Annotated in this window: 40 protein-coding genes and 1 pseudogene; 7 read left to right on the forward strand and 34 right to left on the reverse strand. The window is 64.2% G+C overall.

What is annotated here, in order from left to right:
- Positions 1-126 precede the first annotated feature (126 nt).
- Complete coding sequence (locus NCR37_RS21970; protein ID WP_250474930.1) at positions 127-1,572, forward strand: tyrosinase family protein; 1,446 nt, start codon at positions 127-129, stop codon at positions 1,570-1,572.
- Between the two features lie 126 nt (positions 1,573-1,698).
- On the opposite strand, the gene NCR37_RS21975 is transcribed toward NCR37_RS21970, so the two are convergent.
- From NCR37_RS21975 to NCR37_RS21990, 4 genes are all read right to left on the reverse strand, one after another.
- Positions 1,699-2,058, reverse strand: a complete 360-nt coding sequence (locus NCR37_RS21975) for a BON domain-containing protein (RefSeq protein ID WP_250474931.1) — start codon at positions 2,056-2,058, stop codon at positions 1,699-1,701.
- Between the two features lie 222 nt (positions 2,059-2,280).
- Positions 2,281-2,526 (reverse strand): hypothetical protein, encoded by a 246-nt coding sequence (locus tag NCR37_RS21980; RefSeq protein WP_250474932.1) that lies wholly within the window; start codon positions 2,524-2,526, stop codon positions 2,281-2,283.
- Between the two features lie 86 nt (positions 2,527-2,612).
- Entirely contained in the window at positions 2,613-2,810 is a 198-nt protein-coding gene (locus NCR37_RS28560; protein WP_350029075.1) for a hypothetical protein, read from the reverse strand.
- A gap of 9 nt (positions 2,811-2,819) precedes the next feature.
- A complete protein-coding gene (locus tag NCR37_RS21990) occupies positions 2,820-3,146 on the reverse strand; it encodes a TetR family transcriptional regulator (RefSeq protein WP_350029076.1) in 327 nt (108 codons plus the stop codon).
- A gap of 345 nt (positions 3,147-3,491) precedes the next feature.
- On the opposite strand from NCR37_RS21990, the gene NCR37_RS21995 reads away from it, so the two are divergent.
- Together NCR37_RS21995 and NCR37_RS22000 are read left to right on the forward strand one after the other, a co-directional pair.
- Positions 3,492-5,294: an acyl-CoA dehydrogenase gene (locus tag NCR37_RS21995; protein WP_250474933.1), complete on the forward strand. Its 1,803-nt coding sequence runs from the start codon at positions 3,492-3,494 to the stop codon at positions 5,292-5,294.
- 103 nt (positions 5,295-5,397) lie between these two features.
- A pseudogene (locus tag NCR37_RS22000) lies at positions 5,398-6,116 on the forward strand (SUMF1/EgtB/PvdO family nonheme iron enzyme); the annotation flags it as partial.
- 65 nt (positions 6,117-6,181) lie between these two features.
- On the opposite strand, the gene NCR37_RS22005 reads toward NCR37_RS22000, so the two are convergent.
- The 8 genes from NCR37_RS22005 to NCR37_RS22040 form a co-directional block, all read right to left on the reverse strand.
- Positions 6,182-7,888, reverse strand: coding sequence for an AMP-binding protein (locus NCR37_RS22005; protein WP_250474934.1), 1,707 nt, complete (start codon positions 7,886-7,888; stop codon positions 6,182-6,184).
- Between the two features lie 438 nt (positions 7,889-8,326).
- Positions 8,327-9,163: an alpha/beta fold hydrolase gene (locus NCR37_RS22010; protein ID WP_248324266.1), complete on the reverse strand. Its 837-nt coding sequence runs from the start codon at positions 9,161-9,163 to the stop codon at positions 8,327-8,329.
- A 452-nt stretch (positions 9,164-9,615) separates the two neighbouring features.
- Positions 9,616-10,110, reverse strand: a complete 495-nt coding sequence (locus tag NCR37_RS22015; protein ID WP_250474935.1) for an MOSC domain-containing protein — start codon at positions 10,108-10,110, stop codon at positions 9,616-9,618.
- A 43-nt stretch (positions 10,111-10,153) separates the two neighbouring features.
- A complete protein-coding gene (locus NCR37_RS22020; RefSeq protein WP_250474936.1) occupies positions 10,154-10,714 on the reverse strand; it encodes a hypothetical protein in 561 nt (186 codons plus the stop codon).
- An 81-nt stretch (positions 10,715-10,795) separates the two neighbouring features.
- Positions 10,796-12,157, reverse strand: a complete 1,362-nt coding sequence (locus tag NCR37_RS22025; protein ID WP_250474937.1) for an MFS transporter — start codon at positions 12,155-12,157, stop codon at positions 10,796-10,798.
- A gap of 193 nt (positions 12,158-12,350) precedes the next feature.
- Complete coding sequence (locus NCR37_RS22030) at positions 12,351-13,946, reverse strand: WS/DGAT/MGAT family O-acyltransferase (protein WP_250474938.1); 1,596 nt, start codon at positions 13,944-13,946, stop codon at positions 12,351-12,353.
- A gap of 70 nt (positions 13,947-14,016) precedes the next feature.
- Positions 14,017-14,508: a hypothetical protein gene (locus NCR37_RS22035; protein WP_250474939.1), complete on the reverse strand. Its 492-nt coding sequence runs from the start codon at positions 14,506-14,508 to the stop codon at positions 14,017-14,019.
- 52 nt (positions 14,509-14,560) lie between these two features.
- Entirely contained in the window at positions 14,561-15,352 is a 792-nt protein-coding gene (locus NCR37_RS22040; RefSeq protein WP_250474940.1) for an esterase/lipase family protein, read from the reverse strand.
- Positions 15,353-15,766: 414 nt separating this feature from the next.
- Between NCR37_RS22040 and NCR37_RS22045 the strand changes: the two genes are divergently transcribed.
- The gene (locus NCR37_RS22045) at positions 15,767-17,308 is read left to right on the forward strand and encodes an acetolactate synthase large subunit (RefSeq protein ID WP_250474968.1); all 1,542 of its coding nucleotides are present in this window, start codon (positions 15,767-15,769) and stop codon (positions 17,306-17,308) included.
- A 55-nt stretch (positions 17,309-17,363) separates the two neighbouring features.
- On the opposite strand, the gene NCR37_RS22050 is transcribed toward NCR37_RS22045, so the two are convergent.
- The 10 genes from NCR37_RS22050 to NCR37_RS22095 form a co-directional block, all read right to left on the reverse strand.
- On the reverse strand, positions 17,364-18,197 hold the full coding sequence (locus tag NCR37_RS22050; protein WP_250474941.1) for a class II glutamine amidotransferase: 834 nt from the start codon (positions 18,195-18,197) through the stop codon (positions 17,364-17,366).
- A gap of 169 nt (positions 18,198-18,366) precedes the next feature.
- The gene (locus tag NCR37_RS22055) at positions 18,367-19,560 is read right to left on the reverse strand and encodes an acetyl-CoA C-acyltransferase family protein (protein WP_250474942.1); all 1,194 of its coding nucleotides are present in this window, start codon (positions 19,558-19,560) and stop codon (positions 18,367-18,369) included.
- 16 nt (positions 19,561-19,576) lie between these two features.
- Positions 19,577-21,379 (reverse strand): acyl-CoA dehydrogenase, encoded by a 1,803-nt coding sequence (locus NCR37_RS22060; protein ID WP_250474943.1) that lies wholly within the window; start codon positions 21,377-21,379, stop codon positions 19,577-19,579.
- A 57-nt stretch (positions 21,380-21,436) separates the two neighbouring features.
- The gene (locus tag NCR37_RS22065; RefSeq protein WP_250474944.1) at positions 21,437-21,814 is read right to left on the reverse strand and encodes a BON domain-containing protein; all 378 of its coding nucleotides are present in this window, start codon (positions 21,812-21,814) and stop codon (positions 21,437-21,439) included.
- A 30-nt stretch (positions 21,815-21,844) separates the two neighbouring features.
- Entirely contained in the window at positions 21,845-22,990 is a 1,146-nt protein-coding gene (locus NCR37_RS22070) for a porin (RefSeq protein ID WP_250474945.1), read from the reverse strand.
- An 82-nt stretch (positions 22,991-23,072) separates the two neighbouring features.
- Complete coding sequence (locus NCR37_RS22075; protein WP_250474946.1) at positions 23,073-24,701, reverse strand: 3-(methylthio)propionyl-CoA ligase; 1,629 nt, start codon at positions 24,699-24,701, stop codon at positions 23,073-23,075.
- A gap of 100 nt (positions 24,702-24,801) precedes the next feature.
- A complete protein-coding gene (locus NCR37_RS22080; protein ID WP_250474947.1) occupies positions 24,802-25,362 on the reverse strand; it encodes an RBBP9/YdeN family alpha/beta hydrolase in 561 nt (186 codons plus the stop codon).
- A 29-nt stretch (positions 25,363-25,391) separates the two neighbouring features.
- Positions 25,392-26,240 carry a TauD/TfdA dioxygenase family protein gene (locus NCR37_RS22085; RefSeq protein ID WP_250474948.1) on the reverse strand — a complete coding sequence of 283 codons (849 nt, stop codon included), beginning with the start codon at positions 26,238-26,240 and terminating at the stop codon, positions 25,392-25,394.
- Between the two features lie 10 nt (positions 26,241-26,250).
- The gene (locus NCR37_RS22090) at positions 26,251-27,231 is read right to left on the reverse strand and encodes a quinone oxidoreductase family protein (protein ID WP_250474949.1); all 981 of its coding nucleotides are present in this window, start codon (positions 27,229-27,231) and stop codon (positions 26,251-26,253) included.
- Positions 27,232-27,292: 61 nt separating this feature from the next.
- Positions 27,293-28,621 carry an MFS transporter gene (locus tag NCR37_RS22095; RefSeq protein ID WP_250474950.1) on the reverse strand — a complete coding sequence of 443 codons (1,329 nt, stop codon included), beginning with the start codon at positions 28,619-28,621 and terminating at the stop codon, positions 27,293-27,295.
- Positions 28,622-28,919: 298 nt separating this feature from the next.
- Between NCR37_RS22095 and NCR37_RS22100 the strand changes: the two genes are divergently transcribed.
- Entirely contained in the window at positions 28,920-29,921 is a 1,002-nt protein-coding gene (locus NCR37_RS22100; protein ID WP_250474951.1) for an AraC family transcriptional regulator, read from the forward strand.
- A 57-nt stretch (positions 29,922-29,978) separates the two neighbouring features.
- On the opposite strand, the gene NCR37_RS22105 is transcribed toward NCR37_RS22100, so the two are convergent.
- On the reverse strand, positions 29,979-31,037 hold the full coding sequence (locus NCR37_RS22105; RefSeq protein WP_250474952.1) for a beta-keto acid cleavage family enzyme: 1,059 nt from the start codon (positions 31,035-31,037) through the stop codon (positions 29,979-29,981).
- A 237-nt stretch (positions 31,038-31,274) separates the two neighbouring features.
- Positions 31,275-32,375 (reverse strand): AI-2E family transporter, encoded by a 1,101-nt coding sequence (locus tag NCR37_RS22110; protein ID WP_250474953.1) that lies wholly within the window; start codon positions 32,373-32,375, stop codon positions 31,275-31,277.
- A 461-nt stretch (positions 32,376-32,836) separates the two neighbouring features.
- On the opposite strand from NCR37_RS22110, the gene NCR37_RS22115 reads away from it, so the two are divergent.
- A complete protein-coding gene (locus NCR37_RS22115) occupies positions 32,837-33,427 on the forward strand; it encodes a BPSL1445 family SYLF domain-containing lipoprotein (protein WP_250474969.1) in 591 nt (196 codons plus the stop codon).
- Between the two features lie 44 nt (positions 33,428-33,471).
- Here the strand turns inward: NCR37_RS22115 and NCR37_RS22120 are convergent, their stop codons facing one another.
- From NCR37_RS22120 to NCR37_RS22145, 6 genes are all read right to left on the reverse strand, one after another.
- Positions 33,472-34,662, reverse strand: coding sequence for an acetate/propionate family kinase (locus tag NCR37_RS22120; RefSeq protein WP_250474954.1), 1,191 nt, complete (start codon positions 34,660-34,662; stop codon positions 33,472-33,474).
- A 4-nt stretch (positions 34,663-34,666) separates the two neighbouring features.
- Entirely contained in the window at positions 34,667-35,617 is a 951-nt protein-coding gene (locus tag NCR37_RS22125) for a phosphate acetyltransferase (protein WP_284506977.1), read from the reverse strand.
- An 87-nt stretch (positions 35,618-35,704) separates the two neighbouring features.
- Positions 35,705-37,411, reverse strand: coding sequence for a SulP family inorganic anion transporter (locus NCR37_RS22130; protein ID WP_250474956.1), 1,707 nt, complete (start codon positions 37,409-37,411; stop codon positions 35,705-35,707).
- Positions 37,412-37,459: 48 nt separating this feature from the next.
- Positions 37,460-38,278 (reverse strand): polyphosphate kinase 2, encoded by an 819-nt coding sequence (gene ppk2 / locus NCR37_RS22135; protein WP_250474970.1) that lies wholly within the window; start codon positions 38,276-38,278, stop codon positions 37,460-37,462.
- Between the two features lie 69 nt (positions 38,279-38,347).
- A complete protein-coding gene (locus NCR37_RS22140) occupies positions 38,348-38,605 on the reverse strand; it encodes an RNA recognition motif domain-containing protein (RefSeq protein WP_250474957.1) in 258 nt (85 codons plus the stop codon).
- A 99-nt stretch (positions 38,606-38,704) separates the two neighbouring features.
- Positions 38,705-38,917, reverse strand: a complete 213-nt coding sequence (locus tag NCR37_RS22145; protein ID WP_250474958.1) for a DUF2964 family protein — start codon at positions 38,915-38,917, stop codon at positions 38,705-38,707.
- Between the two features lie 304 nt (positions 38,918-39,221).
- Between NCR37_RS22145 and NCR37_RS22150 the strand changes: the two genes are divergently transcribed.
- Positions 39,222-40,136 carry a hypothetical protein gene (locus NCR37_RS22150; RefSeq protein ID WP_250474971.1) on the forward strand — a complete coding sequence of 305 codons (915 nt, stop codon included), beginning with the start codon at positions 39,222-39,224 and terminating at the stop codon, positions 40,134-40,136.
- 21 nt (positions 40,137-40,157) lie between these two features.
- On the opposite strand, the gene NCR37_RS22155 is transcribed toward NCR37_RS22150, so the two are convergent.
- From NCR37_RS22155 to NCR37_RS22170, 4 genes are all read right to left on the reverse strand, one after another.
- Entirely contained in the window at positions 40,158-40,556 is a 399-nt protein-coding gene (locus NCR37_RS22155; protein WP_502800571.1) for an RT0821/Lpp0805 family surface protein, read from the reverse strand.
- A gap of 13 nt (positions 40,557-40,569) precedes the next feature.
- The gene (locus NCR37_RS22160) at positions 40,570-41,082 is read right to left on the reverse strand and encodes a hypothetical protein (RefSeq protein WP_250474973.1); all 513 of its coding nucleotides are present in this window, start codon (positions 41,080-41,082) and stop codon (positions 40,570-40,572) included.
- Positions 41,083-41,117: 35 nt separating this feature from the next.
- Positions 41,118-41,705 carry a hypothetical protein gene (locus NCR37_RS22165; protein ID WP_250474959.1) on the reverse strand — a complete coding sequence of 196 codons (588 nt, stop codon included), beginning with the start codon at positions 41,703-41,705 and terminating at the stop codon, positions 41,118-41,120.
- 43 nt (positions 41,706-41,748) lie between these two features.
- The coding region (locus tag NCR37_RS22170) for a glycine zipper family protein (protein WP_250474960.1) at positions 41,749-41,971 on the reverse strand (223 nt) is incomplete at its 5' end.

Here is a 41,971-nt window from a genome sequence, read left to right on the forward strand (position 1 = left end):
TGACGGGTATCGTATGTCCGGTCGGTCCGATACCGCACTCATGACTTCGCCTGTGCATCTGCCGGTGCACACGGCCCTAACGCGTCCCCTCGCACCAAACATCGATTTAGCCGTAGGAGAATCAATATGGCAAAGAACCCCTATAGCCGCCGGACCTTCCTGAAAAGCTCCGCGTCCGCTGCGGCGTTAATGTCGCTTCCCATTCCCGGCATGACCGCTACCACGGGCCATGTCCGGGTGGAATGGCAAACGTTCAAAACGACGCCGCAGTATGCGTCGTTTCTCAACGCGATCAAGTTGATGAAGGCCGTCACCGACGCCAGCAAGCCGACATCCTGGACGTACTGGGTGAATGTTCACCTGAACTATTGCCCGCACATGGCCCCGTACTTCTTTGCATGGCACCGGGGCTATCTCTACTATTTCGAGCAGCAACTGCGAACCGTAAGCGGAGACAGCTCGCTCACGTTGCCTTATTGGGATTACTACGCGCATCCGACCATTCCGAGCGAGTTTCTCGATAGCGCGACGGGTAATCCGTTGTATGTGTCGGGCCGCCAGAACTCGAACGTCTATAACGCGCTGACCATGGCGCCCTTTTCGACGCAGGTCAATAACTTCCAGCGCGGCACCAGCAATTCCTACGAAGCGTCGTTCGAAAATGCGCCGCACAATCCGGTGCACGACATTATCGGTGGATGGATGGCCGACATGCAGTCGCCGACCGATCCTATCTTCTATCTGCATCACGCAAACGTCGACCGCCTGTTCGACGGATGGGCGGGCCTCGCGCGAACCAATTATCCGTCGCCGACGGATTCGTACTGGAACGGCTCGTTCACGTATGCGTCGGGACTCACGATAGCGAAGTCGAAGACGTATCAGCCTTCGGCGCTGGGCTATTCGTACGCGAACAACTCGTTGCCGACGTCCATGCCGCCGAGCGCGCAGGTGGGCAGAATCATCCGCGTGCAGGCGCAGATTCCGCCGATCCGCACGCGTCCGGCCATCGGCAACTTCAGCGCGACCGGGCCCCGCTCCATCGGGAACGGTCGCCGCTCGCTCGGCGGCGTGGCAAATCTCAAGCTCAGCGAGCATTCGGTGAGCGCGGCGGTCTCGCTGGCATCGTCGGATGTGACGGCGCTGCAAACCGCGGTGACGTCGACGTTGACGACTCCCGCGGCCACGAACGCCAACCCGAACGCCCAGGCAGCGCCCGGTCAGGCCAAGTTCGCGAAGATCGTGCTCGACACTGTGACGGTCACGTCGCTCGGCAAGCAAGGCGGCTATTTCTATAACGTGTACGTCAACTTGCCGTCTGCCGGCGACGCCGATCCGAGCGCGCAAGCGCGCTTCGTCGGAACGATTGGACCGTTCGAAGTGTCGGCGGCCATGCACCATGCGGGCGGCACGCTGATGCTCCCGGCGAATGATGCGCTGCGAGGCCTGACGCCCGCAGAGCTGAAGCAAGTCGTCGTCTCGCTCGTGCGCGTGAATGGCGACAATTCGCCGACGGGCGTCGTCATGTCGATGAACGAACTGCGCCTCGAACTCGCGACGACTGCCGACTGACGCTGCTGGCGGCATCGAAGCGAAGAGCCCGTCGCATTGCGACGGGCTTTTTTCTTTGTGCTCGCGCTGTTCGTCACGCGGGCGAAAGCCGGCCTACTCGCTGCCTACTCGCTACCTACTCGCTACCTACTCGCTACCCATCGGCCCCTGAATGGTGAGGCTGTTTTTGACCGACGTGACGCCCGGCGTGTTCGACGCCGCGCGCGTTGCCACATCGATCTCCGATTGGTCCGCGACGGACCCTTGCAGCATCACGGCGCCGTTCTTCACTCGCACCGTAATGCGCGCAGTGTTGAGCCCCTTGGTGCGAGTGAGCGAGCGGATGACGTCCTTGCGCAGCGCGCGATCAGCGGTCTTGTCTTGCTGACGAGGGGCGGAGGCGGCGTCCGCGCTCGCGGGAACGCCGCTCGCGGCTTGCGCATGCGCTAGAGCCACCGTCGCGCACAACACCGGCAGAAGGAGGTATTTCTTCAAATTCTTCAACATGTTTCCCCTGAAATGACCGCGCCAGCCGATGCAGACGCGGCAGATGTTCTTCAACGCTGGACCTGCAACGCGCGCCCGCTGTCGAACCTGAAACCATTCGTACCGCGAAACGCCGTCGCCCACGGTCCTCTTGCCACGGCAAGCATAGGCGCATTACCCGATGCCTCACCCCCTCGTGAATAGGGGGCGCGACCGGCGAGCGCGGTACGGAAGGCCGCGCCTTCACCGTGATTCGGTCGTGAGCAGCGCGTGAATCATTCTTGCCAGCAGATACGGCGTGTCCGGTGCGGCGAGAGAGTCGGGCCGTTCGGGCACCATCGCGCGGGGCAGCGCAAGCAGCGGGTGAAGCACCATGAACCGCGCCTTTTCCGCGTCCCGCACGCGGATTTCCGACTGGAAGCGCGCCATCCATGCCGGCGTCGTGCCCAGATGCCAGATTTCCTCCGCCTTGACGAGAACCAGCCGCACGAGTTCGTCTTAGTGAATCGAGCGCACGTTGAAAGCCGGATCGAGCAGCATCTTCTTGCGATGCACGCCGAGTCCGGTCTTCGGCGTCAGCATCCCGGCATCAGCGACAGCTCGACGCCGGCTGGTGCGTCACCACCGTTCATCTGATCGGCGGCGCGAACGGCGCCAAGTTCGATTACTTGCTGCTGCGCGAGACCGGCACCAAGCTCGCCTACGCGCGAATGGCCGGCGTGCCGGGCCTGTGGCAGGAATGGACCGTCATGCTTGCCGGCAAGCCCGTGCATCAACTGGTGCTAGCCGGACAGCCGCGCGTCAAGCTGCGCGAACTGCGACTGCCGGGCGGCGGCGTGCGCGGCGGCAAAGTCCCGCTCGGGGATGCCGTCGAACAGCGTCGCGCCTGGCAGCAATGCCGCGATGCCCGCGAGCAGCTCATCGCGCGATTCGTTGCGGTAGTCGTCGAACACCGCGCCGATCAGCGCATCCATCGTCGCGAAGTATTCGTAGAGCGAACCGATGGCGACGCCCGCGCTTTCCGCCACGCGCAACGCCGTCAGCGCTTCGCGTCCTTCGTTTTCCAGAATGCTGCGGCCGGTCTCCTTCAACGCCGTGACGAGCGCCACGGAGTGAGCCTGCTCCGGCGCCTTGCGAAGGCCCCGCGGCCGCTTCACGCGGACCAAGCAGTCGTGCCCGGCCAGTGTCGCTGGACGATCCGTTAAAGCATTCCTTCCCCCGATGATGGCGGCCGCGCGCTGCGGCCCGCGACATGTCCGCTCCGACTATAGGCAGTGGCCCGCGCGCGTTCACCCCTCGTTTCGAGGGGCGGCAGCGTCGGTCCGATGCGCCACCATGCCGGTCAGAACCGGCTCGGCCGCGAAATCATCGTCCGCCTTGTCCGCCTCGTCCGCCACGATCGCAATCGGGTTGAGGCCGGCGTCGTCATGCCCTCAGACCACTCAGGAAGAACCATGAGCTACACCCCGCCCATCCGCGACATGATGTTCGTGATGACCGAGCTCGCCGGACTCAATACGGTCGCCGCGCTGCCCGGTTGCGCCGATGCAACCCGCGACACGGCGCGGGCCATTCTCGAAGAAGGCGCGAGGCTGTGCGGCGAAGTGCTTGCGCCGTTGAACGCGGCGGGCGACCGTCAGCCTCCCGTCTGGCGCGACGGCGAAGTGAGCGCGTCGCCAGGGTTCGCCGAGGCGTTCGCGCAGTTCGTGAAAGGCGGCTGGCAAGGCTTGATGCATCCCGTGGAGTTCGGCGGCCAGGGGCTGCCCAAGTTGATCGCCGCGCCGTGCCTCGAAATGCTGATGGCCGCCAACCTGTCGTTCGGCACCTGCCCGTCGCTCACCGACGGCGCCATCGACGCCTTGCTGCTCGCGGGCTCCGCCGAGCAGAAGGCGCGGTATCTGCCCAAGCTGATCAGCGGCGAGTGGACCGGCACCATGAACCTGACCGAGCCGCAGGTCGGCTCCGATCTCGCCCTGCTGCGCGCGCGCGCCGAACCGGCGGAAGACGGCGCGTATCGCGTGTTCGGCACCAAGATCTTCATCACGTGGGGCGAGCACGACATGGCGTCGAATATCGTCCATCTCGTGCTGGCGCGCACGCCGGACGCGCCCGAGGGCATCAAGGGCATCTCGCTCTTTCTGGTGCCGAAATTCCTCCCGAACGCGGACGGCTCGCCCGGCAAGCGCAACGACGTGCACTGCGTCTCGCTCGAACACAAGCTCGGCATCCGGGCGAGCCCGACGGCAGTGCTGCAATTCGGCGATGGCGGCGGCGCGACGGGCTTTCTCATCGGCGAGAAAAACCGCGGCCTCGAATACATGTTCGTGATGATGAACGCGGCGCGCTTCGCTGTCGGCCTGCAGGGAATCGGCATGGCGGACCGGGCTTACCAGAAGGCGGCCGCGTATGCTAAGGAACGCGTGCAAAGCCGCCCGGTGGACGGCTCGTCGGAGCGGGCGGTTCCGATCATCCGCCATCCGGACGTGAAGCGCATGCTCGCCACCATGCGCGCGCTCACGGAAGGCGCGCGCGCCCTCGCCTACGCAGCGGCTTCGCATCACGATATCGCGCAGCACCATGCCGATGACGCCGTGCGCGCCGAACACCGCGCGATCTACGAATTTCTCGTCCCGATCGTCAAGGGCTACAGCACGGAGCTGTCGGTGGAAGTGACGAGCATCGGCATTCAGGTGCACGGCGGCATGGGGTTCATCGAGGAGACCGGCGCGGCGCAGTACTATCGCGACGCGCGCATTCTGCCGATCTACGAAGGCACCACGGCGATTCAGGCGAACGACCTGCTCGGCCGCAAGACGCTGCGCGATCGCGGCGCGGTCGCGACGCAAATGCTGGCGCGCATCGACCAGACGCTCGGCGCATTGCGCGCGCATCCGGCGTTCGGCGTTCGCCCGGCGTTCGCGGCGATGCACGGCCATCTCGGTGCGGGCCGCGCCGCGCTCGCGCGTGCGATCGACTTCATCTTGACGCATGCCAAGTCGGACCCGAACGCGGTCTTCGCGGGCAGCGTGCCTTATCTGATGCTTTCCGGCACCGTGCTGTGCGGCTGGCAGATGGCGCGCGCGCTCATGGCCGCATCGGCGCCGCAAGCGGGCGATCCGCTCTTCTGCGGCGCGAAGGAGGCGACGGCGCATTTCTACGCGACGCACGTTCTGCCGCGCGCCCTGACGCTCGAAGTCGCGATTCTGAGCGCACGAGGCGACGACGGCGTGCTCGCACTGCGGGACGAGCAGTTCTGAGCAAAGGCGCTTTCGCTCGCAGCGAAGGCCACGCAAGGACTACACGCGCCGCCCGCTATTTCAGAGGAGGCGGCGCGTTGGTCAGCATCGCTAATCTCGTAACGTGCCGCATCGCCGGCGCCGGCAGCGACGCGAACATTGCGCATCGGGCTCGCGGCATCGGCTTGCCGGCACCGACTCGCCGCCCGTCCGGCGGGCGAACAACCATCGTAGACAGCATGAAACGTTCGGCGGTTATTGGACCGACCGGCACGATGTCACCAATGCCGGGTTCGCCCGCTTCGTCGCGGCGACGGGCTATGTGACCACGGCCGAGCGCAAGCCTCGCTGAGAAGATCTGCAAGTGCAGTTGCCGCCGGGCACGCCTCGTCCGCCCGAGAGCACGCTCGTGCCCGGCGCGCTCGTCTTTGCCGGCACGGACGCCCCCGTGCCGCTTAACGACTACACGCGCTGGTGGAAGTTCGTGCCCGGCGCGAACTGGCGGCATCCGGCCGGGCCTGACAGCAGCATCGTCGGCAAGGAAAATCATCCGGTGGTTCAGGTGTCGTACGAGGATGCGCTCGCCTATGCGCGCTGGGCGCACAAGCGGCTGCCGACCGAGGCCGAATGGGAATATGCCGCGCGTGGCGGCCTGCAACAGGCGGACTTTGCGTGGGGCGCGGAATTCGCGCCGGGCGGCCGGCAGATGGCCAACACCTGGAATGACAGCGCCCACGCGTTCCCCGTCAATCTTCCGGACGCGCATGACAAGGTGCAGGTCGGCACGTCGCCGGTCGGCAGTTTTCCGGCCAACGGCTATGGCTCTTCGACATGGCGGGCAACTGCCGCTAACGCAAAACGCCGCGCGCTTTCGCAAGCGCGCGGCGTTCTGAGCGATGCTCCCAGCGTCAGTGTTGCGCCTGCAGGACTTCGTCCTCGAAGATGACCGATTGCCCGAGTTCGGCCCACGCACGGGCAGCCGACAGGTAATGTTCTTCGATACTGCCGCGCTTGATCTTCATCGTTGGGGTGAGCAGGCCGCTGTCGATCCGCCATGAATCCTTCACGACCACGATGAAGTCCAGCTTCTCGTGGTCTTCCAGCGTCGCATTCACGTTGTCCAGCAACGCGCGCAATTCCGCCCGCATCGCTTCGCGCGTCGCGGGGGCTTCGAGGTCGCCCTGTCCCGCCGCCGACAGCATCATGAGCGCGAACGGTTGCGCGAACGCCGGTCCCGTGACGCAGACCGCTTCCACCTTCGGATGACCCAGCCGGTTCTCGATCGGCGCCGGGGCCACGTATTTGCCCTTGCTCGTCTTGAAGATCTCCTTTACGCGACCGGTGATCTTCAGCCGGCCGATCTCATCGAGCTCGCCGCGATCGCCCGTCCTGAAGAATCCGTCCTCCGTGACACTCTCGGCGGTCAGTTCAGGCTGGCGATAGTACCCGAGCATCATGGTCGGCGATTTGAGCAGAATCTCGCCGTTCTCGGCGATCTTGCATTCGACGTCGGGCATCGCCTGACCCGAATAGCCGAGGCGCACGAGGCCCGGGCGGCTGTAGTGCGAATACGAGAAGTTCTCCGTCATGCCGTAGACGTCCAGCAGTTCGAGCCCAAGCGCGCGATACCAGTTCGTAATCTGCTCCGGCAGCGGCGCGGAGCCGGTGAACGCGAGCCGCGTTGCGTCGAGGCCGAGCATGGTCAGTATCTGGCGCTTGAGCGCGGCGGCTTCGGGCGTGTCCGTGTGCAGCACCGCCTGTTGCTCTTGCGGCAGTTTCGCGCAGATGCCCTGGTAGAACTTGGTCCACAGGCGCGGCATGGAGATGAAGACCGTGGGCCGCGCCCGCAACAAGTCCTGCACGAACGTGGCGAGGCTGTCGTTGAAGAACACGCGAAAGCCGCTGTAGAGCGAATTCGCCTCGACGAAGGAACGCTCCGCCGTGTGCGCGAGCGGCAGATAGGAGAGCACGCGGTCGGCCGGCGTGTAGCCGCCGAAGTCGCCGGAACGCGTGGCGTAGGCGTAGATGGTGCCGAAGCTGTGCATGACGCCCTTCGGACGCCCGGTGCTGCCCGAGGTGTAGATGATCGTCGCGAGTTCGTCGGGCGACGGCAGATGCACGTCTTCGAGCGGCGCGGTATCGGCGACGATATCGCTCCACCACGACGCATCGGGCGTGGGCGGCGACATCGGCAGGCCGACGAGCCGCGCGTTCGCGGGAACCACTTTGCGGATGGCGTTCCATGCGTCGGTTACGCCGTCGAGCTTGCCGACGAATACCACGCGCACGTTGCAATGCTCGAAGACGTATTGGGCGGTATCGGGATTGATCGTGGGATAGAGCGGCACCGAAACGTGCCCGGCGAGCCAGATGGCCAGATCCGCGATGATCCAGTGCGCGCTGTTCTTGCCGACGATGGAGATAGAGCTGCCTGGCGGCAACTGTAACGAGCGCAGCCAGCCGGCCATGCGCCGCGCCTCGTCGCCGACGTCCTTCCACGTATAGTCGACGACGTGTCCGTCCGGCGTCGGTTCGGTCAGATAGATCGCGTCGGGTTGCGCTTGCTCCCAGTGTAGAAAGCGATGAACCAGGGTTCCCGAATTCGTACCGCTCATGATGTCTCCCATTATTTTTTGATGATGTGCCGCGTCCGGGCTTGGTGGGCGTCTGCCGCGCGTGCCGCCTCGGCCGAAGGCTGACGCTCGCTCGCTGCAACGGTGCCGGCGTGATGCCGTCGAGGGCGCGCCGCCGTCGTACGCGAGCTGACACAACAATACGCTGATACCGTTCTGCGTCGCCCACCCGTAAATAGGGGGGACGCGGCAACGGAAATGGATGAAGCGCGTGCTTAAGCGGGAGCGGCGCAGCTTAGGGCGAGCTCGGACTGGAATTGTATTCGGGGGAACATGCGCCCGGCGGCCGGGGCGCGGTGGCACGCAGCGGTGCCTGAATGACGAACGCGGCAGCCGCGGACTCCTCACGGACCCGCGCGCCGCCGCGTGCAGCGCAGGCTCGCTTGCGCGAGCCCGGCATGGGTCGCCTGAACCTGTCGTTCAGGACTGAATGAACGCGAGCAGGTCGGCGTTGAGCGTTTCCGCGTTGACCGTCAGCATGCCGTGCGAGAAGCCGGGATACGTCTTCAGCGTGCCGTTCTTGAGCAGCTTGATCGACTTGAGCGCGGCATCGGCGATGGGCACGATCTGATCGTCCTCGCCATGCAGCACGAGCGTCGGCACGGAGATGGATTGCAGGTCTTCCGTCTGGTCCGTCTCGGAGAACGCCTTGATGCCGTCGTAGTGCGCCTTCGCGCTACCCATCATTCCCTGGCGCCACCAGTTCTGGATCACGCCCTGATGCGCGGTCGCGCCCGGACGATTGAATCCGTAGAACGGGCCCGCGGGAACATCGACGAAAAACTGCGCGCGGTTGTCGGCGAGCGCCTTCCGAAAGCCGTCGAACACGTCGAGCGGCAGACCTTCGGGATTCGCTTCGGTCTTGAGCATGAGCGGCGGCACGGCGCTGACGAGCACGGCCTTGGCCACGCGCCCCGCCGGTTCGCCGTGCTTCGCCACATAGCGCGCCACTTCGCCGCCGCCCGTCGAATGGCCGATATGCACCGCATTGCGCAGGTCGAGCGCCTCGACGACGGCGAAGGCGTCCGCCGCGTAGTGGTCCATGTCGTGCCCTTCCGAGACTTGCGTCGAGCGGCCATGACCGCGCCGGTCATGAGCGATCACGCGATAACCCTTCTGCACGAAGAAGAGCATCTGCGCGTCCCAGTCGTCGGAAGACAACGGCCAGCCGTGATGGAAGACGATCGGCTGCGCATCCTTCGGACCCCAGTCCTTGTAGAAGATTTCGACGTTGTCTTTCGTTGTGACGTACGGCATGGTCGTTTCCTTTTTGACGTTATGGAGCATGAGCCGGCGATCATTTTCCGGCGCCAATGTGACAGCCGCTACCGTGAGTGGCGGCTGGTACGACGAAGTGCGCAACGCGATGTGGGGAGAGTACGGACGCCGGCATCTTGACGGAAGAGCGGCGGATGCAATGCATTGTTGCACTGGTGCGACGTGCCTTGCAACGGAGGTGTCCGGATACCAGAGTTGGGGACGATGCGATGCCGAACGCTTAGCGGGATGACCGGCGCGGCGCGTTGCGCACGATGACGCCGCCGTGCGCGAAGCCGGTGCGAGTGTTCACTGATTCAGCGATATCTGCATGATTGCTGCGCCTGTCGTGCACCAGCAGTAAGCCGGTTGACGGACAGTGCGCCGGCCGTCTCGCGGTGAGTTCGCTATGCGCGGCAGATGAGATGCCGGCCCTCGTCCGCCGTTGCGCTTCAAAGTTGCGTAGTACCGACCGGCTCGACCAGACTGCCGGTCTCGATGACGCCCTCTTCCACGACGCGCGCCGTGACGCCTCCGAAACCTCGCACCGCGTTGTATCCACCGACGCCGAACGTTTCTTCCATGCGCGAACAGGGATGACATTCACCCGTCACGAGAAGAACCGCGCCGCCGATGCGGACCTGCCGGTCCTTCAGCGCGTTCAGGTTGATGCCCTCGGTGACGATGTTGCGCCGAAGATCCAGTGGCGAGACGTGCTCGCGCCCGAGATGGCTCGCAATTGCCCGCAGACTTTCGGCTGCGATCAGCGTGACTTGCCGGTTGCCGCGCGTGCGGCTGTAGTGATCGCCTTCGAGCCCTTCGTCCGTCGATGCGTGGACCGAGCGCACTTCCACGAGCGCCGCGCGCAGGCCGATCCAGACTACATGGCCCGCACGAACCGGCGCGAGCATGAGGCGGGTCAGTGGGGAATCGGGATTGAGCGGCATCGGTGAATGAGCGCAGCGCGGCGATGGGCCATTCTGCCGCGGTTCAGCTATCCGCGCTGGTCGGCGTCCAGCCGAACGCGTCCTCGAAGCGCTCGCGAAACGGCGTCCGGATGCCCGCGGGCGATTGCCGGACATAGGCTTCGGCGCGGTTGCGTTCTTCTTCGCCGAGCGATTGCAGATAAGTCACCGCTTCATCGACACTCGGCATGCGGCCGTTGACCTCGCGCGATTTGGGCGGCAGCGCCGTCCAGATCACGGCGTCGGCCCCGTTGCGTTCGAGCCATGACGCAATGGCATGCGATTGCGGGTACGCCATGCCATGAGGCGCGGGAATGCTCCCGATCCATTCGACGACATTGGCGCGGACATCCTCGCGCGCGCGCAACGCCTCGCGCGCGGCGTCGAGGGAGTCGAGAGCGACGCGTGCCCAGAATGTGGGTTGCAACGGTCCCGATTCCAGGACGACGAGACTCACGATCTCGCCGTCGGAATGACGCGCGAACTCCAGCGGAAGCAGCGGACCGCCCTCGCGCCATTGCCCGTCGATGGGGAACCCTTTCAGGTTCCATAGCAACGACCCCCACGCCACACAGACGATGTTCATGCCGCTTCGCTTTCGATATTGAGGCTGGAGGCACGGAGCACGCCGCGTGCCCATCAGTTGCGGGGCGCGCGGCGCCAGCCATCATGCGGATTCGCGCGGACTGCCGGTCGGCGCGACGGCAAGCGAGGCCGGAGCCGACGTGCGCCGCAATGCGATCAACAGCACGAGCGCCCCGCCGATCAGGCCAAACGCCATCACGTCGAAAGCCACGTACAGGCTTCCGGTCGCGGACTGTATCGCGCCGACCGCCGCAGGACTCACGATGCCTGCCGTCGTGCCGATGCTGCTGATCATCGCGATGCCGCCCGCCGCGCCGCCCGGCTTGAGCAAGGCCGGCGGGATGGTCCAGAAGAGCGAGATCGCCGACAGTGCCGCCGCGCAGCCGACGCTCATCAGCGCGATGGACAACGCCAGATGGCCGCGCGCGAAGCCCAGCGCGATGAAGCAGCCGGCCCCGGCGCACATGGTCAGCGCGAGATGCCAGCGCCTTTCCTGACGGCGATCGGAACTGCGCCCGAGAAGGTACATGCCGGCGAGCGCGACCACATAGGGCAGGCTGGCTAACGCCCCGATCGTGCTCAGATTGTCGATGCCCATGCTGCGGATCAGCGTCGGCATCCAGTAGGAAACCGTGTTGGATCCGCCGTAGATGCAGAAGTACACGAGTCCCATCACGTAGACAATCGGGTTGCGCAGCACCTCGGCGAACGATGCATGTCCGGCCGCTTGCTGATGTTCTGCAGCCAGCGCCGCCGCGATCACCTGCTTCTGCGCGTCGGTGAGCCACTGCGCGCGCGCGGGCCGGTCGGTCAGCCAGAACCACGCGACGACGCCCATGACGACCGCGGGCATGCCTTCGACGACGAAGAGCGCTTGCCAGTCGCGCAGCCACGCGTCGTGGCCGACGTGCGTCATGATCCAGCCGGCGAACGGTCCGCTGAGGATGCCCGCGACCACGCCCGACATCAGAAACGCAGCGGTAATGCGGCCGCGCAACGCGGACGGAAACCAGTAGCTGAGATACAGGATCATGCCGGAGAGAAAGCCTGCCTCCGCGATGCCGAGCAGAAAGCGCATCGCGATGAGCTGGTTCGGGCTCTTCACGAACGCGGTCAGCATCGTGACCGCGCCCCACAGGATCATGATGCGCGTGAGCGTGGCCCGCGCGCCGGCACGTTGAAGATAGAGATTGGCCGGGACTTCGAACAGCACATATCCCAGATAGAACACGGCTGCGCTCAAGCCATAGGCGGCGTCGCTCAGGCCGATGTCGTGCGCCATGCCCAGCTTCGCGAACGATATGTTCACCCGGTCGATCGCGTTGATCATGAACGCGATGAGCAGAAACGGCATCAGGCGTCCGATCACCTTGCGATAAGCCGCGCTGTCCTCCTGCATGATGGCCCCGCCTGAAAGCGCGGCCGGTTCGTTCAACTGGCTCATGAAGCTGCTCCTCACATGTTGATATGTTCTGGTTTGCGTAGAAGGATGAATGCTTCGCAGTACGATGTATTAAACGCGTGCCTGAATTGCGTCATGCCTCGATGCGCCGCTCGCATGCACCGCCGTCTATCTAGCGATGCATGCAGGCGTCATGCGCATCCGCGGGACACGCACGCACGCCGCGTCGCGAACATCATTTCGATGCGGCTTGCGACGGTTCCGTTGCCTCGTGGTTCTGCGCGCGCTTTCGGCCGGGCGCGCGACGGACAGGCGCGTCCTCCGGCGTAGCCGCTTCGTTTGCCGATGCCACTTCTTCTTGCATGACGGCGGGCTCGGTCGCAACGGCCTGGGTTTCTGCAGGTTTCAGTCGACGAATCGCCTCCAGTTCCGCGACGAGATGCCCGATGAGTTCCTGCGACTCTTCCTGCGACAGCACATGCCTGCACGCCGTGATGCCGAATTCCATCGACCCGGCGTAGCTTTGCACGGTGATGTTCACCGCGAGCCCGTGATACGGAATTGCCACCGGGTAGTAATGCACCATGCGCGCGCCGGCCATGTAGAGCGTGGTCGGCAGGCCGGGAACGTTCGAAATCAGCACATTGGCGACGCTCGGCAAGCGGCTCTGCAGATCGGTTCGCCCGAAGAGCGACGCCATGCCCGTCATCAGCCACGGCGCGCCGAAGACGGGCACCTGCGCGCCGAGCACCGGCTTCAATTCGCGGACGATGGCCTTCGCCGACTCCGACGAAGCGTGGATCGCCTTGAAGCGCTCGGCGCGGTCTGCGATGTCGGTCGCGAGATCGACGCGAACCGCGGACACCTGATTGTTCATGGACCGGTCGTCGTCGCTGCGCAGGCTGACCGGCACCATCGCGATCAGCGAGCTGTCGGGCAGCAAGTCGCGCTCGGCCAGAAAGCGCCGCAACGCGCCGCTGCACATGGCCATGACGAGCGTGTTCACCGTGCCGCCCACCGCCTTGCTGAGCGACTTCATCTCGTCGAACGGCAAGGACATGGTGGTGAACGAACGCTGATTGGTGATCGACGCATTGAAGATGGTCTTCGGCGCGATCCCGAGGTCGAGGCTGCGCTTGTCCTCGGTCAGCTTGCGCGAAGCGACCGCCTGCGTCGCGGTGCCGAGCGCCATGAAAGCCGTCGGCAGCAACGCACCGATGTCGCTGTACATCTTCGTGGTGTTGGAAACAGCGGCCTGCAACAGTTCCACGACGCCGAGCGGGTTCGCGTGACTGCGGCGCGTGCGGCGCGCGGGCGGCACCTCGCGGATCACCGGAGACACGTCGTACAGCACCTTGCCCATTTCCACGGCGGCCTTGCCGTCGATGGTGCTGTGATGCACCTTCGTGTAATACGCGATCTGGCCGTTCTCCAGGCCGTCGATCACATAGGCTTCCCACAACGGCCGGCTGCGGTCCAGGAGCGACGAGTGCAGCCGGGCGACCAGCTGCTCCAGTTGCGCCATGGTGCCGGGCCGACGCAACGTGAGACTGCGAACGTGATAGTCGATATCGACATCGTCGTCTTCCACCCAGATGGGATCGGCCAGCTCGAACGGCATTTGCGCGAGCTTCCGGTGAAAGAGGCTGCACAGATGCAGGCGCTTGGCCAGCACCGCTTTGACGTCCTCGAAAAAATCGCCGTTATAGCCGTCCGGAAGCTCGAAAAGCATCAGACTGCCGATATGCGTCGGCGTCTCGGGTGTTTCCAGATGCAGATACGAAGCGTCCGTGCTGCTCAGATGGTCCATTGCCGTGTCTCTCGTATTCATATAGTTTTTGATGCCGATGGCACGCCGTGACCCGGATCGCTCCCACCCCGGGCACGCCTGCCGATGGCCGTTACGACTTTTGCGACGTCTGCGACGTTTGCGACTGCTGTGGCGCTTCCGACTGCTGCAACGATCCTTGCAGATGCGTGACCCTTTCCTGCACACGGTCCTGCAGCACCTTCCAGGTCCTGTTGCGCACGGAGCCTTCCAGTTCAATGAGCTCGCGTATTCCCTGCATGGCCCGCGCGAGCGACTTCTGCCCGATCTCGGCGCGCTGTGCGATCGCCTGCGGACCCGTCAGGCCGTTGATGATTTCGGTCCATTGCGCCAGTTCTTCGAGCAGCAGCGCGTTGCGCCGCTCGACGATGGCATGGAAGCCGTCGTAGGCATCGCGGTTCGCCTGAAGCAGGGCGTCGATATCCTTGCGGTGCGATTCGGCCATCGCCGGCCAGTTCAGGTAACGCGCCCTGAAGCGTTCGATGAAGTTGCCATACGCGAGCAGCCCCGGCGGAAACGCCGGCTGATCGGTTTGCTGAGTGAAGTCCTGCGTCGTGCTTGTCATGCATCCTCCTTGAGCGGGTTGTATCAGGTGTGGAACGCTTAAATGCGGGAACTCAGGCGGCGGAACGCTGCCCTTCGCCACGAGCCGGGTCGCCATAGACGAAACGCCGCCAGCCCGCCTCTCGGTCGAACGGCCGCCACTGGCCTTCCGGCTGCGCGAGTCTGTCCGCGATCGCATACATTACGGCGGGATGATGACCCAGACCGCAATGGCTGCTTTCGACCTCGATGTTCTCGGAGGTCGCGCTCACGCGTTCGAGGCAACCCTGCCATGCCACGACGCCGTCGCTGCGGCTGTAGATCGCGGTGCTCGGCACGGGCGGCGGCTCTTTCATGAGCTCGCGTTGCGGCCAGTCGTCGGCTCTGCGGCCACTCAGCCGTTCGTAGTAACGCCAACCATGATTGGCTCGCGGCTCGCCCGCGAACGGACTGCCCAACGTGATGACGCTGCGCACGAGTTGCGGCGCATGGCGGGCGAGTTCCCGGGCGAACACGCCGCCGAGACTCCAGCCGATCACGCTGACCTTGCGGCCGGCACGCTCGGCGATGGTGGCCAGATTCGCGCGCATGTTGTCCTCGACGCCCGTGCGCGGGCCGAGATTCGCGCCGAGCGTCCATCCGAGCGCGTGGTAGCCGCGACTGCGCAGGAACATCCGCAGCAGCCGCGTGGAGAAGTCGCTCGCGCCGAAACCGGGCAGCACGAGGACCGGATGCCCGTCGCCGGTCGGCGCGAATTGCAGGAACGGGACGGCCGCGTAAAAGGCGCCGAGCTCGCAGATCGCGCGGGATTCGAGCATCAGAAGAAATCTCGACGGCGGCGCTGAAGGGTCGGACGGGGAATCCATGAGCATTCCTTGTTTGATTGAGGGTTGCCGCCGCGCATGCCGAACGGTCTGTTGCATGCCGGAGCGCAGCGTCGCCGTGCGTGACGGCGATCAACAGGCGGAAAGTGCGTCGAGAATAGGCAGGAATCGCAGCGCGCACACCCCCTCGAAGATAGGGGTATCGCGCGCCTCGCCATGCGGGGCGTTCGCTGTAGCCGATGCCATGCGAGGCTGGTCGCGTCAGCGAAACGCGGAACGCGCCGCCGAAGTCGCAACGCTCGTCATGGCAATGGCCCGGCTGCTCGGGCTCTTGCCGACACCCGAATCCGGAATCGCGCGCGAGCTTCGTTGCTCATACTTTCGGGTCAATGCGGATCAGAACCGCAAGCCCCTTTTCCGAAACGACCCATGACAACGTCCGACGCGTGTACCGCCATCAACGGCGCCGAGAGTCTGGTGAGGACGCTGCTGGCCTGCGGCGTCGATACCTGCTTCGCCAATCCGGGAACCAGCGAGATGCATTTCGTCGCGGCGCTGGATCGCATTCCCGGCATGCGCTGCGTGCTCGGCCTGTTCGAAGGCGTCGTGACCGGCGCGGCGGACGGGTATGCGCGCATCGCGGGCAAGCCGGCCGCCACGCTGCTGCATTGCGGTCCGGGCCTCGCGAATGGTCTCGCGAACCTGCACAACGCGCGGCGCGCGCAGACGCCGGTGGTCAACCTCATCGGCGACCAGGCGACGCATCACCGCCAGTACGACGCGCCGCTCACCACCGACGCAGAAGCGTGGGCGCGCCCCGTCTCGGTGTGGACGCGGACCGTCGAACGGGCCGATGCTGTCGGCGCGGCCGCTGCCGCCGCGATGCAGGCGGCGCGCGCCGCCCCCGGCGGAGTCGCCAGTCTGATCTTGCCGTCGGATGTCTGCTGGGACAGCGGCGGCGTGATTGCCGCGCCTCTCGAACCCGATCGCGCGGCGAGCGTCTCGCCGGACGACATCGAGCGCATCGCGCGCATGTTGCGGCAGGATCAGCCGTCGTTGCTGCTGCTCGCCGGCGCGGCGCTCGAAGAACACGCGTTGGCCTGCGCCCATCGCATCGCGGCCGCGACGGGCGCGCAGCTCATGTCGACGACCTTCAACGCACGCGTGCCGCGTGGCCGCGGGCGCTTTCCGATCGAACGCATGCCCTACTCCGGCGATGCCGCGCGCGCCCGGCTCGCGGGCATTCGTCAGGTGGTCCTGGTGGGCACGCCTGCGCCCGCCAACTTCTTCGCCTATCCGGGCAAGCCTTCGCGTCCCTTTCCGGACGATGCGGCGATCCACGTCCTCGCGCGCCCCGAGGACGATCTGGCGGACGCGCTCGCGCGTCTCGCTGACGCGCTGAACGCGCCGGCCGTGCGCGTTCCCGCGTTCGCTTCGGCCACGCCGCGCGTCGGCACAGGCGCGATAAGTTCGCAGGCCGTGGCGCAAACCCTGAGCGCGTTGATGCCGGAAGAGGCCATCGTCGTCGATGAGAGCGTGAGCTTCGGACACGCCTTCTATCCCGGAACGGTTCACGCCGCGCCGCATGACTGGCTTCAGCTAACGGGCGGCGCCATCGGCGACGGCCTGCCGCTCGCGCTGGGCGCGGCAGTCGCCGCGAAGGGCCGGCGCGTGATCGCGCTCCAGGCGGACGGTTCGGCGATGTACACGCCGCAAGCCCTGTGGAGCATGGCGCGCGAGAAACTCGACGTCACCGTGGTGCTGCTCGCCAACCGCCGCTATGCCATCCTCCAGCACGAGCTCGCCAGCGTGGGCGCGACGGCGGGTAAGACGGCGATGGACATGCTGGACATCGGCAATCCGGATCTCGACTGGTTGAAGATCGCCGGCGGCATGGGCGTGGAGGCCGCGCGGGTGAGCGACATGGCGCGCTTCAACGAGCTCTTCGCGATAGCCGTGCGACGTCCCGGCCCGTTCCTGATCGAGCTTTGCATCTGAGGCGCGCGAAGTCGCAAAGTGATCAGCCGTTGAACCGCGCGTCCGGACGCACGACTCAGGCCGCTTGCGGCTCGAACGGAAACTGCTCGACTTCCCCGCCCTGCGCGACGACCACGGTGCTCTCCGGAATCTCCTGCCACCATCCGGGCAAATCGGCGAGCGGCTCGGACACGACAAGGAAAGCATCCTCTCCGGCCATCGCGATGCGCGGATCGTCGGGATACAACGCGTGCAGGTGACGGAACGACGTGTTGTGAAAGAGCGAGCGCGACTGCCGCTCGCTCGAATAGCGGACTGCCACGATTTGCTCGCCGTCGGTCGCGCAGACGGTCATGTTCAGCGGGTCGGCCACGCCGTGGCGGCGGGCGGTGTCTTCGACGAATGCCACCATCCGCTTGAGCGCGGTGACAGGCGCATGCGCCAGGCCGAAGGTGAGCGCGAGGAAGAACAGCACTTCCGAATCGGTCGATCCTTCGATCGACGGAAACAGGTCGGGCGCGACCGCCACCATCAGATCGCGGCGCAATACCGGGTAGTTGCGCACGAGGCCGTTGTGCACGAAGAGCCACCGGCCGTAACGGAACGGATGACAGTTGGTTTCCTGCGACGGCGTGCCGGTCGCCGCGCGCACGTGCGCGACGAAGAGCGGCGCGTGGATGGCGCGGGCGGCTTCGCGCAGGTTGCGATCGCTCCACGCCGGCTGAATGCAACGATAGCGAAAGGGAATGTCGGTCGGATGTCCGTACCAACCGATCCCGAAGCCGTCGCCGTTGGTGGTGGTCTGCCCGAGCCGCGCATGCAGGCTCTGGTCGATGAGCGAATGTTTCGCGTTGAAGAGCACGGTTTCGAGCTGAAGCGGATTGCCCGAATAGGCGAGCCAGCGGCACATGATCTCTCCTGTGGAAGGGGCGTGAGTCGGCGGCCGAAGTCTGCCGCAGCGGGCCGGACGATCCGTTCGAGCCGCGCCAGCAGAATCGACGATACACCGATTGTTCGCGCGCTGCCTTCGCCTGAGGATAGGTGCCGCGCTTCACGCTCGGCCAGACACTCGCGGCGGCTTAAGCCCGGCGCAGATTCTCGAAGATCGCCGCGATACCCTGCCCGCCTCCGATGCACATGGTCACGAGCGCGTAGCGTCCGTTGATGCGCTCCAGTTCGTGAAGGGCCTTGACGGTGATGACCGCGCCGGTCGCGCCGATCGGGTGCCCGAGCGATATCCCCGACCCGTTCGGGTTGACCTTTTGCGCGTCGAGTTCGAGCAGCTTCGTCACCGCGCAAGCCTGAGCCGCGAATGCCTCGTTCGATTCGATGACGTCGAGATCGGTCGCGTGCAGACGGGCGCGCTTGAGCGCCGCGCGTGTCGCGGGCACTGGACCGATGCCCATGTACTGCGGATCGACACCCGCGTGCGCATACGAAACGAGACGCGCCAGCGGCCGAATCTCGCGCGCTTTCGCCGTCTGCGCGTCCATCATCAGAACTGCGGCTGCCGCGTCGTTGATTCCCGAGGCGTTGCCCGCCGTCACAGTTCCGCCATCTTTGAGGAACGCAGGACGCAAGCCGGCAAGCTCGCCCTGCTGGAGGTCGTGGCGCACGTGCTCGTCGGTATCGAAGACGGTGCTTTTGCCCTTGACTTGCGTGGCGATTGCAGCAATCTGGCCTGCGAAGCGGCCCTCGGCTATCGCGCGCGCCGCCCGCCGATGCGACTCCAGCGCGAGCGCATCCTGCTGCTCGCGCGTGATGCCGTATTTGCGTGCGACGTTCTCCGCCGTCATGCCCATGTGTATTGAGTGGAACGGGTCGTGCAACGCGCCGAGCATCATGTCGACGAGGCGGCTGTCCCCCATGCGCGCGCCGAAGCGAGCGTCCGTCGCAAGGTAGGGCGCGCGACTCATGTTCTCGGCACCACCGCCAATTGCGACGTCGGTATCGCCGAGCAGAATGGCCTGCGCCGCGCAGATGATCGCTTCCAGTCCGGAGCCGCATAGACGGTTGACGGTCATCGCGGGCGTGTGCTCGGCGAGGCCGGCATCCAGGGCGGCGACTCGCGCCAGATACAGGTCTCTAGGCTCGGTAGCGATGACGTTTCCGAACACGACCCGACCCACGTCTTGTGCTGGCAGGCCGTTCCGGGCCAGCACGTTGCGCACGACGTGCGCGCCCAGCGCCGTGGGCGGCTGGTCCTTGAGACCGCCACCAAATTTTCCGATTGCGGTTCGCGCACCGCTGACCACGACGACATCCCTTTGCATCGTTCACTCCATCGAATTAAAACTGTTCGCCCTGCAACGCGGGAACGCCTTCCACGTCGAGCCCGGCGACCACCGCCGCTTCGAGTGCGATCGCGCGCGGCAGCACGTGTGTCGCATAGGCATGCGCCGTGGCGATTCTCGTGTCGTGGAAAGCAGCGTCGCTTTCGCGTTTGTCCGTGGCGGCGATCAACGAGCGCGCAAGTTGCCAGCCGCAGAGCACGATGCCCGCCAACTGCAAGTAAGGCACGCTTCCCGCGAACACGGCGTTCGGTTCGCGGCGCGCGTTATCGACGACGAAGCACACGGAACGCGCAAGCGCGTCGTGGCCCGCGAGAAGGTGAGCGTGCATCGACCGGAACGCCGCGCTCGTGTCAAAAGAAGCGTGGCCCTGTAGCGCCACGATGGTTTCTTCGATGCGGGCAAGAAGACGCATCGCCACCGCGCCTTTGTCGCGCAGCGTCTTGCGACCGATCAGGTCGTTCGCCTGAATGGCCGTCGTGCCTTCGTAGATCGGCAGGATGCGCGCGTCACGGTAATACTGCGCCGCGCCGGTCTCTTCGATGAAGCCCATGCCGCCGTGAACCTGAATGCCGAGGCTCGTCACTTCGAGCGCCATCTCCGTGCTCCACCCCTTCACGATAGGCACCAGAAATTCATAGATCGCCTGATTCGCTTCACGCACCTCTGGGTCCGCATGTGCGTGAGCCCGGTCGGCATGCGCTGCTGCGACATAGGCGAGCGAGCGGGCGCCCTCGGTCAGCGCGCGCATCGTCAAGAGCATCCGGCGCACGTCCGGATGCGCGATGATTGGCACCGGGTCGCTCGCCGATCCGTCGATGGCGCGGCCCTGCACGCGCTCTTTCGCGTATGCAACGGCCTTCTGATACGCGCGCTCCGACACGCCGATGGCCTGCACGCCCACGCCGAAGCGAGCCGCGTTCATCATGACGAACATGTATTCGAGGCCGCGGTTCTCCTCGCCCACCAGAAAGCCTGTCGCGCCGCCGTGATCGCCGAACTGAAGCACGGCGGTCGGGCTCGCCTTGATGCCGAGCTTGTGTTCGATCGACACGCAGGTCACGTCATTGCGCTCGCCGCAGGAACCATCCGCGTTGACGAGCCGCTTCGGCACGATGAAGAGCGAGATGCCCTTCACGCCCGCCGGCGCATCGGGCGTGCGGGCAAGCACGAGATGCACGATGTTCTCGGCCATGTCGTGCTCGCCCCACGTAATGAACGTCTTTGTGCCGGAGATACGGTAAGTGCCGTCGCTCTGCCGCTGCGCGCGCGTGCGCAACAGCGCGAGGTCGGACCCCGCTTGGGGTTCGGTCAGATTCATCGTGCCGGTCCACTGGCCCGAGACGAGCTTGGGCAAATACGTCGACTTCTGCTCATCGCTGCCCGCGAGGAGCAGCGCTTCGATCGCGCCATCGGTCAGCAGCGGGCACAGCGCGAGCGACAGATTCGACGCGTTCAGCATCTCCGTGCACGCGGCTGCGATCAGCTTCGGCAGACCCTGTCCGCCATATTCTTGCGGATGATGCACGCCTTGCCATCCGCCTTCGACAAAGTGGCCAAAGGCTTGCCGAAAGCCCGGCGTCGATTCGACTGCGCCGTCCTTCCATGTGCTCGGATTGCGGTCGCCTTCTGCGTTGAGCGGCGCCCAGACCTCGTTGCACAGCCTCGCGCATTCTTCGAGCACGCCTCTTGCTGTATCGAGATCGGCATCTCCGAAGCCGGGCAAGGTGGCGATCTCGTCGAGCCCTGCAAGCTCGGTCATTGCAAAGAGCATTTCGTCTAATGGTGCGGCGTAAGTCATATTCGTTCAGTCCACGTAATGCGATCTTGAGTGTTCATAAGCGGTGTTATTTAGTGACTACATGCCGCCAAGAGGTTTATTCACAGTCAACTTGTTGGTCACCGACGTTACGCCGGGAACCGCCTTCACGATGTCCTCGACCTGCTTGATCTGCTGCGCGTCCGTGACCGTGCCGCCGAGCGTGACGGCGCCGTCTTTCGCAATGACGCTGAGATCGCCGGCGCTGATCTCCTTGTGCTTGCCGATCGCCGCGTACACCTTTCTGCGCAGCGCGCGATTCGCCTTTCTGCCGGTTTCGGGCGCTGCGCTGGCCGAAGCCGCCGTCGCAGAGGCGGCCGGTGCGCCGGATGCTTCGCCAGTCTGAGACCAGACGCTCGCGGACGTTATCGTGATCGAAGTCGCCAGGGCGACTTGTAGGGCGCGAATATGCTTCATGGGTTTCTCCGGTCGTTCAGGGTGGCGCGTTCAGAACACATGGCGAATGCCGATCATCGCGGCCGTAGTCGAGACGCCCGGCGCAACCGGTGCGCCATAAATGATCGTCTGGTTCATGGTGCCCTTGTTGTCGACATAACCGACTTGCGCGTACGCCCGGGTTCGCGGAGACACGCTGTACTCGGCACCCAGTGAGAATTCGCTGGAATGGTTAGCTGAATTGTTCCGGTCCTTCAGGTAATAGAAACCGGATGTCACCTTGAAACGCGAGTTGAACTGATAGCCGAGACCACCGGATGCCATTTCGAAGTTCACGGTGTTGCTTCTCGACGGGTTCTTGCCGATGCCGTAAGACGCGGAAATCGACACGCCGTCGATGGTGTACATCGCGCCGAAGTAATAGAAACGGTTGTTGTCTTGTCCGGTCGGCGTGATGGCGGGCGCAGCCGGATAGTTGATGGGATAAGGATTGGTGTCGTGTCCGTTGTAGTAGACGGCGGACAGGTTCAGGCCGTAGTTCGAATACTTGAGCACGGCCGATTCGCGCGTGCCGCCCTGAAACTGGCCCGCGACGCCGCCCGGCGCATATTCCAGCGCAAGCGATGCGCCGTAGAATTTCGGCGTCGTGTAGACCAGCGCGTTGCTGTCATACAGCGCGCCGATGGGCGCATTGGTGCTCGTGCCCGGCCAGCCCGCAGCCTGATTCACGCCGAGCCATGCGGTCAGAATACTGCCGAAGTACTGCGCGCCGCGCACGTCGGTTTCCGCCATCGCGTAGATCATCGGGATGATCTGGCGGCCGGCGTCGAATGTGCCGAACGGCCCCGATGCGCCGATGGTCGCAAACTGGTTGAAGATCGCTGTCGTGCCCGGAGTATCGGGCAGCCCCGTGCGGCCGTTCGCGCTGTTGAACGAGCCTTGCAGCTTGAAGTTGATCTTGTAGCCGCCGCCGAGGTCTTCGCTACCCTTCAGGCCCCAGAAGCTCGCGTAGATGCCGCCGTCCTTGAGTTGATACACATGCCCCATGTTGCGCGCGGTCGGCAGGAAGGTTGCCGCTGACGTGCTTTGATAAAGCAGGCCACTGTCGAGCACGCCATACAGCGTGACCGACGATTGGGCGTGAGCCGCGGTGGCGAACATCAGCAGCGCCGCGGCGCCGCTCAACTTCAATTTCATTGCGTGTCTCCAACGATGTGCCGCATGGGAGCGGTCTTGTGTGAGTAGTGCGGGAACGAAGCTGCGTCGATGCGGGCCGGTGTCAGCCCGGCACGAAGTAGTCCGTGAACTGATCGCGTAGTTGATGCTTGAGGACTTTGCCGGTGGCGCCGTGCGGCACCGAATCGATGAATACCACCGCGTCCGGCATGCACCACTTCGCCAGGCGTCCGTCGAAGAAACGGAGCAACTCGTGTTCGGTCACGGCGCTATCCGGCTTCTTCACGACGAGCAGCAACGGCCGCTCGTCCCACTTCGGATGCCTTGCGCCGATGCACACCGCAGTCGTCACATCCGGGTGCAGACAGGCGATGTTTTCGATCTCAGCCGAGCTGATCCATTCGCCGCCCGATTTGATGACGTCCTTGCTGCGGTCCGTGATCTGCATGAACCCGTCGGGGTCGATCTTCGCGATGTCTCCGGTCGGGAACCAGCCGTCGGATAACGGCGAGGCATCGTCGCTGCCGAAGTACTGGCGCGTGACCCACGGGCCGCGCACCATGAGATCGCCAGCGCTGCGGCCGTCCCACGGCAGTTCGAGGCCTTGCGGACCGACGATCTTCATGTCGATGCCGAACACCGCGCGGCCCTGCTTCGCCTGAAGCGCGTAGCGGTCAGGCTGTGGCAGCGCGAGTTGATGCGCCTTGAAGCTGCATACGGTGCCAAGCGGACTGAGTTCGGTCATGCCCCACGCATGCAGCACGTCCACCTGATAACGCTCCTGAAAAGCAGCGGCCATCGCCGTCGGACACGGTGCTCCGCCGATCACCGTGCGTCGCATCGACGAGAAGCTGCCCTTCGTTTCGTCGACATGCGCGAGCAGCCCCTGCCACACGGTCGGCACGCCAGCGGACAGCGTGACCTGCTCGCTCTCGATCAGTTCATGGAGCGATGCGCCGTCGAGGGCGGCCCCAGGGAATACGAGCTTCGCGCCCACCATGCACGCGATATACGGCAAGCCCCATGCGTTGACGTGGAACATCGGCACGACGGGCAGTATCGAGTCACGCGCCGAGCAATTGAGCGAATCCGGCAGCGCGGCGGAGAAGGTATGCAACAGGGTCGAGCGGTGGCTGTACAGCACGCCTTTCGGATGCCCCGTGGTCCCCGATGTATAGCAGAGCGACGACGCGCTGTTCTCATCGACAAGCGGCCAGTCGAACGCGTCGCTGCTTGCGTCGATCAGGTCCTCGTAGCACATGAGCATGGTGGACAGAACGTGCGCCCGCGGCATGTGCGCGCGGTCGGTCATCGCGACGAACACCTTCGGGCTCTTGACGCGGGCCGCGACGGATTCGATGAGCGGCATGAACGTCACGTCGAAGAACACAACGCGGTCTTGCGCATGATCGATGATGTAGGCCAGCTGGTCGATGTGGAGCCGAGGGTTCAGCGTATGCAACACGGCACCCGATCCCGAGGCCGCGAAATACAGCTCCATGTGCCGGTAGCCGTTCCATGCCAGCGTGGCCACCCGTTCACCCGGCTGAATACCGAGAGCGGCCAGCGCGTTGGCCATGCGGCGCGCGCGTTGCGCGAGATCCCGGTACGTGTACCGGTGAATGTCCCCTTCCACTCGCCGAGACACGATTTCCCGGGCACCGTGATGCCGTTCGGCATGGGTGAGCAGCGAAGCGACCAGCAGCGGTTGCTGCATCATCAAGCCTTGCATGATTCGTTCTCCTGATGGCGCATCACGGCTGACGTTCCGGCGCGCTCTTCCAACGGGTTATGACACTACACGGCATGCGGTGCAGACTGCCCGCATCCGTTCACACGAGTTCCTGAATGAGACGGTGCGCCATCTTCCATTCGCCGAACCCCGACGCGGGGTTCAGGTGTCCCACGTCGCCGAGATCGACGAGTCGGCTGCCCCAGTCCTTCGCCATCCCGGACACGCGCTCGAAGCGCGCAAGCGGGTCATTGCGGCTCGCGGCGACGATGCTCGGAAACGGCAGCGTCCCGCGCGGAATCGGATGCCAGCCGTTTTGGGCCAACGCTTCGAGCGTCGGATAGCCAGCGGGCAGCGGCGTCTCGAGATCGGCCGGGGCGGCCAGCACTGCACCGTGAATCTCGCGGCGGCGATGCTGCGCCCACTGGACGGTCATCATCACGCCCGCGCTATGCGCGACGAGAATCACGGGACCGTCGATTTCCGCGAGCGTTGCGTCGAGCGCCGCCACGCGCGCCGCGCAACTGAGCGTGTCGTGTTCGAGCGGCGGCACGCAGGCGGACTTGGGCAACTCTTTTTGCAGCAGCGTTTGCCAGTGCTCGGCGACATGGCCGCGCAAGCCCGGCACCATGACAACGGTCGGCATCGTATGTGAATTCATGAAGCGGCCTTCGTCTCCTCATCGTCTCGTCAATAAGGCTTGTCGCCGATAATTCCCGCGCGCTCCATCTTGCGATGACACGGCGGATAGTCCATTACCGCATAGTGTTGCGTGCTCCGGTTGTCCCAGATGGCCACGCTGTTCTTCTGCCAGCGCCAGCGCACCTGGTACTCCGGGATGTATGCCTGACTGATCAGGTAGCGCAACAGTTCGCCTGCGCCCGGATTGGCGTCCTGGCCGAAGCGCACGCGATCGGGCGTGTGATAGTTGGTAAAATGCGTCGTGAAGGCATTCACGAACAGAATCTTCTCTTCGGTCTCGGGGTGCGTGCGCACAACGGGATGTTCGGCATCCGGAAACTGCGCCTTGAGTGCATGGCGCTTCTCAGTCGGCATCGCAGCGCCGAAACTCGCTTCGATGCTATGACGTGCGCGCAGGTCGGCAATCTGCGTCTTGATGTGCGCGGGCAGGTTCTCGTAGGCGAGCGCCATGTTCGCCCACATCGTGTCGCCTCCGACGGGTGGACATTCCACGCAACGAAGCACCGCGCCGAATTGCGGCGCCTCGCGCCACGTTGCGTCCGCGTGCCACGCATTCTCGTACCGGTCGTTCGGCTGATCGGGCGTCTTGTAGATGCGCACGAGCCCGGGATACTCGGGGTCGCTGCCTGCCACCGGATGATCTTCCAGTTCCCCGAAGCGGCGCGCGAACGCGACGTGTTCGGCGCGCGTGATGTCCTGTTCGCGCAGAAAGAGCACGCGATGCTTCAACAGCGCCGCTCTGATCTCGCTGAAGAGTCCGTCGTCGTGAATGGCGTCGGCCAGATCGACGCCGAAAAGCTCCGCGCCGATTGCACATGTGAGAGGTTCGATTCGCATCACGGCCTCCTTAGATGATAAAAACCGACGAACCGGTCGTCTTGCGCGATTCGAGATCGCGGTGAGCCTGCACCGCGTCTTCGAGCGCATAGCGCTGATTCACCTGAATGTCGATACGCCCCGCGGCCACATGCGCGAAGAGTTCGGCGGCGAGTTCGTCTTTCTCTGCAGCATCGGCGATGTAATCGGCGAGCGCGGGGCGCGTCAGATAGAGCGAACCCTTCATCGCAAGTATTTGCGGATTGAAGGCCGGGACGGGACCCGACGCCGTGCCGACACAAACCATGAGGCCGCGACGCTTGAGCGAGTCGAGCGACGCGTCGAACGTGTCCTTGCCGACGCTATCGAACACCACGTGCACGCCAGCGCCGTCAGTCAGTTCGCGCACTCGCGCCGCGACGTCTTCCCGGCTGTAGTCGATCACGTGATCGCAGCCATGCGCGCGCGCCACCTCGCCCTTCGCTTCGGTCGATACGGTGCCGATTACGGTGAGTCCGAGCAGCTTCGCCCATTGCGACACGATCAGGCCGACACCGCCCGCCGCCGCATGCAGCAGAATCGTGTCGCCGGTCTTGAAGTCGTAGATGCGGCGCATCAGGTACGCGCTCGTCAGACCGCGCATGGTCATGCCGGCCGCCGTATCGAACGGAATCGCAGCCGGCAGTTTGATGAGCGGCGCAGCGGCGATCAGACGCTCCGTGCTATAGGCGCCGAGCGTATTGATGAAGCCCGTGTAGGTCACACGGTCGCCGGGCGCGACGTTCGCGACGCCCGCGCCGACAGCCTCGACCACGCCCGCGGCTTCCACGCCCATACCCGAAGGCAGCGGAACCGGATAAAGACCACTGCGAAAATAGGTGTCGGCGAAGTTCAGGCCCACGGCCTCGTGACGCAAGCGGACCTGTCCCGGACCCGGATCGCCTACTTCGACCGTTTCGTAGCGCAAGACTTCGGGACCGCCGGTTTCATGGAAGCGAATCGCTTTAGCCATGTTCAATCTCCTCTCAATGACGTAACTGCTCAATCAATTTCACCGTCGATGCAGGCGTCGTTCAACGCACGGCCTGCTCGCGCAGCGTATTCAGGCGATCCAGATCACCGGCGTAATTGCGCTTGCCGATGAAGAACGCAATTGCGGCGACGAGCGGCGCGAACGGCACGAGTTGCAGCGCGCCCAGCAGGCCGATCCGGTCGGCGATGATGCCGGTCAGAATGGCGGCGGGCGCGAGGCCCAACAAGTTGTTCGCCAGCGTCAGCGTCGCGAATGCCGATGCGTGGATCGATGGCGGCGTGAGATTGGCCACCATCGCGCCAGCCGGACCGCTTGCGCCTGCGCTCAAGAACATGCCAGCGGCGATCACGACGAGTTGCATGGGTCCGGCCGGCATGCGCAAACCGATAGCAAGCAGCGCGGCACACGTCACGCAAAAGGCGATCGCGGCGGCCCACTTCGTTTCTCGTGAATGCTTGCTCAAGCGGTCGGCGAGATTTCCGCACACGACCATGCCGAGGCCGGTCACCAGAACGAATGCTGCGGCGCTCATCGCGGCCTTGCCGACCGGCATGCCGTAATAGCGGTTAAGGAAACTCGGCATCCATGCCCACATCGCGGCCGGAACGAGCAGATGAATGCCGCTGCCGATATAGGCACACACCACCGACTTCGTGGAGAACAGCCCCTTCAACAAGGCGCGCAAACTGAGGCGCATGCCGACTTCACGCGAGCCCCGGCTTACGTTCACGCTCGCGGGCTGGAGCGGTGCGAGCCGCTTCTCGGTCACGGCGAACCGGTAGACGACGACGAGCACGAGACCCAGGGCAGCCATGACGCCAAACGCCGGTCGCCAGCCGAGATGAGCCGCCACCGCGCCCCCGAGCGCCATGCCCAGCACCGAGCCGAACGCGCCTCCTGCCATGAACGCGCCGGTCAGCGTCGCGCGCAGCCGTGCCGGAAAGATGCTCAACACGACCGCGATGCCGACGCTGCCGTAGGCCGCCTCGCCGATACCGACGAAGGCCCGCGCGACCAGCATCTCGCCATAGTTGGTGGCGAGCGCGCAGCCGAGCGTCGCGAAGCTCCAGATCGCCGCCATCAGAAGAATGCTCTTCACACGCCCCCAACGATCGGCGAGCACCGAGAGCGGAAAGGTCAGCACGCCGACCATCAACGCGACCACGCTGCTGAGCGACCCGAGGCGCGTGTCGGTCAAGGCCCAGTTCGCCTTGAGCAGCGGGAATACCGCGTTCAGGACCTGCCTCGACATGTAATCGGAGAGCAGCAATCCGACCGTCAATGCGAACACGACCCAGGCATAGCCGGGCACGCCCGCTTCCGATACCGCAACATCGCCCGTAGCGGGCTGCGCATGCTGAACAAGCATTGTTTGTCTCCTTCGCGTCTGGCTGGTTACCGGTCGTCTTCACTAGCAGCTAGGTTCGTCGGTGAAGTCGTTCACGTCCTCACGCCTGCACAGCCGCTTACGAAGCTATCTGAATACAACCGCGCCGTCATTGCACGATACGGGAACGGCAAACTACAATTTCGTGATGAGCGCCATGTTTTTGTGTTTTCGTGCCACTCGGTGAAAACACCGACGCGCGGCGCGGGCGGCTATCAGCGCTCGGCAATCGGCAATCGGCAACGGACAACAACGCGCACGGCGCACCGAAGGGAGAGCCATGGAGACGATGCTTCGGTCGATCGCAATGAGCGGTTATTTCGAAGTCACGCGGCGGCTCGGCATCAGCGCGGTCGATATGGCGCAGCGCGTCGGCATCGATCCTTCCGCGCTCGCGAATCCAGACAATCGCGTGTCGGCTTCCGCCTGTTGCCGGCTGCTCGAACTGACGGCAGAAGCCGCGTCGTGTCCCACGTTTGCATTGCAAATGGCCGAAACGCGGCACAAGTTCGGCACAGGCGTGGTCAACCTGCTGCTCGCCCATAAGCGCACGCTGCGCGAGGTGTTGCTCGCCGCCGCCGAATATCGGCACCTGCTTAACGAAGCGCTCGCGGTCTATGTCGAGGACGCGGGCCCGACAGTCACGATCCGCGAGGAACTCGTCGTTGCGCCGGGCACGCCGACCAATCAGGCAATCGAACTCGCGCTCGGAGTGCTCGCCCGCCATTCGAGCGCCCTGTTGGGCGCGCACTGGAAACCGCGCACCGTCCATTTCACGCACAAAGGGCCCGCCGACCTGACGTTTCATCGACGGTTCTTTGGATGTCCTATGGAATTCGGGAGCGACTTCAACGGGTTCGTATGCGCCGCAACGGATCTCGACTACCCGAATCCCGCCGCCGACCCGGAACTGGTCCGCTACGCCGAGAGTCTCGCCGCGCCGCTCAAGCAAGCGCAGGGCGATTCCATCGCGCTGGAAGTGCGCAAAGCCATATACCTGCTCTTGCCGCTGGAGCAAGGCACGGTCGAACCCGTTGCACGGCAACTGGGACTGAGCGTGCGCACCATGCAGCGGCAACTGGAAATGGCGAGCACCAGCTTCTCCGAACTCGTCGATGAAGTGCGCCGCGAACTCGCGGTGCGCTATATGAGCAACCCGCGCTATCCGATCGGACGCGTCGCCGCGCTCCTGGGCTATAACCAGCAGGGATCGTTCACGAACTGGTTCACCTCGCGCTTCGGCATGACGCCGCGCGACTGGCGGAGCAGCCGGCGGCGTTGATCGACGCCGGCTGTTCGATTTGCGGAGTCAAGATCAGTACTTTGCTATACCGCGCCGTCAGACGGCCTTGCGCAAGAAGCCCTGCGTGCCGCCGTTCCGGTTGGGCGCGAAACCGTTGGCAAGCAAGGTCTCCTCCACGGTGTCATAGAACACGCCGATCTTGCAGATGGCGCGCGCTTCATCGGCGGTGGCGATTTCGCGGCCGAACTCCCGCGAGATGCGCACCAGTTGTTCGATCTGTTCGACCGAGCTCATCTTGCGCGTGCGCGACTGATTCCACAGGTTGTCTTCGGTGCCGCAGCGAACGTGCAGGCCCATGGCAATGCCCATCATGTTGATCGGCAACACGTTGCGCATCGAGCTTTCCACGGTCAGCACCGCGCCATCGGGCGTCGCGCGCAGGAAGTTCGCGAGGTTATAGATGTTCGGCGCGTCCATGCCGCCGCCGATGGCCACCCAGTTCATGACGAGCGGGCCTTTGTACACGCCGCGCCGGATCAATCGCTCGACGGACTCGAAGCTGTTGATGTTGTAGCACTGAAACGCGCTCTGGATGCCCGCCGCGTTGAGGCGGCGAATATGCTCCTCGGCCCATCCCGGCTGCGCCGGCACGGTCATTTCTTTATATGCGTTATACACTTCGGGATCCTCCATCGAGGTTCCCTTGACGTCGTCGTCCTCCCAATGCTCGACCACGTTCATCTGCGAGGTATTGATCGTGACCGTGACCTGATCGGGCTTGGGATCGAGTTCGGCCAGCATATGGCGCGTGTCGTCGCTGAGCCATTTGGCTGCGGCACCCTCGGATTCCGGCGCGAAGCTGATCGACCCGCCGACCTGGATGATCATGTCGGGCACTGCGTTGCGCACGCCGGCGATGAGTTCGTTGAACTTGGACAGCCGCTTGCTGCCCTTGCCGTCGAGTTCGCGCACGTGCAGGTGCAGTACGGTGGCGCCGGCGTTATAGCAATCCACCGCCTTTTGAACCTGCTCGTCCATCGTGACGGGAATGTCTTCCGGGAAGTCGGAAGGCACCCATGCCGGCGCATACGGCGCGGCTGTGATGACGAGAGGCGGCTGGTTTTCAGTGTAGAGGGAACCGTCGAGGAAGTTCATGGCGTGGTCTCAAAGGACAGGCTGCAAGCCGGGAAATGATTGGAGCGTTCGCCGGTGTCGCACGCGGCGAACGAACCCGCGGGACTAAGTTACAGGCTGCCCGGAAATGAGATTTAGGTCGACGCGCCAAGAATTTAGGCTTCGGTGCCAATCAGCGTTTACACCGACGCCTATGCGATGTGGCTCGTTATCATCGGAGAAAGAGTTCGCGCATCGTTCGCGGAGGTTTCGCAGCGGTCAGACCTTTTCCTTCTGCATGATCGACTCGCGTTCAGGCTGGTCCTTCACCCACCGCCAGAAGAGCTTGTAAGCCACCGCGAGCATCACCGGGCCGATGAAGAGGCCGATCACCCCGCCCGTCACCATGCCGCCTAGCGCGCCGATCAGAACCACGGGCATGGGCACCGCCACGCCGCGGCCCAGCAGCAGGGGCTTGAGCACGTTATCGGCGAGCCCCGCTATGAAGACGTAAATCGCGAAAGCAATCGTCGCCGCGCTGAAGCCCTCGGTCAACACCACATAGACGATGACCGGCAGCGTAATGAACGTCGCGGGAAGCTGCATGATCCCGAGAAGCAACACGCCCAGCGCGAGCAGACCGGCACCGGGAATGTCCATCACGATGAACGCGATGCCGATCAACAACATCTGAATGAACGCGATGCCGACCACGCCCTGCGCGACGGCACGGATAGTGGCCGTGGACAGATCGGCGATCTGTCGTCCGTTCTCCGGCCCAGAGATCCGCGATGCGATCAACACTGCGCTTTGATAGCCTTTCTCGCCGTGTGCCATGAATATGCCAGCGACGATCAGGGCCAGGAAGAACACGACGAGTCCCGCACCCAGACCGGTAATCGTGCCGAGCACGGCAAGGCCCGCTTGCTTCAACTGGGGCGTGAACTTCTGCGCGAGAACGGTGATGTCCGTGGACGCCTGCGCCCAGAAGTCATGGACGTGCCGGCCCACGAACGGCCATGCGGCTACCGATTCGGCCGGCGGCGGAATATGCAGCGTGCCGCTCCGGATGATGGACATCGCGTGGTCCATCGAATTCGCTATTGCCACGCCGAGCAGGTACGTTGGCACCAGAATCACAGCGAACGCGACCAGGATGATCAGCGACGCGATGAGCCCGTTCCTGCCCCCGAGAGGACCGCGAAGTTTGACCTGTAGCGGATACAGCGTCACCGCCAGGATGAGCGCCCAGACCATGAGATTCAGGAATGGCACGAAGACGCGAAAGCAGAAGATGGCTAGAACGGCGACGAGCCCTGCGCGGATCAGGACATCGAGTAACTCGCGCGAGAGCGTGCGTTCAGTAACAGGAGTAAGCATTTCGTGCCTCCTCGCGGTTTGCCGCGGAGCGTGACGCACGGCTGCCCACGGTTGCCGGGACTATCGACTATGAGCGCGCCGGCTCGCAAACAGTGCCGGTCCGACAAGGTACGACCACTAATGAAAAGACGCGGACAGGACATTCACCCGCAGAGGCGCTGGGAAAAGCGTTCCCCGTCAAAGTCTAGGACGGACGATCCGACTTCTCAAAGAAATCACCGCAACGCAGCGACGGGAATCTCTACGCTGTAATCGGAAATCGTTTGGCCCATCGCCCATGCGCACCACCCAAAGGCTCGAATCGCGCAGAAACGGCGCGCGACACGCGCATGGCATCCACAGCACAACTTAACGCGCCGTAGGGACAAGCGAGGGTCGCGCTTCCGGGTCCATGTGCTATAACTTTCCTTGCACCCCGTGTCTCAATTCAACGCTTCGTTAGCCAAACGGTGGAAACCATGATGCAAAGACGAATTCTCGTGACGGCATCTTCCGCCGTCCTCGCGCTGAGTTGCCTCGCACTGACTGCCTGCACCACGAACAGAAACGCGGGCACCGAACAAGCGGCGGGTGCGGCCGATCAGCGGCGCTCCATCGACGCTGATGTAGACAGCACGATCCAACGGCTCTATGCCAGCGTTCCCGGTTCGCGGGAACTCGTCGGCAAGGCTCGCGGCGTACTCGTGTTTCCGTCGGTACTTCAGGCCGGCCTCGTGGTCGGCGCGGAATACGGCAAGGGTGCGCTTCGCGTAGGCGGGCACACCGTCGGCTACTACAGCACGACTTCGGGCTCGTTCGGCCTGCAGGCCGGCGCGCAATCGAAGGCGCTCATCTTCCTTTTCATGACGCAGGAGGCGCTCGACAACTTCCGCAACTCCAAGGGCTGGTCGGCAGGAGCGGATGCATCGGTGGCGCTTCTCAAGATGGGCGCGAACGGCACGATCGATACGACGACCGCCACCAAACCGGTAAGTGCGATCGTATTGACGAACGCCGGCCTGATGGCGGATGCCTCGCTTCAGGGCACGAAGATAAGCCGACTGGACGAATAGCTCTGCGTCGCTTTCTGCGAGCGTGAGATCGCGCAGCGCCCGCATCAACGGGATGCGCGATCCATCACTCTGCGCGCGTGACGCGCGATCATGAGTTCTTCGTTCGTGGGTATTACCCACGCGCCGACTTTGCTCGTCGCCGTGCTGATGTGCGTTTCGCCGCGCTCGTTGGCATCAGCATCGAGTTCGATGCCCCACCATCGCGCTTCCTCGCAGACACGCCGCCGTATTTCGGCAGCATGTTCGCCGATGCCTGCGGTGAACACGAGAGCGTCGAGACCGTGCAGCGCCGCGCTCATCGAACCGATCTCGCGGGCGATCCGGTACACATACAGGTCGATGGCAAAGCGCGCGCGTGCGTCGCTGCTTGCCAGAAGCGCGCGCATGTCGCCCGATACGCCGGACACGCCGAGCAGCCCCGAGCCTCGATACAGCAGGTCCTCGATCTCGCGCGCGCTCATGCCCATTTCGTCGAGCAGATACAGGATCACGCCGGGATCGAGGCTGCCGCAGCGCGTGCCCATCATCAGCCCATCCAGCGCCGTGAATCCCATTGTGCTGGCTACGCTCTTGCCCGCCGACATCGCGCATAGACTCGCGCCGTTGCCCAGGTGCGCGACCACGGTGCGACCGTTCGCTGCCGCAGGCGCGAGATCGGGCAGCGCGCTTGCAATGTACTCGTATGAAAGGCCATGAAATCCATAGCGCCGCACACCCTTGTCAGTGAGCGATGCGGGCAGCGCGAACGCCTGCGCCAGCGCGGGCTGTCCCGCGTGAAACGCGGTGTCGAAGCACGCGACTTGCGGCATGGCCGGGTTGCGCTCCGCGATGATTCGTATCGGCTTCAGGTTGTGCGACTGATGCAGCGGCGCGAGCGGCGTGAGCGCGTCGAGCTCGGCAATCACATTCGCGTCGATCAGCACCGGCTCGGTGAAACGCGCGCCGCCATGCACGACGCGATGCCCCACTCCCACGAGGCGATGCCCTTCGCCATGCGCGCGCAGAAAGTCGGCGATATGTGTAATGGCTTGCGCGTGTTCGAGCGTCGAGCCGTCGGCCCACGCGTGCGCGCCAGTCTGCTCGCCGCGCGCATCGAACGCGGCGAAGCGCGGCGCGCCGAAGAGCCCTTCCGCCTGCCCGCGCGAAACCAGCGCGAGATCGTCGCCCTGCGCGTCGAATGCGCTGAACTTGATGCTGGATGAACCCGCGTTCAGAACCAGAATGACGTCGGCCATCTTTTCACCCCGTTACGTGCAGTTCTTCGCGGCGCTTGGCCGCGACGAGCGAGGCGATCGCGCACGAAGCTAGCCGCGATTGCAGGGAATCGGCGCGACTCGTCAGGATGATCGGCACGCGCGCCCCGAGCACGATGCCCGCGGCATCCGCGCCCGCGAGAAACGACAGGCTTTTCGCGAGCATGTTGCCGGCTTCGAGATCCGGCACGATGAGCACGTTCGCGCGCCCCGCGACCGGCGAGTCGATCTTCTTCGTATGCGCGGCTTCGAGGTCGATGGCATTGTCGAGCGCTAGCGGCCCGTCGACGAGCGCACCCGTGATCTGATGGCGGTCCACCATCTTGCAGAGCGCCGCCGCTTCGATCGTGGACGGCACTTTCGGGTTCACCGTTTCCATCGCCGAGAGAATCGCCACGCGCACTTCCTCGAGCCGCAATGCATGGCCCAGATCGATCGCGTTCTGCACGATGTCGACTTTATCGGCGAGCGTCGGGGCAATGTTGATCGCCGCATCGCTGATGATGAGCGCGTTCTGATGCCCCGGCACGTCCATGATGAAACAGTGGCTTACGCGCCGCGCGGTGCGCAGGCCGCCTTCGCGCCTCACGACCGCCGCCATGACTTCGTCGGTGTGCAGGCCGCCTTTCATGAGCGCTTCGACGCGCGCTTCGCGCACGCAGTCCACCGCCAGTTGCGCGGCCGCGTGGCTGTGCGGCGCGTCGATTAGCGGATAGCGCGAGATGTCGAGACCGCACTCGCTGGCGATCTCATGGATACGGTCGCTCGGCCCGAACAGTTGCGGCGCAATCAGCCCCATCTCGGCCGCCTTCACCGCGCCTTCGAGCGAGGTCCGGTCGCACGGATGCACGACCGCAGTTGCAAGCGGCGGCAGCGTCGTGCAAATCTCGATCAGCCGTTGATACTTCTCATGCGTATGCTCCATGAATACCTCCAGCAGGGATTTCAAGCGAGCGCAGGCGCGCTCATGACGTGACCTTCGCCACGGTGCCGGTGACGCCCAACGATTCGGTCATGCCGACCGTCAAGGCACCTCGCTCGTTGCAACAGTGTCGCGATACCTGGCGACGACATGCTCCAGGTTGTAGAACATGCGCGCCTCGCCTAACGACTCGCCGAGCGGCGAACGTCGCACGCTGTCGAGCACGCTCGGATTCAAGCCCGCGAGCCATAGCACGGTGCCGTTTGCGCTCAGGCGCTGTTCGGCTTCCGCAAGCATCTTGAGCGCGGTGTATTCGAGGTCGAAAACACGGCTCAGATCCAGCACGACGATTTTTGCATCGGCATCCTGAACGATCGGACGAATCTTGTCGGCCACGCGCTGCGCGTTGGCGAAGAAAATTCGTCCTTCGGGACGCAGCAGGAGCATGCCGGCGAACGTTTCGTCGTCGGGATGTCCCGCCGACGCCGGCCGGAACACGTTGGTGCCGGGTATCCGCTTGAGCACGTACAGCGGCGGATTCGACACCTGATGCGCGAGCATCAGCAGCGAGACCACGATGGCGACGACAATGCCCGCGAGCGTTCCCAGCAACACCACGCCCACGCACGCAGTAAGCGCCCAGACGAACTCGGTCTTGCGCACTCTCAGGATCGCGCGGAATTCGGCCACGCTGAAAAGGCCGATCGAGTAGTACACGACGACTGCGGCAAGCGTCGCGTGCGGCATCAACGCCATCAATGGCGCGAATATCAGCATGACGGCGAGCGCGATGACTGCCGTGACGATCTGCGCGCATTGCGTGCGCGCGCCGGCCCGCCGGTTGACCGCGGTCTGGCTCGTGCCGCCTCCGGATACCATGCCTCCGAAGAGCGCGCTTCCGACGTTCGCGATACCCGTCGCGAAGAGTTCGCGGTTGGCGTTCGGTGTCGGCTCGTCGTTGCGTGCAAACGCGCGGCCTGCCGCGATGCTTTCGGTGAAGCTCATCAGCGCAATGCCTAATGCATGTGGCCAGAGCGCAAGCGCAAGGGCCGGGTCCGGCTTCACCCACGAGGGCAGTCCTGCGGGAACCGCGCCCACGGTCTCCACGCCATGCGAGCGCAAGCCGAAAACGGCGACGGCCGCGATCGCCGCCGCCACCACGATGAGCGGCGCCGGCGCACGCGGCGCGAATCGCTCCAGCGCGACCAACGCGGCGATGCTGGCGAAGGCGAGCGCCATCGTGCCCGGCGACGCGTGCGGGAGGTTGCCGATCAACGCCGCCACGTTGTGAAAGAACGATTCCTTCGGGAAATGAATCCCGAATAGCTTCGGCAACTGATCCACGACGATCACAATGGCCACGCCTGCCTTGAATCCCACGAGCACCGGCTCGGAAATGAAGTCCGCGACAAAGCCCATTCGCAACACGGCCGCCGCCATGAGCATGCCGCCGACAAGAGCAGTCAGCGTGGCATTCAGGGTCGCGAGCATGTGCGGATCGCCGGCATTCGCCACCATGCCGAGCGTATCGCCCGCAAGAATGGCAAGCGTGGTCGTGGTGCTGACGCTCAGCACGCGCGACGCGCCCGTGAGCGCGTAGATCAGCATCGGCACGCACGCTGTGTAGAGGCCCACTTGCACGGGCAGGCCTGCGATCGTCGCGTAAGCGAGCGCCTTCGGAATGACGACAGCAGCCGCCGTGGCGCCCGCGATCACGTCCGTATGCGCCCACTGCCTGTCGTAGCGCGACAGCCACTCGGGGATCATCCCGGCGCGGCTGGCGCGAGCGGCGGATGCGCGTTCCGGCATGGCGACTCCCTCGGTGAGCGGGCGGTGCGGCGTCGACGGGAACAGGCGTCAGAACCGCTCGGGCACGTACCTGAGCGGATGATCGCTCTCGCGGTAGTCCTCCGGCTTCTGCCTTTTCGGCAGCTTCACTTTCTCCCGGGGAAGCACGGAGTAAGGGATGTTCTCGAGCAGGTGACTGATGAGATTGAGCCGCGCGCGCCGCTTGTCGTCTGAACGCACGACGTGCCACGGTGCCTCGTCGGTATCGCTGGCGGCGAACATGTCGTCGCGCGCACGGGAATAGTCGTACCAGCGGCTATAGGAGCGCAGGTCCATCGGCGAGAGCTTCCAGATCTTGCGCTCATCGTGGATGCGCGCTTCGAGGCGGCGGGTCTGCTCCTCTTCGCTCACTTCGAGCCAGTACTTCAGCAGGATCACTCCGGAGTCGATGATTGCGCGCTCGACGAGCGGCACGCCCTTGAGGAAGGTCTGCACTTGCTCGGGCGTGCAAAAACCCATCACGCGCTCCACCCCCGCGCGGTTATACCAGCTGCGGTCGAAGAGCGCGATTTCGCCTGCGGCAGGCAGGTGTGGCACATACCGCTGAAAGTACATCTGCGTTTTCTCGCGCTCCGTGGGCGCGGGCAGCGCGATCACGCGGAAGATACGCGGACTCACGCGCTCCGTGATTGCCTTGATGGTCCCGCCCTTGCCCGCGCCGTCGCGTCCCTCGAACACGACGCAGATTTTCGCGCCGGTATGCACGGTCCACTGCTGCAGCCTCACGAGCTCCACATGCAGGCGCGCCAGTTCCTTCTCGTACTGCTTGCCGCTCAAACGGTTTCCCGTGCGCGCGCCTTCCGATTCCCCGGCAACCTTGTCTTCCATCACGTTGGCTCCCCATTGGTTCTCGATCTGCAATCAAGCGCGGCGCTCGTTTCAAGCGACGCTCGCGCTTCACGTTTCGTTGCGCTCGGGCATGACCTGCACCACGAGCGTGCGGTCCTTCCAGAACATGTTGTGGATGCGCGGCTGGAGCGTGCGCAACATGTGCGGCTCGAGCGAGTGGAAGCTCACGACCGCGGCGGGACGTTCGCCGGTGCCGGGAACGCGCTCGATGGCGTCGAAGGCAGGAAACCCGTATCTGCAAAGAAATTCGCGGATCTCATCGTCCGTCGTGTTCGGTTCGACATTGCCTAGCCAGAGATCACTCATCGCGATGTCCTCCCTCAATGCACCGGTTAGAGCCAGGTGAGTTCGACGAGCCGCGTGGCTCGTCATGCCGTGCGTCGGCTGCGTGATGTGCTTAACGAATCAACCGCGTTCGTCTCGTGCTTTCGATTTGCGCTGCGCGAGCGGATTGAGCGCGCTCACGAATATGACGATGCCGATGGCGAGCGCCAGCATGCCAAAGCGAAATTCGGACGTGGTGTCATACAGAAGACCATGAATCGTGGCATACAGTCCGCCCAGCCAGATGAAAACGCCGATCGCGGCACACACGCTTCGAAGCTCGGTACGTCTCATCCATGCCTCCGCGGTTGCCATGCATCGGATACTTCAGTTTAGGAAATTCTGAGTGGTCCTGTGGACACACTTGCTGCAATCCGCTTGGCGCGTTCGACGCCTTGGACTAAATTGCTAGCGTATTGCCACTGAATCGAGCCACTGCGCCGGTCCTGCGAGCGCCGCCGGCAGCGCGAAAGGATGCAGGCACGACTTGGACAGCCGTGCATCTCAACAGAGGCCGAACATGCCGAACGCGATTCTCAAGCACGGCCGATTGCATGGATTCGTGGCTTCGTTGCTCTCGCTCGTCCTTGCATTGCCGATGGATCAGGCACAGGCTCAAAACACGCCACCGCAGGCGCCGGGCCGCACATTCGTCGGCGCGAACGTCAAACAGTACGCGGACGCAGTGCTCGCCATCATGTCGTACACGGCCGTGCCCGACGTGACCACGAGCTCACTCTCCATCAATAGCGGCGCGACCGGCAACCCGGGATTCGGTCAGACGCAATTCGGCGGCGGCTTCACCATCAGCAAGTCGTTTCCGCTCTATCTCGAAGGCACGGTCGCCTATAGCCGCTACGATCCGACCTTCGTCGCCACCGACGGCAATCAGGAACGTCCCGTGCCGACCAAATGGAATACGGCAAGCACCACGGTGGGCATCGGCTGGGACTTCCCGATTACCGATGAACTTCGCTTCCGGCCGATCGTCAACGGCATGGTGGGCCGCGTGGCAAGCGACCTGCGCATCGCGCAGACCGTCTTCAACCATGTCGCCGACGCGAACCTGCAATTCCTCGAAGACGGCGTGCTCAACGCCTACGGCGTCGGCGGATCACTGATGCTCGATCTTGAGCACTATCGCGAGCATTACGAAGTCGACGTGGAACTGCGAGCAACCGATATCTATCTACGCAGCTTCGGCTCGTCGTCCAATGCCGTGCAGGGTTCGGCGACCGCGCAGCAATTCAGCCTGTGGGCTCGCTGGCGCGCGCCGACGGGCTTGAGCGCGCTCGACAGGCCCCTTCGCTACGTCCTCGAAACCGCGTACTCGCATTACTTCGGCGACAGCGCCGGCGCGCTCGGCTTCAACGACCTCACCTCGCTCGGCGTGGGGCTGGAGCTCGACAGCAGCAAGTACCCGATCGTCATCACGCGCACGCGCGCCATGGTTCGTTATGTCTTCGGGCACAACGTGCATGGCGTGTCCTTCGGATTCGCTGTGAGCTTCTAGCCCTATCGCCAGTTGTGGCCTTCACCGCTTCTTGATACGCCATTCCCCGCTTGCCTTCTTGCAGGCGACCGGTGTCCAGCTTTGCGTCTGCCCCTTCGCTACAGCAACGAGCGTCACGCTGCGGCAGGTTTCGCCGCCGCTTTGCGTGGTGTCGCGCGGCGTGACGGTGCCTTCGATGTGAACCGGATTGCCCGTGCCTTCATTGTTCCAGGGAACCCCCTGGCCGTCCTTCTGCGTGTCGAGCGCATGCTGGGCCGCACGGTTGAGCGCCTGGCGGTCAGCGGGCTTCATATAGCTGATCGGCGTGTCGCGCAGAAAGTTCAGATTGTTGGCGAACGCGCAGGCGCACGACATCGAGAGCGTCGCCACGACGCTGCACTTTTCGAGCGTGTAAGCGAAACCGCGCGACAGCCGGATCATGGTTCGGTGTCCTTCATAAGACGTTGCGTTGGCTCGGATCGTACTTCGGGTCGGGCTGCTTCTGCGTTTGGCGCAACACGCCCCCTTCGTCGAAATAGAAGTGGAACAGCATATGATCGATGTTGTTCTCCATGTAGCGATACGACCATACGTCGCGATTCATCCGTTTGTAATGCGCCGTTTCGAACGGGCGGCCGAAGTTCATCAAGACGTCATCGCGCGTCCACTTGCCGACTTCGGCGCGGTAGAACTCGTTCTCCTGAAGCACTTGCCGGACGCTGACCACCTTGCCCGATGCATCGACATCCACCGCCGTGGTGGTGCTGCCCATCGGCTGCGTGGGCCACATGAGCCGCTTTCCGCCACCCGGCAAGTCATAGGTTTCCTTGGGCGTGCCCAGCCGCGCGACGATAGCCTGCTGATCCATGCCGGGCCCGACGTGCTGCTCCGGCTGGGCGCAGCCTGCGAGCGCAAGCACGGCGATGCATGCGCCGCGTGATAACGCCACTGCGATGCGTTCTGGCATGGCGATGGGGGGTTTTTCCTTCATTGCGCTGCATGCTATTTCTTCGCGGCCGGTTCGACGGATATCGCAAGCGCCTCCGTATAGACGGCCTTCACCTGATCGCCTTTCTTCACGCGCTTGAGCCGTTCCGGGTCCTCGACATGCAGATCGAGCGTATTGCCTCGCGGTCCGCGCAGCGTGACGGTCTTCGCATGACGGTCCACTGCCACGACGTCGGCGATGATCGTCACTTCGCGGCCTATCTCCCCGCCGGGCTTCGCGCCCATGGGCGCGCGTTCGGCCGTCGCCTTCTCGGACGCCGATGGCGACGTCTTCTTGTCGACGAGGCTCAGCGTCAGCGACTCACGATACTGCGTGGTCACGAGATCGCCCACCGCAAGCTGGTCGAAATTGCGCGCCTCGTTGGTCACTTCCAGTTCCATCACCTTGCCGGCCGCTGTCTTGAGCGTCACGGTGCGCGTCGCCGGGTCGATGCCGACAATTGTCGCGGTCACTTTCGACACGCCTTGCACGGTAGCGCCGTTCGCGTCCCGCGTAATGGTCGCGTCGGTTTGGGGCTCGGCTGCGAATGCGGTTGCAAAGAGGACAAGGCACGACATGACGACCAGACTGACGCGCTTCATTTCGACACTCCTCATTCAATTGACGCAAGATAGCTCGCGAACGCTATTGGATCGAATAGCCGCGTCCCTGCATGCAGGCGGCCCATGCGCGGTTATAGGTGTCCATGGCGCCCTGGCTCTGCGCTTGCGCGTTGGCCTGCTGCGCGCGCCGGTTCTGACGGGCCCTCACGCCGCCAGCCATCGTGCCGGCTGTCGCGCCGATGGCCGCGCCCTTGCCGGCATCGCCCGCGATCGCGCCGATCACCGCGCCGCCGGCCGCGCCGCGC

Origin of the sequence: Caballeronia sp. GAFFF1 (assembly GCF_023630705.1) — a bacterium.
In the GTDB taxonomy this organism is placed as follows: Bacteria; Pseudomonadota; Gammaproteobacteria; order Burkholderiales; family Burkholderiaceae; genus Caballeronia.

Bases quoted from the DNA above. Each gene is read 5' to 3' on its own strand.
- NCR37_RS21970 (WP_250474930.1), top strand. From the start codon at position 127: ATGGCAAAGAACCCCTATAGCCGCCGGACCTTCCTGAAAAGCTCCGCG.
- NCR37_RS21975 (WP_250474931.1), bottom strand. From the start codon at position 2,058: ATGTTGAAGAATTTGAAGAAATACCTCCTTCTGCCGGTGTTGTGCGCG.
- NCR37_RS28560 (WP_350029075.1), bottom strand. From the start codon at position 2,810: ATGCACGGGCTTGCCGGCAAGCATGACGGTCCATTCCTGCCACAGGCC.
- NCR37_RS21995 (WP_250474933.1), top strand. From the start codon at position 3,492: ATGAGCTACACCCCGCCCATCCGCGACATGATGTTCGTGATGACCGAG.
- NCR37_RS22005 (WP_250474934.1), bottom strand. From the start codon at position 7,888: ATGAGCGGTACGAATTCGGGAACCCTGGTTCATCGCTTTCTACACTGG.
- NCR37_RS22010 (WP_248324266.1), bottom strand. From the start codon at position 9,163: ATGCCGTACGTCACAACGAAAGACAACGTCGAAATCTTCTACAAGGAC.
- NCR37_RS22015 (WP_250474935.1), bottom strand. From the start codon at position 10,110: ATGCCGCTCAATCCCGATTCCCCACTGACCCGCCTCATGCTCGCGCCG.
- NCR37_RS22020 (WP_250474936.1), bottom strand. From the start codon at position 10,714: ATGAACATCGTCTGTGTGGCGTGGGGGTCGTTGCTATGGAACCTGAAA.
- NCR37_RS22025 (WP_250474937.1), bottom strand. From the start codon at position 12,157: ATGAGCCAGTTGAACGAACCGGCCGCGCTTTCAGGCGGGGCCATCATG.
- NCR37_RS22030 (WP_250474938.1), bottom strand. From the start codon at position 13,946: ATGAATACGAGAGACACGGCAATGGACCATCTGAGCAGCACGGACGCT.
- NCR37_RS22035 (WP_250474939.1), bottom strand. From the start codon at position 14,508: ATGACAAGCACGACGCAGGACTTCACTCAGCAAACCGATCAGCCGGCG.
- NCR37_RS22040 (WP_250474940.1), bottom strand. From the start codon at position 15,352: ATGGATTCCCCGTCCGACCCTTCAGCGCCGCCGTCGAGATTTCTTCTG.
- NCR37_RS22050 (WP_250474941.1), bottom strand. From the start codon at position 18,197: ATGTGCCGCTGGCTCGCCTATTCGGGCAATCCGCTTCAGCTCGAAACC.
- NCR37_RS22055 (WP_250474942.1), bottom strand. From the start codon at position 19,560: ATGCAAAGGGATGTCGTCGTGGTCAGCGGTGCGCGAACCGCAATCGGA.
- NCR37_RS22060 (WP_250474943.1), bottom strand. From the start codon at position 21,379: ATGACTTACGCCGCACCATTAGACGAAATGCTCTTTGCAATGACCGAG.
- NCR37_RS22065 (WP_250474944.1), bottom strand. From the start codon at position 21,814: ATGAAGCATATTCGCGCCCTACAAGTCGCCCTGGCGACTTCGATCACG.
- NCR37_RS22070 (WP_250474945.1), bottom strand. From the start codon at position 22,990: ATGAAATTGAAGTTGAGCGGCGCCGCGGCGCTGCTGATGTTCGCCACC.
- NCR37_RS22075 (WP_250474946.1), bottom strand. From the start codon at position 24,701: ATGCAAGGCTTGATGATGCAGCAACCGCTGCTGGTCGCTTCGCTGCTC.
- NCR37_RS22080 (WP_250474947.1), bottom strand. From the start codon at position 25,362: ATGAATTCACATACGATGCCGACCGTTGTCATGGTGCCGGGCTTGCGC.
- NCR37_RS22085 (WP_250474948.1), bottom strand. From the start codon at position 26,240: ATGCGAATCGAACCTCTCACATGTGCAATCGGCGCGGAGCTTTTCGGC.
- NCR37_RS22090 (WP_250474949.1), bottom strand. From the start codon at position 27,231: ATGGCTAAAGCGATTCGCTTCCATGAAACCGGCGGTCCCGAAGTCTTG.
- NCR37_RS22095 (WP_250474950.1), bottom strand. From the start codon at position 28,621: ATGCTTGTTCAGCATGCGCAGCCCGCTACGGGCGATGTTGCGGTATCG.
- NCR37_RS22100 (WP_250474951.1), top strand. From the start codon at position 28,920: ATGGAGACGATGCTTCGGTCGATCGCAATGAGCGGTTATTTCGAAGTC.
- NCR37_RS22105 (WP_250474952.1), bottom strand. From the start codon at position 31,037: ATGAACTTCCTCGACGGTTCCCTCTACACTGAAAACCAGCCGCCTCTC.
- NCR37_RS22110 (WP_250474953.1), bottom strand. From the start codon at position 32,375: ATGCTTACTCCTGTTACTGAACGCACGCTCTCGCGCGAGTTACTCGAT.
- NCR37_RS22115 (WP_250474969.1), top strand. From the start codon at position 32,837: ATGCAAAGACGAATTCTCGTGACGGCATCTTCCGCCGTCCTCGCGCTG.
- NCR37_RS22120 (WP_250474954.1), bottom strand. From the start codon at position 34,662: ATGGCCGACGTCATTCTGGTTCTGAACGCGGGTTCATCCAGCATCAAG.
- NCR37_RS22130 (WP_250474956.1), bottom strand. From the start codon at position 37,411: ATGCCGGAACGCGCATCCGCCGCTCGCGCCAGCCGCGCCGGGATGATC.
- ppk2 (WP_250474970.1), bottom strand. From the start codon at position 38,278: ATGGAAGACAAGGTTGCCGGGGAATCGGAAGGCGCGCGCACGGGAAAC.
- NCR37_RS22140 (WP_250474957.1), bottom strand. From the start codon at position 38,605: ATGAGTGATCTCTGGCTAGGCAATGTCGAACCGAACACGACGGACGAT.
- NCR37_RS22145 (WP_250474958.1), bottom strand. From the start codon at position 38,917: ATGAGACGTACCGAGCTTCGAAGCGTGTGTGCCGCGATCGGCGTTTTC.
- NCR37_RS22150 (WP_250474971.1), top strand. From the start codon at position 39,222: ATGGATCAGGCACAGGCTCAAAACACGCCACCGCAGGCGCCGGGCCGC.
- NCR37_RS22155 (WP_502800571.1), bottom strand. From the start codon at position 40,556: ATGATCCGGCTGTCGCGCGGTTTCGCTTACACGCTCGAAAAGTGCAGC.
- NCR37_RS22160 (WP_250474973.1), bottom strand. From the start codon at position 41,082: ATGCCAGAACGCATCGCAGTGGCGTTATCACGCGGCGCATGCATCGCC.
- NCR37_RS22165 (WP_250474959.1), bottom strand. From the start codon at position 41,705: ATGAAGCGCGTCAGTCTGGTCGTCATGTCGTGCCTTGTCCTCTTTGCA.